Genomic DNA, 57,671 nt, shown 5'->3' with positions numbered 1-57,671 from the left:
CGAGTTCTGATTGTCGGTTCAAAATTTGGCGAACTGTATCTTAATGCGTTTCTACAACCTCGGCCAGATCTGGAATTGGCTGGGATTCTGGCGCAAGGAAGTACCCGTTCACAACAACTTGCCCGTGATTTCAATGTGCCCCTATTTCGCTCATTAGATGAACTGCCAGACGACATCAATATTGCCTGTGTGGTCATACGTGCAGAGGTTATTGGTGGCAAAGGTGACCAATTAACCCAGGCATTATTGACGCGGGGTATTTCTGTCATTCAGGAACACCCGCTTGATGCCGAAGCCATCAAAAGACACCAGTTAGCCGCCAACCAACATGCCGCTATGTTTTGGGTAAATAGCTTTTACAGTCAATGCCATGCCGGTAGAAGCTGGTTACATGCGGCACAACAAATCAACCAATTATCACAGCAACGTCCGGTAAGTGGCTATCTGACAACCAGCCGCCAGTTACTATTTTCCGCACTCGACCTGTTATTACAGGCATGTCATTGCCCGGAACAAATAGAGATAGTTTATGTCGGTCAACGGAGCAAAGCATTTCATTGCTTTGAACTCAGCTTTGCTGATACAACGATAACGTTAAACGTTCAATCCTATCTGGACCCCAGTGATCCAGACATGCATAACCTGGTCATGCATAAAATGACGCTGATCTGGCCTGCCGGTTATCTTACGCAGGAAGCCAGTTATGGACCGGTTATCTGGACGCCAGTTCTTCATGCGCCAAATCATCTAAATAATGAGCAAAGCTTTTACCTGAATGCCAGTCAGCCGTATGGAGCTTATCTGCATCAGACAACATCACAAATTCTTTGTCCGGCAACCAAAAACTGGATGACAGCATTTGAATGTGATGGTGCTGAAGGTGTAGCGTTTCTACTCAATACCTTAAGTTCTGTATTAAATGGCGCTCTCTGCCCCGCTGCTTTTGCCTACGGCTACCAACTACGGCTGGCAGACTTATGGCAACAAATTTTACGCATTATGGGAGAGCCTGTTACCCAGGATTTATCACCTCCAGTCTGGATTGATCCAGCCCAATTGATGCTAACTGAGGAAAAATAGTGATGACGTGGCTACTCCCTACACACCCGATGATTCGTCCATGCCTGACGACTCACGACAAACCGAAATACACATTGCTAATCTGCCCCTTTGCCGGGGGCAGTAGCAGTGCATTCCGCCAATGGTTCACATTGGAAAATTCAGATATCGCGGCTTCACTGGTGATTTACCCCGGACATGACAGTCGTATGAATGAACATGCTGCCACCCGGATTGAGCCATTAGCACAATCACTTGCCGATCTGATCGTATCATTCACTCCTGCACAGAGAGAGAACTTGATACTGTTTGGTCATAGCATGGGCGCTCAGGTCGCCTTTGAAACTTGCCAACGCCTTGAACAGCATAATTGTTCTCTCAAAGCACTAGTACTTTCGGGGTGTCATGCACCCCATCTTCAATCCCACCGCCAACTGAGCGGATTGCCTGATCATGAATTCATTGAACAGCTGATTGATATCGGCGGTTGCAGTCCGATGTTACGAGAAGATCCCGGATTACTTGAGTTGTTCTTACCCATGCTACGAGCTGACTTTTTTGCTACAGAGCACTATCACCATGTTATTCAACCTGATTCAGTAAAACTGCAAACACCAACGCTATTGCTTTATGGCAACGAAGACCAAGAAGCTTCTGCTATGGAAGTTCAGCAGTGGCATCATTGGCTTGCAGATGACTCGCAAAACCTTTCGTATTGCTGCCAGGAAGTTGCCGGCGACCATTTTTATATTACTCAAGATCCTCAGAGCGTTATTCGTCACGTTACACAGTTTATACAATATGTCTATTTACAGGAGTTCGCATAATGGCACCTTTTTCTATCCTAGGGAAAACACTGACTATGACGCCAGACTATCTTTGGAATGGCAAAACGCTGGACCAACAACTTGCCGGTTGGTCTAGTATCTGGGGTAATAAAACAGCGCTGATCTATCAAGAACAACAGCTAACTTACCGCGAATTGCACCAATCCGCAGAAAGATTGGCCAGTGGATTATTTCACCGTGGAATACGTCGTGGTGATAACGTCATAGTACAACTGCCTAACCGCATCTCCTTTGTCATCACCTGTTTTGCTTTGTTCAGACTGGGTGCTCATCCAGTGTTATTAATGCCTACACAACGGGCACATGATATTCATGCGCTTTGCCAGATTGCGCGCCCGGTGGCTTACATTATCCCTGATTGTATTCATGGTTTTGATTATCGGGAAATGGCGCGGGAAGTGGCGGCATCTTGTCCCGATCTGAAACACATTATCGTTGATGGAGAAGCGGAGGAGTTTACCGCATTAGCATCCATTGATGATGAACCGCTCAATGTTCCTGGACCAACCTATAGTGATATTGCTGTCTTGTTACTTTCAGGCGGAACAACCGGTACACCGAAATTAATTCCGCGTACGCACGACGCCTATACCTATGATTTTGTCCTCTCTGCCCGTCTATGTGCGATAAATACGGACAGTGTTTATTTAGCCGTATTGCCTGTTGCCCATAATTTCACCTTAGGCAGCCCCGGTATTCTGGGTACCCTTTCCCAAGGGGGATGTGTACTCTTGAGTGATACCGCCAGCTGTGATGAAGCCATGCCATTGATCGAACGGCACAAGGTGACACATTTAGCATTAGTTCCCGCTCTTGCACGCCTCTGGGAACAGGCCCGCGACTGGGAACAAAGCGACCTTTCATCCCTGCGTTGCTTACAAGTCGGTGGTGGCAGGCTCACACCGGAACTGGCTGAACAGGTCATGACACGCCTTGGTCCTTTGCAACAGGTATTTGGTACAGCAGAAGGATTACTCTGTTACACCCGATTGGACGATCCCCACGAGGTCATCATTAATACCCAGGGGCGCCCGCTGTCAGAAGAAGATGAGATCAAAATCGTTGATGCCAATTTGCAACCTGTTGCACCCGGTGAGGTAGGTGAACTTATTACACGAGGCCCCTACACCATTACCGGATATTATCGTGCAGAACAGCATAATGCCGTCGCTTTTACCACTGATGGATTCTACCGTACCGGCGATCTGGTTCGTATGACTTCAAATGGCAACCTGATCGTTGAAGGTCGAATTAAAGAGCAGATTAACCGCAGTGGGGAGAAAATTTCGACGCAAGAAGTTGAAACATTGTTGCTGCAACATCCTGACATTAATGACGCGGTTGTCATTGCTGTTCCAGATGAACTATTGGGTGAACGCATTTGCACCTGCCTGCTCAAGAGTGGCAATCAACCAGAACCCGCACAGATACAGGCATTTTTGCATCAGAAAGGCGTTCAACGCCATAAAATCCCTGATCAATGGTTGTTTGTGGCGTATTGGCCATTAACCACTGTAGGAAAAATCGACAAACGCCAATTAATACAGATGGCACAAGCAGAACATGGCTATCCAATGCAGCAATATCATGAACACACTATCGCTATTACCCGTAATCCGTTAGATCTCATCACTCATTTGCTCTCAGATGATAATGATTCACAACCTTGTACGCTCTATGAAGCAAAAGATGAATGGTCATTGGGGATGGGCTGTGCCGCGACTATAAGTGTAAATGCATCGGGACAATTGATTGATTCACAAGGTAATCATCATCCATACGATATTAATACATTAAGTCAAAAGCTTGAGCAGGCGCTTAATGCTCTCCCTATCAAAGACTGGCGTGCTTATGGAAGAACACTATTTGAGTTTTCCCATATGACCTATGGATTACCATTAGAACAACAAGATGAAGCACTCATTAAAATCACTATTCCACAGCATGAATTACGCATAACTCAAGGACAGGTTCTGATACGGACACTTGAAGAAGATCAGATCGCTATATTGAGCGAGAAAATCATGCAAGCTGATCAATCAAGCACACCGGCTTTCCCATATACAAAACATATGGAAATTATCAATACATCAGACGCGGCAAAACATTATCAAGCTAACGTAGCGAATGCGGTTAAGGACATTGCCGAAGGTCACTACCAAAAAGTGATCCTGTCACGCAAAGTAGAGCTTGGGTCCAATATTGATATGACACATAGCTACTGGTTGGGCCGTCAGGCTAACACGCCTGCCCGCTCTTTCTTCTTACGTGATGAAGATTTCTCTGCTTATGGTTTCAGTCCAGAAACCGTGGTTGAGGCGGATGGTTCAGGTTGGGTCAGCACCCAACCACTGGCAGGTACCAGAGCATTGACCCATGACAAAGAGCAAGATCAACAGCTACGTGCAGATTTACTTTCTGACCCGAAAGAAATCTCCGAACACGCAGTTTCTGCCAAACTGGCATTAGAAGAATTGGCGCCGATTTGTCAGACTGAAACGCTTTGTGTGTCAGAATTTATGGCTATTCGTGAACGTGGTTCGGTACAACATTTGGCATCACGAGTAAAAGGATTACTACAAACAGACAAAAATCGTTGGGATGCGTTCATCGTCCTATTCCCGGCAGTCACTGCTTCGGGGATACCGAAGAAACCTTCTTTACAGGCAATTTCACGCTATGAAGGTGAACCCCGTCGGCTCTATAGCGGTTGCGTCATGTTATTAGATAGCTCAGGTAAACTGGATGCCGCGCTGGTATTACGCTCTCTCTATCAACATAAAGGACGCTGTTGGCTTCAGGCTGGCGCGGGGCTAGTCAGAGATTCCAAACCAGAAAGAGAATGGCAGGAAACCTGCGAAAAACTTGACTGTATTATGAAATACGTTCGCCCTTATTCCGAAAAAGAAGATTAATAACACTGCGGGAAAAATCTGGACCCGCTCTGATTTTTCCTGGGTAGTTAATCTGTAACAAAATAGTCGCTCATCCTATGAAGGAGAAAGCAATACGGATGAGCGTACTGTACTATTCCTGTATTGGCTATTTTTGCCCATCCCCCGATAGGGTTCAAAGTTGATGATGAAAAATGGAGACTGTAATTTAAATTGTGTATTTGCCTGCTTTTGATATGTTACATCCAACAACAAAGCAGGCATATTATGGACGAGAAAAAACTTAAAGCACTTGCAGCTGAATTTGCAAAAGGCATCAAAACGGAAGCTGACCTTAATCAGTTCACCCGAATGCTGACTAAACTTACCGTCGAAACTGCATTAAATGCAGAGCTGACTGAGCATTTAGGGCATGAAAAAAATGCCGCTAAATCAGGCTCTAATACTCGTAATGGCTATTCCTCTAAAACGTTACTGACCGATGATGGCGAGTTTGAATTGACCACGCCACGGGATCGTGAAGGCAGCTTTGAACCTCAATTAATCAAGAAGAATCAAACTCGTATTACGCAGATGGATAGCCAAATTCTCGCCCTCTATGCTAAAGGCATGACAACGCGTGAAATCGTGGCAACGTTCAAAGAGATGTACGATGCGGATGTCTCTCCAACACTGATTTCCAAAGTCACAGATGCAGTAAAAGAACAAGTTCAAGAATGGCAAAATCGCCCCCTGGAGTCACTGTATCCCATTGTTTATCTTGACTGTATTGTTGTGAAAGTGCGACACGACGGTAGTGTTATCAACCCGTCAGTTTTTCTTGCACTTGCGATTAATACTGACGGTCATAAAGAACTTCTCGGTATGTGGATAGCTGAAAATGAAGGGGCTAAATTTTGGTTATCGGTGCTTACTGAGCTGAAAAATCGGGGTGTTCAGGACATTCTCATTGCGTGTGTTGATGGTCTAAAAGGTTTTCCTGACGCGATAAATAGCGTTTATCCACAAACTCAGATCCAGTTATGCATCATCCATATGGTGCGTAATAGCTTAAAATATGTCTCATGGAAAGATTACAAAGCGGTAACCGCCGGACTGAAAACAATTTATCGAGCAGCAACAGAAGCATCAGCATTGATAGCACTCGATAAATTTGCTCAAGCGTGGGATGACAAATATCCACAAATCAGCAAGAGTTGGTACGCCCATTGGGAGAATCTAAACACGTTCTTTGCCTATCCCGAAGATATCCGTAAAGCCATTTATACGACGAATGCAATAGAATCCCTCAACAGTGTGCTCCGCCATGCGATTAAAAAACGTAAGGTATTTCCAACGGAAGATTCTGTGCGTAAAGTTATCTATTTGGCGATTGAATCAGCTTCAAAAAAATGGAGCATGCCGATCCAAAACTGGAAACAAGCGATGAGTCGTTTTATTATTGAGTTCGGTGACCGCCTGGACGGCCACATTTAATGAAAGGCAAATACACAGAATTATTTACAGGGTCGGCACAAGCGTTAAAGGATGCCCTTCACCACTCCAAAGGGGGGTTCCCAATTCATTTAACAGAATCATCGGAATTTCATTGGGCTTCGCGCGCAGATAACCACGTTTATTATCAGATTGCAGTATCTGCATAATGGCTTCCAGGGTTGTTCCTACAGGTGCCTTAATATCGACGCCGTTAAGGTGAATCAGGCGGTAGTGCATATCACGTGCTTGTGATGTCAATAAACCAAGGGTGTGAGAAACTTCAGCTGCGACTATCATGCCAAGAGCCACAGATTCACCATGAGTCAGTCTTCCATTACAGCTTAATTCGATAGCGTGCCCTACAGTGTGACCATATTCGAATACAAGGGCATGATGTCTCTCCCGCTTATCGTTAACCATGACTTTTTGTTTGGTCAAAGCACCCGCCTGAACGATGCATGCAAGTGTTTGTTCGTCGTAATCCGCTTCTGCATTCAGTGTCCTAGTTAAAAATGGGATATTTTCGGTTTCTAATATCAGCACATTTTTAATGATTTCGCATAATCCAGATCGCAAGTGTTGGGACGGCAACGTCAGCAAGAAAGCAGTATCAGCAAAAACCGCTTCTGGCGTATGAAAACAACCCATCAGATTTTTGCCTTGTGGCATGTTCACCGCTTGTTTAAGAGAAATAACAGAATCGCTCATTGCAATCAGGCTAGTGGGAATATGCACGAAACGAATACCACGAAATAGTAGCGCGGCCAGCAGCCCTGCTATATTGCCGATAACCCCCCCTCCCATCGCGACAATAACACTTTTGCGATCAACATCCGTATTAAGCAATTGATTTGCCAAATAATCCAATGTATTGAGTGATTTATTTGCTTCTCCTTCTGGAATTGACCAGACCCAAACCGGCACCTTTGTTTTTAGAGTTAGCCGTTGTACGAAAGGAGCAGCATGAAGCTGGTTTACGGTATCGTCAGTAATGATATGCAGAGAAGACGCCGACATCTCAGCTAAATGCGCCGAAATTTCCTCTGTGCAGTGGCTCCCTATCCAGAAAGGATAAGCAACATCTTCAAAACGCAACTCAATTTTATGCATAGAATGCGCATTATCTTGAAGTAAACAGGATGAAACATTGCTTTTTTCATGTAACTTATTGTTATTAAAAGGTATATCAATACCATTTTTTTCGGTATTTATCATTTTTTTACCTATGATTAAGGTGATAATGGCATTGGTTCATCAGATGATTGTGCATTAAGCTTCTTGTTTATTATTTCTGCGAGGTTATTAATTCCCATTGACAAATGTTCGTATTTCGACCAACCCAGAGTGCAGTCAAGGAGTGCTTCCAGACGTACCATAAATTCAATGGCATCCCGTGCAGGGATCTCTAACCATCCTCGCTTGATGAGTTCTTCTGCGTCATCTCCCGTTGTCTCACAGGCGATTTTGATAATTAATTGACGAATATAACCTACTGATATTGACATGATTTCTCCCAAAATCTTTCTGCATGGTAAACTGCTTGCCCGGTATGGAAACATGTTTGTGCCAGACGTTGTGCATGGACAATAATTGCATCAATCGTTTCCTGATCGGTTTGGCTGGCATAATTAGATAGTGCTGCATATTTATCTGCTAATGTTTGATCGATACTGATGGCTTCTAGTATGCTGAATTTTCGCTCTGCCAACTGTTTTTCCAAAATATCCAGTGTAAATTCAGCTGCATAGGGCAGGTCTTCGTAAAAAGCAAGTTGCCATTGATGATTATGTAGTGAACAAATGGCGTGATGGACAATCTGATGGTCGATATGATGACCAATGGCGGCTGGCGCAATCACAACATCAGGGCTGGACCCTGCCAAGACCTGCTGTAGCTTCTCCAATACGATTGAAGTTCGTATGTCATTAGTAAGTTGTCCATGAGTAAATTGCAATTGGCGCTCACTCCCATCGTCATAGCCGGACAGGCTGGAATCTGAGAGCCCAAGAGGGTATAACTTCATCTTAAAATTTTGACAAAAAGTCTGCTCTTCTTTTACTCGTACTTTACTGATAACGGCGGAACCCGCATCACGCAGGGATTTAGGGAGCGCCCATCGACTTTGGGTAAATACGGTCACAACCTCTAATGTGGATACAGCCGCCAGTTGTGAGACGAAACCACCTATCGAATAAGCAATATCATCGGGATGTGGAGCAATTAAGGTCAGACGTTTACCATACCAGTCTTTTATTCTGCTCATAAGGCATACCTTTGTAACCAATGGATAGCATCGGCAGCAGGCATAATATCACTGGCACCGTCGATCATATTGAATGCAGCTTCCATTTGTCGCTCGATAGAGACATGGATTTGGTGCTGCGTAGAGAAGTGTAGAGCAAGTTCTGAAAATACCTGTTTGAAGTGGATCTCCAATTTCGTTAAAACGGCTTCAGTTGCCAGCGAAACAGCCTGATTATCAAACTTATACAGTAACAGGCCGTGTTTACCGCAAGCAGTATAGAAAGCCTCATCCAATTCTGGCGTTGCACAGATAAATTGCAGTAATGGCCCATCCCCCATGACTTTTATTGGCAACTCTGCCTGCGCAATCAGTGTGCGTAATGTGTTTGCCAGCATTGACCCACACGTGACCAGACGTTTGTAGCCTTGTTCGTCACGCATATATTTCAATGTGGCTAAAGCAGCAACAATAGGCACTGTGTCAAAATAGGCGGTATAGGTCATATGTTTAGTTTTTTGCATCATTTCAGTTGGCCCGACGAGGCAGGATAAGCGTTGCCCATTGCATAGTCCTTTGGAAAAGGTATAAAAATCAGCCTGTTCGCCAATAACCTGTGGTAACGCAGAACCAGTCACTGAACGATAGCCATTTTTGACTTCATCACTGCAAAATAGAACGCCATATTCACGGGCAAGATGAGCTATTTTTTTTAATGTTTCTGGTTTGAGATGTACATAGTCGGGAGAAATCATCACCATTGCGACTTCGCCATGATAGTTTTCTAACACATCAGCCAGTAATTCAGGGATGAAGTAGAAATCGATAATGCCGCTTTCATTTGGCTGCAAAAAATGGGAAGGCGAAGCCCATAAATCCCCCCAGCCGTGGTAACCTGCGCTGGCGATGATTTTTTTGCCTGTTATCTTCCGTGCACACTGGACAACAGCACGGCAGGCTTCAGTTCCTGAGCTGAAAAAAGCAACTTGCCCATTTGGGATACCACTATCAGCAACAATGATTTCTGCAAGAGCCTCAAAAGGCTCTGACCAGCAGGTGGAAGACCCCTGTTCATTATTTAAACTGGAGATTATTGCTTCTGTGACTACCGGATGATGATGTCCCAACGTGATGCTACCTTTGCCATTCATCAGGTCAATATAGTCTTTTCCATCACTCAGTCTGACGATAGCACCACTTGCAGATAGAGCACGTAAGTTTGGTGCCGGTACGCCAACAGCAGAGGCGATTTTTTCAGGTTTACTCATAGACACTCCCCGATATTTCAGTCGGTTGCATATTCGCGATGCTTTCAATAATCAAGTTGTGGTACTGGATAAAAGTTTGGAATAACAAGGTGAGATCTTCACATAATCGCATCTTACCTATAGGGCTAAATTGACGTACTTCCCGGCGGAAACCGTCAAGCAGCAAAAGCAGCGCAACAGGTAAGGAAGTGAATATCACTGGTAAATTATCATTCTCTGTCTGGTTACTGTTGTACATCAGCTGTAATGTGGCGGGCGGCAGTTGATATACCAACAGAAAAACAGCTATCTCCAATTCTGGCCAGCTTATCCCTCCCCAGTTAGCCTCCTGATGAAAACGGTAGAGATGCCCATCCTTGTCAACTTGCCAGTGCCAATCACCAAAGGCATAGCTAAGGGAAGAGCGTATTGGTCGGGTACTTCCTGCAAAAGGAGGAATATTGAGTGAATCGAGCCAAATGGGTAAGTCAGGTAATTTGTGTTCACTCAATTTACTTTTACCCATTTTGTGTTGCAGGCGTTCCCATGCATTACGAATGGCTGCTCCTATTGGAATCTGAGGTAGCTGGCCGACAATATCTATTAATGGTGATTGGCTGACAGACTGAATAACAGCGTTGCACTGTGTAAGCCAAACTTGATGATTTTCATGAGGTGTTTCAGCCATAAGATCCCGTAATGGCCGCAATCCCGGAAGATGTTGAGCAATATGATAACCATCAAGAAACCACGCCTCAGGATGGGCAGTATTGGCTTGCTTCACCCGATTGAATTCCGTGAGTCCATAGGTGCTTTCCCCAATAAATCTCAGGTGCAACAATGGCGTTTCATGTTTATCCGTGACTAACAAGGGAGTTTTTTTGGGGTTAATCAACCTTCTTGCATATTTTTCCATTGCTGGCGAGTTCCAAGGCAACCAAGCCTCACCCAAGCCATATCTTTTTTCCATTGTTGGGCAATGGATAAAGATCTGTGTATCCGCGTTATTTATTATTGTCGAATTCAGTAAATCAGACGCTGGTATCGCAGAAATCAATGTAGAAAGAAAATGGCGGTGATCATTTTTTAACAACAGTTGCCAGAGTGAACGCCGTTCACGTGTCATCAGTGGTGATCGCACAAATACGGTTGACCATGAAGCTGATGTTGTGATTTTTCTCACATGCCCAATGCTGGCAAACCAGATGTTTTCTGCTTTGAAGGCTAACCATTCCGCAAGTTTTTCAACGGTATTGCCTGTATCGGGTTGATCATCAACAATCACGACGTCTGGACGTTCAGATTGTGCGTCAAGAAGACGAAATAGAGTATCCAACTCTGAAGGATGGTACTGACAATAGGCGTTAATATGCCTTAAAGGGCGCAGTGTTAGCCATGCAGGGGGCACACCATTAATCTGAGTTAATCCTGCAACCCAACGTGGAATAAGAAAACTCCCACCACTGCGGAGACCGACAACCACGATGGAACGCCCGGAGGCAAACTGGCGGGCAAAACGGATTGCATCATCCACACAGACTTCGGTATCCCCTAAATCATAGCCATAACACTCTGGCAAGGGGAGTGCCAAAATACGGGTCAGTAGATCCATCCAGGGAGAAAATTGACCTTGCAATACAAGGCCTATTTGTTGAGAACACTCCGTTTCAGCCGTGATTTTATGACCACCAGCGATAGACAAAGCGGCCTGTTGCGCATGTGTAGCAGAACATTTGGCCTGACGGCGGACAGATAACGGCTGTTGACTGACTTCAGTAAGAAGACTTAGGTCGCTCCATATTTGTCCCAGAGCGCAGGCTGATACATAACCATCACCGTTTTGAGCATATTCAGTGGCGAATAACTTCGCCACTAACTCTGAGGGGGTAATCTGTATTCTAGCAACCTTGCCTAGGTATTTAGTCATTCTGCCCTCATTTTGTCCGCATAGTGCTAATAATCGCAATCGGATCAACTTCAGACAATTTAAAACGGCCTTTCCCCTCTGTGGCTATGGGAGCCAGAGCACGTTGAATATACGTTTCAATTTCCTCTGTGATGCCATAAGGGATAAGACTAAGTTGTCTGACAAATTGTTGACATTGGCCCTCAGAGAGTACATTTGCATGATAGGCAAGCAAGTACTCTTTGCAGCGTTTAAACTGACTTTGCCAAATCGCGATTTCACCTGCGATTGAGGCAGCAGAACCTGCATTTACCGCGATTTCAGGAACGTGGTGCAAAACTAAATTACGCAATCCGGCATTTTCTGGAGCAGTAACCAACCGCTGCAATGTAGCCGACAAATCACGACGATGTAACAAGCTGACTGCGATCCGTTCAGCCCCAACCCGGGAGAGTGGTTTTTGTACCATCCGCATCAACGTCTGCTCTGGCCATACTGCTGAAAAGAGTAATCCCATCTGCCCTGCGGTGGTGTGAAGGCATTCCCACTGTTCTTGGTCATCCTCTGTTTTTTCCAGCTTCTCAATAATTCGGTGAAAAGCATCCCAGGCATGGTCAAAACCAGCAAGGTAAGCGCTGGTGACCTCATCACGTATAGATTCATTCAGACAGAGTGCAGCGAGCGTTGAGGCAAAGGGCAACGAATAAACTGTGATACGCTGAACAGAAAAATCAATCACAGCCCGGTAATTAACATAAGCGTGGAATAGATCACTCCAGGGAGAATGTCCCAGCATGTCATATACATGAGAAGCTTCATCATTAGGCACATAGGAGAAATCATAAGCAGTATCGAATAGCACCCGCAACCAAAGCACCAGTTGTTCGAGATCCTGTCTCTGCCAATGTAAGCCATCAGCGCGCTTTAAACGTAAGAAAAGTGTCCAAGTGCCTAATTGGCAGACCCGATTTGATGATATCTGCCATTGTGGTTTCCATTCTGAAATACGTGAAGCCAATGCATCGAAGACATATAAGCGACCAATCTCCTCTTCCGGGGCATTCGGAAGCTCGCAGAACTCAACAACCAACTCCTTCTCATTAAAGAGGAAACTGGCCTTGTGTACGACAAAGGGCAGAGAAATCTCAAAGAGGTTATTAGTTAACCTTAAAAGGCAAGAGCGGGCATCACCAAAACCATCAGCGATATTGATCAATTTATGTAAAAGCGCAGGTAGATCAGGCCCCGATTCAGCCCGGAAACGAACCAGCATCCACTGATGCAATAGATTGTGTAACTGGTGAGCATTTTCTATCGGTAGCTGTTCCGGTGTCATATTACCGGCGACAGGCATTAAAACCTGCCAACGTAAGAAATCATCCCCCAAGATTTCTACAACATCTTCTTTTAATTCAAGAAAAAAAGTATCCGGCATAGGGTTATGACGAACATGTTCTACCCATCCCTGGAAAACGCATAATGCCGATTTTTCTGTGGCAGAAAGCGTTGATAGCTGAGCAAACTCCATCCAATCGCTGAGCAGATCTAGATAATTTTGATACGTGATCAGCTCATGTCTATCAACCACATCGGCTAATACCGCCTTGAGTACCTGATCGTAAGTATCCACTAAATCTATGCGACAAAGTGCCCTCAAGGTGAATAATTTCGCCTGATGTAACGCTTTCATCAGGCTATCCGTAGCTTGTAGCAAATCAGCAGCTTCACTCGCTCCTGCCAGTGCTGCGGCTGCTTTAAAGCGCTTAAGTGGAGACAGGAAAGCCACATAGTCAGCAAACGCTTCGGGCGCATAAACCAGATTCGCCAGTGCAATCGGTGACAATTGGCGATGATGGATAACTTCAAACAGTTCGTGAACAGAAAGTGTAGAACCTGCTGCCTGGGTTAACGCGTGTAAAATGTTGATCCGGTCTGCATCTTCATAAATGGGAATAATGTCTGTATCTGCAAGCACATGAAGTAGACACTCCAGTAGCAGACGCCCATCCCCATTTGGGGACGTTATCGCAACATCAATCCATTGCGCCAATGGCATTGAGGGAATTCTCTCAATCCATGATTCGGCTTTGATAAATAACATCAGCAGGCGCAGGTCATTGAGTTGCCTGATCTTGTCTGCCAATGTTGGGATAGCCTTACATAAGTGCGGTAATGTCGATTGCGGATCGGTTTTGGCTCTGAAAGCACAGAGATAATCTGTTGTTTCGTCAGTTGCTGACCAATGAGCAGGGTAGAGCGTCATTGCTTTCTCACCGACTTGTGCCAGGAGCCAACCTGTTAAACTTGGGCTTCGGACAATGTCACCATGCTGTAACCATGTGTCCATTGGAAAAAGAGTACGTTGCCTGAGTGAAACACCGATTTTTTCCTCTAATACCGGTAAGCCAGCCAGCGCACGTTGCAAAACATCCGAAAGATCTTGAGAAGACAGCGCCGTAGTGGGCAGAGATTCTCTATCGTCAAAAATATGCTGTACAGCAGCGGACAAATTAACCGATTCAATGGTTTCCGTTTCCAATTCGATAAGTGGTTTTTGCGCACTAAAGTAGGCTTGCTCTCCCACACTATTAATAATGACCAAAGGAACTGCGGGGATATTGGTTAACTGGGTAAGAAAAACAGGCAATTTTTGTTGACGGAACATGATGCCAGCATGTTCACTGGCAACGCCTGATTCAACGAAGACAGCCACAAGAGTGGATCGCACTGGCAAAGGAAGACGCAAATAACGAGACCAAGCATCGTCTAATGTGGATGCCGAAAGGAAAACGCCTAAATTAGGCTTTGCAGGATGCAGCAATGTTGTTACGGGAACCACCTGCATACTACGTGCCAGCTCTTCTTTCACTTCAGTGGTTAACTGTTCAACCTGACGCTCAAGTACATAACCCGGAGCGGGACGTGCCTGTACTAACCAAATCTTATCCACGCGAACCTGACATAATTGAGCGCCATACCACAAAGGTGCAGCTAACGTTGGCCAATGATAGGCCACAGAGTTTGCCCTTGAGCCGGGGGATTGTGCCGACGCAAAACCAAAACCGAACGCCAGTTCTCCCCGGATACCTTCAGAGGCATGTAAAGTCAATCCGGTCACGGAAACCAGGCCATGATCCGTTTCCAAAACCCACTCAGTGTCTAACGCAATTTCAGAGAGATATTGATGTAATTGATTGATAATTTTATTTAAATCATGACATGCATCGTCTGTCAGATACGGAGCCTGTAAAGCGCCCACTGTAGATGGCGTACCTTCAATCAATTTTTGAACAAAACAGGTGATTGGCTGCGGTTGATAACCCGGATCACTTAACCGTTGCTGTTCAATGGATTGAAGTTCAAATCCACTGAAAGCTACCGCAGAAAGCGTATCACTAAAATCTGCCGGACAATGACAGATGATACTGGCATAGCCTCCAGCATTCACGAAAGTATCACCATCCTCCAAACCCGCACTGCGAATAATCCAGGGGGCAGGACCACAAACTTTCTCAACCTGTTTTATCCAGTCGGGGTGCTCAGTGATGTACTGACTGTAGAGGGTGCGTAGCAGCGCAGTATCTGCTTGCGGATAATGTCTTACAATGGCAAGCGCTTTATCAGCCGCAAATCCCACTAAAGGTGGAACCAATGCTGAAAAATCAGTGTGCCGGGAAAGTTGTTGTAATCGTTCAAATTTTGCAGCCATACGTTTTATCTTCTTACCTTTAAAGCCATAATCTCAAATGATTTTTCGCGTTAACAAGAACAAGCCTAGATTTTCCACCTATCTCTTCATTCTCTATAACGTGCAATGCTGTATTACTAATACGCATATGCCAGCGTTGTAATAGGGAGATTTCCAGCCCTAGCAACACAAACATTGCTAACTCTATAGTGAATGCATGGGAAACGATCAGAGTGACCTTTTCCCGGCCACGCTGTTGGTGCCGTTGACGCAAGAAATCGGTCACTCGTGCTCGTTGTTCAATAACAGTTTCTACTTCAGGTCTTACTTTAATTGTGGGACTATTCAAACGTTCTTCCAGCATTGCATCCCATTCCGGCAAACTTAATGGCGGTATCAGTGAAGGTGCTATACGCACTTCTTCCAAACGCTCATCAGATATCAACGGTAAATTGTACCGTGCAGTGAGAAATTTGGCCGTTTGCATTGTTCGGACCATTGGGCTGCTAAATATCTTGTCTCCGATTAACTCCTTGGGAAAATTATCTGCTAATAATTGTGCTTGTTGCTGGCCCATTTCCGTCAGTGGTGAATCAGGCAAAACTGAACTGATTAACACATGGTCATCCTGTAGATTGCATGTTGCTTCTGCGTGTCGGATGAACACAAAACGATGGCAATGTGTTGACGTCATAATAGTTTTGACCTTTTAGATTCACAGATGCTCGGCATGGCTCATTACCTTCTCCAGAGCACGCTGGACATCAAGCATGTCAGTTTCTTCTGCAAGTAAAAAATGATGCGGCAAGGCAATGTGGCTATGGGAGAATACCTCCGCTATTGGCAGACTAAAACGCTGCGGCTGAACGGATGACTGAAAGTCTTTTCCTAATGCGAAACGCCGCCGACTCTCGGGTTGGTATAACGTACATTGATTTAATGCGGCATACATAGGCTTACAAGGTAAATTCAGCTCTGCTGACAGGGCTTCTGCCAGTTTTTCTACTGAAACCTTCTCTAAGACAGATTCAGGTAATCCAATGACATAGCTATAATAGACACGTTCAGTGGTACCCAGAGTGGTTTGCTGAGGAAAACAGCCAATTTGCAGCATCAGCTCATCCAAATATTCAGCATTACAGCGCCGGATAGCATTCTCGGTATCAAGTTTTTCTAATTGAGCTAACAAAATTGCGGCATGAAATTCAGACAAGCAATAGTTCGAACCCATTAACTCAGCAGTTTCTAATAACTCCATATGATCCAACGGTGGTGGTACACTGCTTAATGTACGTCCATCGGCGCGTAGATGGGCTAATCGTCTAGCAATTTGCTCATCTTGAGTTAGTACCGCTCCACCTTCTCCACTGGTCAACAGCTTACTATGTTGCATGCTGAACGTTCCAGCAATACCAAATGTCCCCACATGTTGACCAGCAAAACGAGCACCGTGTGCTTGAGAGCAATCTTCAATGAGTGGCAAATTATTTTTTTCTGCAATATGCATTAAGGCATTCAGATCTGCAACCGCAGAACCGAGGTGTACAACTGTCATCGCACGACAGCGAGAAGTAATTGCTTCCTCAACCGCATTTGGATCTAAGCACCCTGTCTGAGGATTCACGTCGGTTAGCATTGGAATAGCATTAATATTAAGAACAGCTGATGCTGAAGCGACCCAAGATAAACCAGGTACAATGACTTCATCACCCGCTCCGACCCCTACTGCCTCTAAAGCCATAGTCAAGCTGGCAGTACCACTGGAAGCAGGAACACAATAATTAGCATTCGTGTAACGTGCATAAGCTTCAGCAAAACGCTGTTCAAAAGAAGGTACCCCACGGTATGGTCCACTTATTGACCAACGCTGACTATTTAAAACAGAAAGTAGATTATCTACAGTTTCGGGAGAACTTGTAGGCCACCCAGGCCAAGACATTGTTCGAATGGAAGAGCCACCATGTATTGCCAGTTTAGACACGATGAGTAATCTCCTTTTCAAATAAGAAGTGATATTAATCCAGCGAAAAATCCATAGGTATCGTTAAGCTATAAGGGATATGTCTCTCTTTCATTTACATAGAATATCCTATGTGAATTACCACCGGTTTACTAAGTTAAATAACCAATAGCACTACTACACTCAGTCCTTAAACTCAGTTATAGCTATAGGCTTTCACTTAATACAAGGTGTTACACTATTTTTAAGTTTAACTTAAATTAAATCGTAAGATTTGAAAAATATTAACATTTGGCATTCTGCTTCTTAATAGAAGATGTATTATCTCGTTTGATTTTTTAATTTCTCAATCTATAATTTATTTTAAACTATGTATAAAAATACAAACCATACAAAAAAATCAATAAATTAATAATCTAATTTTCAATATCGTGATTCACGTCATAATTAATTAATTACACGTAAACACCATAAATTAAAATATAATATTGCCAATTAGAACTACACACCAGACAATATATTTAATCTTAATAATCAAGATTATACATTAAATAATTAGATCTATACCCTATGGATTTCAAGATGCGTCGCGACGGCAAGGGAGCGAATCCCCGGGAGCATTGATAACTATGTCATAGAGAACGATGTGACCGGGTGAGTGCAGCCAACAAAGAAGCAACTTGAAAGATAACGGGTATAAATCTATGTCTATTAAAGGTGGTAAGGAAAAGATAAAGTGACATACTCAATGTAACCCTGCCATATTAAGAATTAAAAAAATGAATACCAATAAAAAGCGCCTGACTATACTGACTCAACCTGAAATTCAGGACTATTTTGGCCTGCCTCGATTTACTTTGGAGGAACGAGAATACTATTTCACCTTATCCGATACGGAACATCAGATAATACCGCAAGGTTGGTCTGTTAACTCCAGGGTGAACTTCATTCTTATACTTGGGTATTTTAAATCCAGGAAAATATTCTTTACCTACACACTGGAAGATGTCATCACGGATATCTCTTATATTCTGGCTTGCCATTTCCCTGATCATTCTGCCGCCAATATAAACGAAGGTTTTGGTCAATGGGATGACAGCGCAGTTATCAAAACTTTTAAAGGTATCACTTTACCGGAGAAAGAATTATGACCATTAAATTGGGTGTTATTGCCGATGACTTTACCGGCGCAACCGATATCGCAAGTTTTATGGTGCAAAGCGGCTGGCGGGTTGTTCAGTTACTGGTTGCACCTGATGAAAATACAGTCGTCCCACAAAATATTGATGCCATTGTTATCAGCCTAAAAAGCCGCTCTTTCCCGGTAGATGAAGCGGTGAACAACTCACTAAACACTAAAATCCTGCCGCTGGTTACGCCAAGAAGCAGGCTGTCAGCGAATATTCTTCAAATACTGCTCAACATTTGATTCCACCAGCAAGGGTAATATCGGGCCAGTAACAGATGCTCTGATGGGGGAACTAAACGCAGATATCACGCTGATCTGCCCTGCACTGCCGGTTAATGGGCGTACCGTTGTGCATGGACATCTGTTTGTTAACGGGCAACTGGTCAATAAAAGTGGTATGCAACACCCCCCAATAACACCCATGAAAGACGCTAATCTAATACGCCTGATGGAGCAACAGGCCCAGGGAAAAACAGGTCTGGTAGATCTGACATGTGTTCATCAGGGAGAGCAAGCAATCCGCAAGCAGCTAAATAAATTACAACAACAAGGCATTCGCTACGCAGTAGTAGATGCCATGTCCATGAATGATCTACTACCTATTGCCAGTGCTGTGTCAGAACTGACATTAGTAACCGGGGGTTCTGGCCTTGGTGCCGCACTTGCCAGTACAAATACCGGAAAATTATTGTCACCACCTCAGCCGGAAGGTGCAACACCCCCTGCTCAGAATAGACGTACCGTGATCCTTTCCGGCAGTTGCTCCGTAATGACCAACAAACAAGTGGCTCAGTATCAGAAGCTAGCATTAATTTTTTCCTGCATGCTCAGGAGATGTTTCATGAGTGAACAGGCGCTACGAACAGAATTAGTAGAATGGGCTCGTTCAATGTTTTACCGAGGTTATCGCAGTGGCGGTGCAGGTAATATCAGTGCCAAACTGGATGATGGCACAATTATCATCACGCCAACCAACTCCAGTTTTGGCGACTTGCAAGCTGATCGTCTTAGCAAGCTGGATATAGAGGGTAACTGGCTATCTGGCGACAAACCCACGAAAGAAGTTGCCATGCATCCAATTCTGCTTTCTAACCACGGACCTGTTGTCGGTGGCAAAACTTTACGGCAAGCTTTTTTCAATGCGGAAGAATTGGAAGATACTGCCCGGTTATATCTGACATTATTACCATACGGTTTCACCACCTTAAATAAAGGGCAAGTGCAGGAACTTGAAACTCGTTATCCCAAAAACTGAATAAAAGGAATTCATCATGGCTGAATTTGCGGCAAACCTAATATCCGCACTCTGGAAGAGGAAGGCAAAGTCATTAATGTCAGTGGCGGTGTGCAACTCAGTGATGTTCTACGCCAAGAATTACCCTGGAATGAAAAAGCCCAACTTAATCATCGGCATAAACGAGAAATTGACCAATATGCGGTATCCATGGTTGAAGATGGACAAGTTGTTTATCTTGATGCCGGCACCACCACATTTGAAATTGCCAGAGTATTGGCTGAGCGTTTTAACCTCACCATTATTACTAATGATTTTTCCATTATCCAATACCTGATGAATAAACCTCAGTTGAATCTGTTCCATACCGGGGGGTAAGTCGATAAGAGAAATCATTCTTGTGTTGGCCGCACCGCAACCATGCTACTTCGTAGCTTGAATGTAGACATTGCTTTTATTAGCACCAGTTCATGGGATCTGGAGCATGGTGTCTCCACACCACATGAAGAGAAAATATTAGTCAAACAGGCAGTACTAAAAACTGCCCGCCGCCGGGTCTTAGCGAAGTTTTACAGACGACTTAATTCTTATGAACAGGTGGAAAGCCGACAAACAAAGTGTCCTGAATGACCTGATCTGCCCGTATTACAAAGACCAATATCCCAAACTTTGCAAGAACTTAAAGATGAGCTTGAAGAAAAACTAAAACATGTAAATCAAAGGATCATCAGCCGAAAAAATAAGGACGTTAAATTTAACAATTACCGTAAAGGCCGTACCGTTAACTGGACTCTGCCCTATAAGTTCGTCAAGTCGGTTGACCTGACGACATTATTTACAGATTAAAGTCATAAACAGTGGAAGGGCTTGAAAAGTAACTTTGAACCCTATCGGGGGGATGGGCAAAAATAGCGAAAATAAAAATAAACACTTTTTCCTCATTCAAAATTCACCTTTTTACTATGATTAACAAGTCACCTCTGATTTTTCATTCCAGTGACAATAATTAGTTTAAAAAACCAAACGAATATATATCAGCTTGCAACCACTCTTACGGGTACCATTTTTGGAGGCAAAAATATGTTCTCACGTCGTGATATCTTGAAAGCATCCGCAATTGGTGCAGCAGCTAGCATGGGTAGTATGATTAAATCCGCTGTTGCTGATGAACAACACAATACTGTCACTACGGGTAATAATATCCCCCCCGTTGGGGCCAAAAGTTCGTATAAATATAAATTTACAGACAGCAAAAAACGTATATTTGAATATGGGTGGGCACGGGAAGCCACAATAGAACAATTTCCGATATCTGAAGGGATTGCCGGTGTTGATATGATGCTCGAACCGGGTGGTGTGCGTGAACTCCATTGGCATGCTGTTGCCGCTGAATGGGCATATATGCTTGAAGGTCATGCACGTATTACCATTATCGATCCAGAGGGCAAAAGTGAAGTAGCCGATTTTGGCCCCGGTGATGTATGGTATTTTCCCAAAGGTCATGGTCATTCTATTCAAGCGCTTGAAGATGGCGCGCATTTCATTCTGACTTTTGACGACGGGCACTTCTCAGAATTTGGCACATTCAGCATCACTGATTGGATAACGCATACGCCGAAAGAAGCGCTAGAGAAAAGTGTTAACATGCCAGCATCCGTTTTTTCCAAACTTAAACAGGGTGAAGCTTACATCGTCGGTGGCGCCATACCGCCAAAACTTCCCCTACCTATAGACGACGGAGGATTGAACGATGCCCCACTCACCCACCGTTATGAACTCTTGAAAAACAAACCCTTCTTTGAGAACGATGCAGGAAGTATTTATCGGGCATCATCGAAGGAATTTCCCATTTCTACCACTATCACCGGTCTCATCGAGATCGTTAAACCGGGTGCAATACGTGAACTACATTGGCATCCGAATGCTAACGAATGGCAATATTACATTTCAGGCAAAGGACGTATGACCGTGTTTAGTTCCCACGGACACGCACAAACCTCGAAATTTGGGCCAACCGACGTCGGTTACGTGCCACAGGGATTTGGTCACTATATCGAAAATATGGGTAATGATGATCTCAAGGTGCTGGTTGTGCTAGATAACGGCATCTACCAGGATATCTCACTCTCTGATTGGTTCGCTAAAACTCCGTCTTATTTGTTGGCAGATAACTTCAGCAATCAAATCTCCGATTGGGCGGATCGTCCGAAGGATAAATTAGTTATATCGCGCCGTAGAACTTGAGATATTACACCGTGGTGTATTGCATGGCAGGACTTGGATTACCTTATTGATTTTATTGTAAAAAAATAAAAATCCTGCCTTGCCCAACCTCAACTAACATATGCTAAAAATGTCAGTCGAGGTTTAAAAAATCACAGATTAAACTAAGGTGAAACCTCACATGAAAAGTCAGCTTTAATCGCGGATTGAAGACTTGCTTTCATTTCGCTTATCCAGGTCTTACTTTGTTCATTCATGGTAAAAAGTACTGGAGAACTGTTTTCAACAAGCATTTGCATTTTGTTGTAAATTGGATATTTATTTCCTAATTCAACAAAAATTGATTTTCGAACAGGCATTAGATATTGCGGGTTTGATTTGGGTCCCGACAAAGCGCCCGGAACAGGGATCGAGCTTGAAACCATATAATCTTTTGATGCCATAACATTCGCTAGCTCTTTGACCTTTGAGATCTCCTCAGCACTCCTATTTTGCTTCGGATAAACTCCGACAATATCAGCGTAAAAGAGAGGGTTGCTTTCGGTATTATTCGATAATGGCATCACTTTGAAATCGATATTATCCAAGGCTGTACTACTCATAACTGTCATTGATTCAGTGAAACCTACAAACGCTCTACCATAACCTGCTTCAAACCATACACCATGTTGGTAACTAGCCGCCTTCTTAGTGGAATTATCATAACTAGACATTTCCATAATGGATCTTAAATTTGTAATTGCGTCAGCATTAAACTCCACTGGGCTGAATGGCAGATTCTTCGGCATCTGGTTATGGAGACTATAGACTGCCTGCAAGTACAAAGCATTTATTATTGAACTACTCATATCTATCATTAACCCCGTCTTCTTTGGTGGAATCTGGCCTGTATATTGGCAGGAATTTAAAGTTGTTTTTAGTTGGGTTAATGTCTGAGCGATACGCAATTCAATATCATTAGCGTGATAGAACAATATGTGAGTACATCCCAATTGAGGAATTCCCCAATATGATTCCGCATCTACAACTTTGACTCCATCCATTGCATAATCAAATAAATCCTCAAAATCATCAATATCCGATTTTTCGAGCGGTAACAACCAACCATTATTAGCGAGATAATTCATGTGAATTGCATCAAATACATAAACATCTAATTGATCTGATGGGTCTGTATTGTAACCGCCATCCCAAACTTCTTTAGCTGCAAAAATAAGGTTATCATCTGGATATCTTTGTTTCCAAACTTTAGTCAGTTCAGTCTGAAACTGCTCTACGCGAGGTACCCAAGGGTACAAACCGACATGAATATCTTGAGCAAATGCCGACCCAATTGCCAAGATCGAAGCAAACCAAGATACGATGAAATACTTAATTTGTCTGAACTTTAAAATATTCACGTCTATCTCCTTACAATTGAGATGATTATTCTTTTGAGTAATGTAATTTGGTTTTTATAAATTTCATCAAAAATGACCAACTTACCGATAGAACGACTAATGTCATTCCCAAAAAATGATAGCTACTGAATGGCTCTGATAGTATGAAAACTGCCATAAGAGCTGTTGCCGCCGGACCAAATGCTCCCATCACCGCAACCTGATTAGTCCCAATGCAGTTAATGGCTTCACTCAAGATAAAAGAAGGGGCAACAGTACAAGCTATTGCGATCGTCAAAGAAAGTAACAAGATTTGTAGGGTTAGAGTTATGTCTTTCCATTCCTCCTCGGCTAGAAAATGCATAAATACACATACGCTCGCTGCACCCATAGCAATGCTAGTAAACATAGCGCCTGGCATTTTGGCCATAAGGCGTTTACTAAAGACCATATAACAAGCAAAGGCCAACGAACCTCCTATGGCATACGCTGATCCAAACAATACACTGTAGGTATCTCCGAAGCTGAACTCATACGATAAGAGCAGGATAATGCCGCTATAGCTCAAGAAAAGCGTCAGCCACATATCTTTTTTGAACGTTTCCTTAAACAAAAACCAGTTTATAAAACAAACAAATATTGGATAAGTGAACGAAACCAAACCGGAAAGTTGTGCACTTATATAATTCAGACTTTTCAGATCGAAGAAGCTTGATAAGTAGTAACCAACGACCCCAACCAAACAACACCAGTGCCAGTTAGACTTAATGGAGTTCGCCTGTTTGGGAGTGAGTTTGGTATAAATTCTTATTCCAATAAAGACGTAAATGGGTAATACAAAGAACATCCTGAGCGCCATAACACTGATGCTATCAATGCCATTTTTGTACATTATTTTTACAAGAATACCTTTAAGCGAATATAGGCAGGTTGCCATCACCGCCAGCAATAAACCGAAGACATATCGGTTGGATCTCAGTCCACTTAAACTCACTAATGCCATCTTAAATTACCTTCGAAACTAGTCATGTGGAATCCCTCACTGATATTTTTGTAACAAGTAAGGAATTCCATGAGGCATCTAGAATTTAGTTGCTTTGAACATTACGAACGGTGGGGAATATCGTAGACTTTCAGTATCCTTTGAAGCATCGGCGTCACAATGCTCAAAAAGTTCAATAGTTTTGAATCCAGCCTCACTTAATATTTTGTAATATGTATCTTTATGCCAATTCGTATCTAAAATATTAAAAATACTTCCATCTGGCAGATCTAAATACACTGACTTGCTGTCTCCATCACTGTATTTCTTATTTGGATCACCGCTCATAAAAGAACTGAACTTAATCCCAGTGGAATCTGGATTGGTATCCAATACGTAAAAAATGCCGCCAGGTTTTAATGTCCTATAAACTTCCCTGGCAATTTTTAAAAGATCAGACTTTTTACTGTTATTGATGAACACGTAACAACATATAGCTGCATCGAAAGTATTATCATTGAAGTTAAGGACCCCCTCTCTGATTTGATGATAAGAACTATTGCCCCGATTGATGTTGCTGGAAGCTTTATCCACCATGGTTTGTGAGATATCGACTCCCGTTACCATCTTTATGTCTCTGGCAATTAGCCGACGTGACACTTTCCCACTACCACAACCGTAATCAAGAACCGATATATTTTGCCCCAGGCTCTCCTTAAGGTTTTCAATCAATGGTGTGTACCCAAGTCTCTCCTCCAAATAATCATCATATTGATCGAATAATCTTGATACATCTTCATTCATCCAGTTAGTGCTCATTTGTCATCTCATATTATTAGATTAGTATAGTAATAACCCAAAAGGCTAAATTTTACCTATTTCAGCCTGTTCAATAAAAAAGATTTGTGAAATGGATGGATATTTTCAATCAGCATATCAGGCACGCTCTCTCCACTTCGGAGATAAGTGTTCACTTTAAAGAGACGGAGAATTTCTATCCAGTACTCGTCTAGTGGAAGCTGATTTATATCGTTCAAAGACAATTCAGAGCGCCGAATTTTCTTCTCGTACTCCAAAACCTTAGATACCACTGAAAAATCTGATTTAGGCATTACAGGCGGTGAACATATTGGCTCAAATGTTTCAAATGGACGATCTAATATACCTTGGACTTTCTCTTGATTAGGCTGGTATATGTGAATCGAACCCACGTTATGGGTATATTGACCCACTTCACACCCAAGCATTGATGCTATGAACTCTTGAATGAAAGTGAATGAGAAAATATCGCCTAACATACCCACATATGCATCGTTAGCCCGCATGTATGCAACCAAGTGCAGTTTTCCTTCACGCAAGAGTAATTGCAGCCCTAAAGTGCATGAAACGTCTATATTAGTTTTATAAATATCTTCATCCGCACTGAATATCTGAAGGAATACTCTCTTACTATCAGCGTCGTCATTCTTGATAATGTCGATAGCTCTGGCAATTTGGTTCAGATCGTCAGATCCGAAATGCAATAATTTCTTGCCATAGCCAGTACCCGGCAAAGTTACCCCATCTGCTGAGTACTTGGTCATAGACGGGGCGTACCAGGATATAAAATCAAGATCATTCTTTCCTGAGAGATACCATAAGGCTTCGGCATAGTTGAAAATGACATTTTGCTTTCTGACGGGATGAAAACAATATCTCGATAACGGGTTCGTCAATTTACAACTAAAACCAAGAACCTCACGTTCGGAATGCCCCCGCGGTCTATTTTCAAATTCATAGTTATTATTAACCAGATCAAGTGTCGAGATATACAATTGATCAAATGTATCAAAGCGATTCATGAACACCCTCGAATTCTTCGATTAACATCTCTATTTGGGCGATATCAACACCGGCTTCCTTGCTGTAACGCAACGTTTTAACTGAAGTGATTTCACCCAGCCCTTGGACTAAAAAAGCGTATTCTTCGTTCTTTTCAAGCAAAAGCACCACTGGCTTTTTCATAGCGGATGCCCACCCCATTTCAATATGCGTACCAGGCGAAGCAGGGACTCCAGGGAAAGCTACAAAATAGTCACACTGACTAATTTCTTCGTAATCAATAAGTGTGCATTGAGAAGGCGTCATAAACTCACGCCCCCATTTTTCACGCTTATGAGCACAGTGCACAGACCATTCTCTCTCTTCAAAGTATTTGATGATGCTTTGGAATTGATCGATATTTTTGTGTGACATTACATGACTTTCAGGATCGACTAATGCTTTAAACGGTCCAGCAAGAAACATCTTTTTCATATATAAAGACCTTATTCAAACGTTAATGAGTTCGTGCTCTGATAATGGCGTCAGCTTCCCGAGCCACTGTTGCAACATGCTCAATTAATGTTTCTGATTGGTTATAAATATCGTTGAAACTCATCCAACGGCATTCCAGTGCATCGTCTCCAGCCACAGGAACTCCCGATAGATAACTACAGAGAAGTGGTACTAAAATGAAGTGATGGTGGACACCTTCACTATCAAATTCATTTACCTCTACTACAGTAAGCGTTGTTTCTACTGTAGCGACTAATTGCGTTTCTTCTTTAAGCTCTCGTAAAACACCATCGTGTAGGCTTTCACCAGGCAGTACTGATCCGCCAGGAAAACCCCAACCAAACCGCTGAGGCTGCTTATTCCTCCTAACCAATAAGATTTTATCGTTATGATATACAATGGCTAACGTAGCAACTTTAGGCTCAGATAGCGCTTTGGGGCCTTTATTTGCTCTCATAATCAAACTCACCTCTATACCCGCTATCTTTCAAGTTGCCTCTTTGTTGGCTGCACTCACCCGGTCACATAGTTCTCTATGACATAGTTATCTATGCTCCCGGGGATTCGCTCCCTTGCCGTCGCGATCCATCTTGAAATCCATTGGGTATATGACTGATATTATTAAATTTAAGATTTCATCCTTACCTAACTTCAAGGCTTGCCATAGCCATGAGTGCGACTTCTCCATCCCAATAATTGCGAAGATTTCTCGCTGCATTCCACGCACGTAAGCCAGTCCTACACGCTAAAACAACCCTCTGCCCTGACTCTGGAATGAAGTTGCCATCACAGAACGCATCAACCGACATCCTTAACGCATCAGAGTGAACCGGGTTAGGCGCTTCATTTTCACCTCGAAGATCGATTATCAAATCCTTAGAAGTGAGTGATGACGTTGATATGAAATGGAATGTGACTGATTTTGGCTCTTCCGCATTATCAAAGCGAAAACTTGAAAATGAATACGTATCCAAATCAGCGGTTACCATTTGCCCTAAAGGTGATGGAGATAAATGCAGTAAAGTCCCAAGTGTCATTTGCGCCTGCAAAACACCTATCATTGCGACTACAGGGCCTAAGACGCCCATCGTGGCACAAGTAGCCGTATTATTTGGAATTTCAGGGAAAACAGCTCTAAAAGAAGGAGCGGATGAGCAAAATCCTCCTACATAACCTTTAAGACCAAGTACGGATGCAGAGATAAGCGGCTTTCCTAGCAACGAACAAACATCTGACAACATGTAGCTAACTGCGTAGCTATCAGCGCAGTCTAAAACGACATCGGCATTACTCACCAATAAACGGGAATTATCTGGATGCAGTGTCGTGGCATATGTAAGCACTTCGACCTCAGGGTTAAGTTTCTCTAGAACTATCTTTGCAGCATCAACTTTCGCCAGACCGACCAAACTCTCGTTGTAGATAGGTTGTCGATGCAAGTTAGTCATTTCCACAACATCTGGATCAACTACAACCAAGGTGCCAACCCCAGCCCCGCACAAATATTGAAGTGCGGGTGAACCAAGACCACCAGCCCCAACAACCAAGACCTTAGCGTTAGAAATCTTTGTTTGCCCGCATTTCCCTACTTGCTGTAGCACTTGCTGCCTATCATAGCGATTCAATACGTTGCCCTCTTGTTATCGCGAGCCACTCTTTCACTCGACGGATCAGCATGTTGGATAAAATGGCTCTCGTTTCATGCTAAATAAGCCTTACCGAATACCGGCGTAGAAGGTTCAGCCATATCTCTCTTTTCAATTGGTTTAGCCAAATAACAACGTTGGCCAGCATCAATTGCATTAGCAAACGCCTGAGCCATCATTATTGGGTCACCTGCACGCGCCACCGCAGTATTTAACAAGATCATGTCATAGCCCAATTCCATTGCCGCCGCCGCATGAGAAGGCAAGCCTATTCCTGCGTCAATGACCAAAGGAATATCGGGGAAATGAGCGCGGAGAGTTCTTAAACCGTAGATGTTATTTAATCCTCGGCCAGAACCGATCGGAGCACCCCAAGGCATAAGGATTTCACAACCTACTTGTAGCAACTTCTCTGCTACTGAGAGATCTTCAGTGCAATATGGAAAGACTTTAAAGCCATCCTCGCATAAAATCTTTGCTGCCTCTGCAAGGCCATAAACATCAGGCTGCAAAGTGTCTGCATTAGCAATAACTTCTAACTTGATCCAATCCGTGCCAAAAATCTCTCTTGCCATATGCGCAGTAGTTACCGCCTCTTTTACGGTATGGCAACCCGCAGTGTTAGGGAGCACCTGGACATTCAATCCTTTAATTAATGACCAGAAACTTTGCCCAGCCTGATTTTTCCCTGACTCTCTACGAAGAGATACCGTGACAATCTCTACTTTGGAGGCTTTAACGGCTTCTGACAAAATTGCGGGTGATGGATATTGAGACGTTCCAAGCATCATACGGCTGTGCAGTTCTGTATCGTATACTTTTAGCACATTAACCTCCCTGCATTGGCACCAAAACTTCAATCTTGTCTGCACTTTTTATTTCAAATTCATCCCGCTTTTGCACACTCACAAAATCACCATTTACGGCGGTTACCAGAACCCTATTTACATAGCCAAGCTCTTCAAGAATTGACCCTAACCTAGAACCTGAAACAGAGACTTCCAGACCATTAACGAGAATATTCATCGATTGACTCCGGTATATTAGATCCTTCAAAAACAGCTTTTGCCGCCATTTGTGCCATTGAAGGAGACAATAAAAATCCATGACGATAGAGACCATTCACACAAAGAATCTCGCCTTTCCAATAAACACGAGGGAGGTTGTCTGGGAATGTCGGTCTTGCATCAACACCTATTTCTACAATCTCAGCTTCATTAAAACTTGGATGAAGGGCGAGTGTTGACCCAAGTAGTTCGAATATGGATCGCGCAGAAATTCGTTCACGTTCCTCATTCTCAATCATGGTGGCACCAACCATGTAGTCACCATTACCACGCGGAACCAAATACAAAGGTATTCTTGGATGCAATAATCGAATGGATCTGTTGATCTTTATGTCATTACTGTGAATCAAAAGCATTTCACCTTTAACCCCGCGTAATGTTTTTGATATGTCGCGAGCTTCCAACCCCCTACAATCGACAACTAAATCGGTCCCTCTCACCTCACTTACGTTGGCTTCGTTGTTGAACACAAATTCGACGCCCAATCTCTCCAATTTTTCAGATAACTGAGTGATTGCTTTACGAGGGTTTAAGAAAGCCTCGTCTTTAAAAAAGAGTCCCTTATGAAAGCGATCGGCAAGGTCTGGCTCAAGTTCTGCAATTTGGTCTGAATCAACATTTTCATAATTTTCAGTTTTATTAGCAAAAGTCTTCAATTCAGAAATATCACGTCCTAAAGCAAGTACAAGGGTGCCTAACGAAGTAAGTGTATCGGTATGATTCGCCCACCAATCGATAGCACGTTGCCCTAAGTTAACGACAGAAGGCTCTGCACTTTCACCTTCACACCATGGCGCCAGCATTCCACCTGCCCACCAAGAGCACGCCTTAGCACCTATCTTAGATCCTCGCTCAAGAATTCGAACATTTCCCCCTCTTGCAACGAACTCTGCCGCACAAGTAAGCCCCGCAACACCAGCCCCTATGATTGTAATGTGCATAGCCACTCACTCCACTTACTAAAAGTGATGAACTGAGCCATGACCGGAACCTATTCTTAACGTATTAGATTCTAAGATGGCCTGATGTAAATAATCTTCTCAGTTACCGCCTCAACTCAATCTATTCGCCATAAGTGCGGTGATCACCGCCGAAAGAATACACCTCGTACCATGCGTATTCTTGGTATCGATTCTTACTGCAAAGAGATTTATCGTTGGCTGTTCAGGTGAAATAAACCATCGTAATATCCTTAAAGTTCCAATTTCGATCAAGAAGCACCTCTTTAATTCTAATTTTGTAGGGCTTCTGGAAAAAAACATAACTAAATTAAACAAATAGGATTAATAGTATCTAAAACAATAATTTTGCGGTTATCAACACCCATATCATATTTAGCAATGTTGCTTTTTCTTTAAATTCATCCCGATCCTCTGGAACTCGAGTATAAAAAATTAAATATCAAAATGACACAAATACAACCATGTGTACATAGGCATTATCTATATATTGAGTTAAGTCACAGTATTCCTTTTTATCACAGGAAGTTTTTTGTATATATAGTTAATTAACTTGAAGATGTAAGATTCAAGTTAATTGGGTATATCCCCTTCATCTTTCAAGCTGCTGCTTTGTTGGCTGCGTTCACTTACCCCAGTCACAGAGTTATCTATGCTCCTGGGGATGCGTTCTCTTGCCGCCGCACTGCAACTTAAAATCTATTGGGTATATTATCCCTCTTAAAAATAGTTTTTAAGAAAAACAATAATTGTTCATTCGCATAATAAGTGCAAATAACAATTCAATTTTTCCGATCTACGAATATTCCCTTTATCCCTACGAGTTCTCTTTAATGAATAATCTCTTACCAGAGAAATCGATTAATATTGCGTATTTATTAAAGAAATTATTCCCGATTAATCCATCAGTATTTAACTGATTAAATTCCCCATCAACCAATACCGAATTCAACTTGATTCCCTTCGCGCCCATTTCGTCAAGTTGAAACGTCGATGCAACGCACCCTTCATTATCCATCTCTTGAACCACAGCCTGGCAAGAAATGTTAGCTGGAGGAGACTTTAACCTTTCTTTCCAAAAAATCGAAACCGATGCGCCAGTATCCAATACCATGTTGTAGCTCTTAAAGTTTTGTGAAACTTTGACCACAATGCCTTCTTTAGTCAGTCTTAACGGTAATTTTATCCAACCCTCATCCACATTGACCCCCAATGCTTGTAAATGATCAGAAACTGATAATTTCCGGCTTTTATAATCAATAAGAACAACCTTTTCCTTGAATAAATCAAGGCCAATTACCATCGAAGACGGAAGATGATTATCTCCCATTAATGTCATCCCCCATGGTGTTAACGAAACTCCTGTCACATCCTTAAACACCATGCCATTTATCGAAAGCTGTGGAATATTAAATTTGTCATTTAAAAAAATCTTACCCGTAAGGTCAGTAGAACGCGCTTTTTCAGGTTCGATAACTAAGCCGGAAATTTTCGACATCAGGTTTTTAGATAAATGGAGACCTATAGTTGAACCCGTATCGATCATAAGATTTTGAGTTTTCCCATCAATTTCAAGATTTGCTATCGGTAGAGAAAATTCATCAAATTGAAAATTTATATGCATGACTTTTTCAGAAGCCACGGAGTCTGTGACAAACAATGACATCATGGAAGAAAAAGCAACAAATGCAGTCACCTTGATATGTTTACTTAGAGAAAAATGCATGGGGGTTCTCCACTTCTGCGTTCATACTGAGATCAAAAACCCTATCCGCCATTGCGATCATTGTCGGACGGTGGGCTACAAATACCCTGGTAATCTTTAGCTCTCGGATTGAGTCATTAATTTTTGCCTCATTATCGATATCCAGATCACTCGTTGCTTCATCAAGAAATAATATCTTTGGACGTTTGTACAATGCCCTGGCAAGAGAAATACGCTGCCGTTGTCCGCCTGACAGCGCGCTGCCCATGTCACCAACCATGGTTTCATATTTCATCGGCATCTCTTCTATTTCAGTGTGAATTGAAGCAAGACGAGCACACTCATATACCCATTCATGATCAGGTTTAACGTCGAATGAACTAATGTTATCCAAGAGCGATCCTGCAAATAATCTGTCCTCTTGTAAGACACAAGCAATATGGCTACGGTAGGCCCCAAGCCCTAATCTCCGCACATCAACTCCGTCCAAATAAATAAAGCCACTTTCTGGCGATACTAATCCACCGATTGTTTTAAGAAGTGTCGATTTACCACAACCTGACGGCCCGACTATAGCGATACTTTCACCAGCCTTGATAGACAGAAAAACATTCTCAAATATAGCGGGTTCGCCATCACCATAACGATAACTCAGACTTTTAATTTCAATGCTTCCTGAAATTGTTTCGGAACACGATAGAACAGCCTCCCCTTCATGATGTTCAGGTTCGGCTAAAGCCACTTCTGATAGTCGTTCGCTATGCATATCGATCAAGCGAAGTTTAATAATCGAGTCAACCACTCGTATGGTTCGATTTACGTACATATCAGAGTAAATTAAGAAAGCAAACAGCATACCTGTGGTTAAAGCACCGCCATCAATCAATTTAGCCCCTAACCACAATATGGATACGGAAGTAAGACCAATTAAAAGCTGTGCCGCTGTCTGCGTCACCAAGTCAATTTTAAAGAGGTATATTTTTGCATTGGCTTCATCAATAACAAGATTGAGCCAGTCAGATCGTCTGCGATCTGCTAAGTCAAAAATTTTAACGCAAGTGATGCCGCGAACTGTTTCAAGGAAATGTGACTGCTGCTGAGATTCATGAGCTATCGCCTCGAGATTAGCAGAACGATAAGCTCGAAAAAGAAAGAATTTTAGTGATGCGTATAAAATGGATATCGAAATTACCACTACAGCAAGGTAGCCATTATAAACCCACATTAAAAAGAAGAGCCCAATCACCACGACAATATCTAAGAGTGAAGCTATCATATCCGCAGTGAAGGCATCTTGTACTGCCGACAAAGAGTTAAATCGCGAGGTGACGTCACCGATATGACGTTTTTCGAAGTATGAAGTAGGTAATCGGATCATATGACTAAAAAGTCCAGAGCTCCATTGAATACCCAAGGTATACTTAATCGACATAACAGACCATGAACGCACAATACTAAGCAAGGCTCTGAATATTAATAAGCCAATAATTCCGCACACAATCACAGAGACAAGATCAATATCGCTAGACCTCAAAGCCATATCTATAGTGAATTGAGCTGCCATCGGCACGGCCATAGCAAGAAGTTCAATACAAAATGATAAAGCTAATACTTGAACTAAAGCCCGAGATAATCCAGAGACGTTTTTAAACATATCCAGCAATCGAATTGTTTTCTTTTCAGTACGTTTCTGAAAGTCCTTATTTGGCCAAAGCTCAAGTGCGACACCCGTAAATTTTTTAGATAACTCATCGACAGAAATTCTTCTCTCGCCTTTTGCCGGATCATGAATAATGACCCCACGGCGTGAAAATTTCTTCAATACAACAAAGTGATTAAAGGACCAATGCAAAATACAAGGCGTTTTTACCTGACTTAAAGAATCAAGATCAGCGCGAATTGGACGAGAAGCTAATGAGAGACGATCAGCTAATACGATAATATCGCGCAGGTTCATACCTTTTAAAGACACCTGATAGTATTTGCGGAGCGCTTGCAGATCCATGTTAAGTCCATAATAACCTGCAATCATAGCGACACAAGCGAGTCCACATTCCGTAGCTTCTGTTTGCATCACAACAGGAAGACGGTGCCTGAATGCTTCAAAGTAGCCTTTCATTGTGACATTCATACATCATCTCCAGGTTTACCTTGAGTCGCGACATGAATTCTTTTTAGAGGTAATAAAATCCATTCGTAGATTGGCCTTTTTCTGATAAAAATATCTGTTTCGACCCCCATTCCGGGCCGTAAAGGATGCATATTTCCAGCTAAGAGTACACCGTCGCTTTTGGGGCGGATATGAACTTGAAAATACCGTTTCTGTTGCTGATTATTCTCATCCCTTATTCCTAAACTCCCTTCAACTGAAGTCGTGGAAATTGCAGTAACAATACCATCATGCTGCCCAAACCACTGGTATGGATAGGCATCAAACCGTAATTTTACAGATTGGCCTTCTCGCAACTCTCCAATAACTTCAGAGGTGGAAAAGATTTCTACTTTGGGGCGGCCCGAAGTAGGTACAACACTCGCTAATTCTTGGGACGAGCGAATTCTTTTGCCAACTAATCCAGTAATTCCCGTTAACTTACCGTCAATTGGAGACGTTATATAGAGTTCCCTTCGTTCTTCCGTAGAGACTAAGTCTTGATCTAGCCGCGCAATATCTCGACGTAACGTTTCACGTGAGGTTTCAAGTCCAATGTGGATTGTTGCCAACCTCGCCATGATATCGATAGATTCACCTTGCAACTTAACCTTTTCTCGTTTGTAAGCCGCCAGTTGAACAGAAGCAGTATAATAATCAGAGCGGCGTTCTATATGATCTATTTCAAGTGCTATTCCTTTCCCAACTAATTTATTGAAAAGCTGAGCTTTGTCAAATAGCCATGCGACTTGTTCAGTTGATTTTGTGATCAAGTTGTCTAATTCTAGAATCTCCGCTTCCTTATTCTTAAGACGCTGGGTAAGAAAATCACTTTCCTTATCAGACGCCTCTGATTTCAGCATGATCTCTCGTTCAATTGCCGTCTTCTGTGACTTTAAGGCAGAAGTAATTTCATGACTTGTACGCCCATATTCGGTTTGAGTTTCCATGTTAACGATAAAAATAACATCTCCAGCACGAACTTCTTTCCCTTCAACAGCAAAACTACGAACAATGGTTCCATTACCCGCTGCTTCTATTCTCGCAACCGCAGGCTCGTAAATAATTTCCCCTATTAAACGAACCTTCTGTGTGTAAGTCCCCATTATCATGAACACAACAAGGCTGACAACAATAACAAGCGCTATTATTGTCCAAACTGAAGCGCCTACAGGCATAATAACTTGTGGATTTCCTAACCAATGATGAGTTCTGTGTTCTATTGCTTCGGATCTGAAAATAGAGTTTTTATTTGGCAATCTAAGGCATACCTCACATTGAAGTAAAATATTCAGCAAAAGTCTTTTATTGAATTACCGACCAATCGCTTTCATAATTCGATCTTCCTCTATACCCATATTGAGAAGATGAGCAGAAACACGACCAAGCAGGCTTCTCATAGAATAACAATATACTGACTTGCGTTTAAATCGCTCTTCATTCGAGAAACGATTAACTATACGTCCACCAGCACAAACTTTTGCCCAAATACAGTCTTCACATTCTGTTGGCAGAGATTCCCCTATAGACGAATATTCCTGAAACTGTGGGCTATTTAATACTTCAGATAGGCTGATTTCAGAAATGTGACCAATAATGTCGAAAATACGGTCAGATGTTGATCTCAAGGTATCATCGACACGGACAGAACCATCTGAACCAATAGTAAACGCATATATCCCGGCTACGCTTGGGTTATGCCCCAAAAATCCCGCATTTTCCGCGCCAAGAAGACTGGCAATATGGGTATTGAAAAGACGTACAAAAATCTTAGGGTTATTGTCATTCACCCATTCGTCTAATGCCTCGTTGAGGAAACGTCCAACGCCAACCGGATCAACCTGGGCATCAGTGTAACAGTCGTCTGGGACTAGAAAATCAAAGCCATAAACGCCTAGGTTATCAACAAAGTGTCGATATATTTCAGCACCACTTGCTTTAGCATTCGCGACACACAAAATACCCGGATCTGACGGAAGCCGGCCTTCTTGATAAGCTTCTTGAAGTTTACGGAGACCTCGCACAGTACCTTCGTAAGTACTACGCCCTTTTCTATCTAAACGATGACGATCGTTAATATGCTTCGGTCCATCAATAGAGACACTCACACTGACAGAATATTTTTCGAATAAAGATATCCATTCATCATCAATAAGGATGCCATTAGTCTGTAATGCAAATCTGATATTAGCACCATAGTAATTACCTGAGGCTAGTCGCTCACACATACTGGCAAACTGCTGCTTTTTCATCATGAGAGGTTCTCCTCCATGAAAATCAATTTGCAGAGTATCAATATCATATTCTTGACTTCCCCGCTGAAAAAAATCCACCAGGTAATCAATATTCGCATGAGAGATCCTAGCGGGACTATCATTAGCCGCCGAATTTCCTCTATTGAATACGTAGCAATAGTCACAATTGATATTACATCGCTCGCTTATCTTTAATATTACTTCAAGATGTTGAATTTTTTTCTTAACTAATGAATTAACCATCACTCGAAGCTCCATTTTTTACTTTGTTAGACTCTATGCCAGTAATACGAAAATGGCAGGTTAAGTTCCAACTACAAACGTTGCTCAGATCGAAAGAATCAAATGGGGGCAATTAAGCCCCCTGACTTTAATCTACTGAATTTAAAAGCGTTTTGTCCATCTTGCATAAGCATTCACCCAACCGCCAGAGATTTGGTCGAGCAAATCTTCTGTTAGAGGTTGAGGTTGATTATTTTTAACTTTAGTACCTTTAATTTCAGTTTTAGTTTCTGCGATTTCTTTTTTCAAGCTAGACATAATGACTCCTCCAATGATTTTTTAGATATCAACAGATGATATCCATCGATATTAATTTAAATAAACTTATGAATATTTAAATTATTTTTCTACTTTTTAACGTAAATCCCCATGTAAATGAGGTGTCGAATTTTCCGACATAAGAATTATTGTTCAATTTGACGGAATGGCTAATAAAACTTTTAATTGTTGAGATCAAACTCGCAAAAATAACCTTACATTCATAATATTGATAAAAATAACAAATCCACTCTATAAAACAGAGAAAATAATGGGTCTGCACCACATACAGGAATTTATTAAACAACGAACCGTTTCATCTTGGTTTAATAATAAAGCCTTATACTTCACAATAAGTATTTTTAACTTATTTAAATAATATTTTCTTGCTATTATTATTTCAAAATAGCCTATATTTATCCTTCGCAATTAAATTATTAAATTGGATATTGTTTTTAAACAAAACATAACAACCAAATAGATCCGATTAAACTCATATAATCAAAAATGGTGGTCTTCTGAACGGTCTGCAAAGTTCCATTTTTTTATGATAGTGTCCCGCATTTCTACCTATTTTTTCCTACCTACGGTTAATTATTTTTTAACTGATGGTGATTATTTGCATACCAGGAAATATAATCATTACTCGATATCGGTGTCTCAATGCCAATCTTATCCACGCCAAAACTGGCAATATAATCATTTATTCTGTCTGCATGCTGACGTATATATTCAATGCGTCTCTCGTCTATTTTTTTAGCTTCCTGTAAATTGATCACTTCACTTCTCAGGAGATTGCTCATGGTACGATGAATACAGTCGAGAAGATAACCTTCGATGATCATATAAAAATCATCATTATTATTATCGTAGTATGCATCAATAGTTGTCGTCACCACGGATAAAATGGCATATGTTTGGCTTAGTTCTAGAAAATCTCCACTATGCTTATTAAGCATGTCGAGATTTATTTTTTTATTGTTACTCACTATTAGGCTATTCAGTTTTTCATATAAAAAATTCATATAATCATGCAAAATAGGAAATAAATCATGCTGGAAAGATGTTTTTTCATGTATTTTTTTCATCTTATTGAGAATAATCGTCCCTCCAGCCTTTAGTGATAATACCAAGTTATCACCTTCCGAAGTAATCGCGCCAAAATTAGATATTAAATAACTGGATATCTTGTTGACAGTAAATAATCCATGTGCACCACAACGTTCACGACAATTAATTAATATTTCTTGTGTGCGCCATGTACACAGTGACTTAGCAATCGAGATTTCAATAAGTAGTTCATCTGGAAATTTAAAGTTTTTAACTGACTCTGACAATATAACTGAGACTTTTTTTGTTAACTCTCTTAAGTATAACGCGTAAGTGATCGTACTCAAAGTATCCCAGGCAATACCCTCTTTGAAATGAGAATAATTAATTATTGGCATAGCACCTGAGTAGCCAAATGTTTGTCGTTTATTTCCATATGCGTTGGTTATATGCAGCGCTGATTTGGCCGCCGTAATTGAGCTCATTGCCATGCATAACTTCCCTGAATGTACTCTATTTGTAATTAACGAGAATCTTTCTCTTAATTTTTTAGCCTGCAATGATATTTTTCCATCTCTGGTTAGGGTTATCATATTGCCAGCGAGGAGTCCTTCAAAAGGAATTTCGACATTATCAAATGAAGTGATTGCGTTATCTAAATAAAATCCTGGTTTATCGCCAAGTGGAGTAATTTTAACGCCCGGCGTTAATTTGCCATTTACCGACAAGGGGAGAATAAATGGTAAAATACCATATTTCTTTCCTGATACATTTAGCTGAGCTAAAATTACAGCTATTTTGGGTAGTTCACAAGGTGTAGTATTAGGCATAAATTTATATGCATTTTGGCTTGGTGAATTCAACATGAATACACCTTTTTCCGGGAGATAATTAGCTTGTGTTTCGATAGAAATGAGATCATTACCGTGAGCCAGCTCAGTTGCAAGATATACGCCAATGGCACGACCTGAACAAAGTTTTTGGTAAAGATCTTCAACATAGGGAGTTTGCAATCCTAAGTTCGCAATAGTGCCGATGGCTAAATTAAAATGAATTGACAGCATAGAAACTACAGCACAATCATGCGGGGCTACAAGTTCATGAAGGGCAACTAATTCATTAAATGATTTCGTATGAATATTATTATTTCGAATATATTTAAGCAGTTCTATAAACTTTTTTACTGACGACTGATAACTACCACAAGTGCTTTTAAGTAGTTCTAAAAGGTTATCAGACACTTCTGTATTTCCTATGCCTAAATAAGACGTTAATTTTGATTTTGAATCGGACAATGATCTATTCATATCGATGAAACCTTTATCAGAATAACAATTTTAATAGTGTAATGTAATACACCCGAAACATATACCTCTGTTTTAATAAATTTACTAATAGAAGTAACCTGTTGAAAAAATTTCTTATAGCTCAGTGGAGAAAGCCATATTAAAATATTTTTATCAAGTAAATAGTTCGTTGTCGTTATTCCCTCCGAATAGGAGATTAATCATTTCATCATCATCAAAATTATCTGGATATGAATAGTTTGCCTTAGTATTTGATGATTATAGTACCAGATGGTGGTAATCAGTTTACTAAATAAATAACTGATAAATTAGTCGAGGAGGAGAATGGCTCTGCAATAGAATATTTAATTTAACGATGAAAATATTTACTTTTCAGTAGAATTTTTCTAAACAATATTGATATTGTTTTTTATAGATAAAAATCACCACATTGCTTTTATTAATCACTTAGTTTTAATGAAAAAAATCCCTAGCATTATTTATCAGAATAGACACCTATTATATTAATATGAAGTTGATGCAAAGATTATTTTAATAATCTACACTTCAAACACGTCAGATTTTCTTTATATTATTAACCAGGAGTAAATTATGAAAAAAATGATATCTATGCTATTTATTTTAATTGGTATGATCAGCACCTCCGCATTCTCAGCTGAACCAAATAGTGGTGTTGTTAAAGTTGCAGAAATTAGAACTGATTGGGACAATCCTGCACACTATTTTTATACATTTAGCGGAGTTTTAGCCAGTAACTGTGGAAAACCGAGTTATATTTGGTCAGGTTCAAGTTCTGAAAACATCAATAAGATATTAAGCCAAGCTTACGCACAAGATTTAAGTATTAAAGTTGGTATAGACAACATAAGTTGTAATATAACGACGGTTTATGTTATTAAACAACGGTAATTAATTTTCACATTATTATTAATGGGATTAAAAGATAGATAAGCATTGACTCCCTAACCCTATAATAAAACCCTCTATTGTAATAATAGAGGGTTTTTAATTGACACAAATCATAATAATTATATCATTATTGCTCTCTTATTTTCTATACAAAGATAATTTTCATGAAAAACACACATTGGCTTTAATAAATAAAAATTCAGGTATTATTTATCAGGCAAATCACTTTTTATATTAACAAAAAATTAATGAAAATATTACCTTCATCATCTACACTCCAAACCTACCAAAGTACTTTTATTATTAACCAGGAGTAGATTGTGAAAAAATTTATATCTATGTTGTTTATTCTTATTGGCATGATTAGTACACCTGCATTCTCAGCAAATGTTAATAGCGGGGTTGTCAGTGTTCACGAGATTAAGGCTGACTGGAAAACTGAAACAAATAACTCTGAACTTTATCTTTATACATTTAAAGGAAACTTAGCCAGTAACTGTGGAAAACCAGGTTATCAGTGGTCAAAATCAAGCGATAAAAACATTAATAAACTATTGTATTCAGCTTATATACAGAGATTAGAAATTAGAGTGGGAATAGAAAACACAAACTGTACTATAACTACTGTTATGATAGTTTTAAATTAAAAAATTATATTCAGTTAGATATAAGCATCTGCGATCAAATCCTCTACTACATCGTAGAGGATTTTTTAAATTAACTCAAACAACATTTTCTTTGTAAAATTATCTCAGTGTAACATCTATTTATTCACAATATATTTCAGTGGCAAAACTTGGTGCATTCTCGATAGTGTCGTGAACTGGGCAGGTTTTATTAATAAAATCGACAAAGGCATGAATTTCTTCTTCACTATTATCAGCTTTAATATAAAATTTTGTCACTATTTTAGAGAAACCTAATTTCGCTTGTTTATTTCTACCAGTGAAACCATCCGTATCAAGTTCACCTTCCAGATCAACATGAATATCAATTAAATTAATTTTATGCAGTTTAGCAAAAGCTTTTGCTACGATGCATTTACAGGCCCCCAAAGAACAGAGTAAAGCTTCAACGGGATTCATCCCCTGATCAGTACCCCCTAAATTACGCGGCTCATCTAAATAAAAGGAGAAATCTCTTGATGTACACTCAACTTTCAATCCAGCTACAGATTTTACTTTGGCAGTATATAATTCTTTCGGCATAATCTCACTCCTTATATACCTGTTATCTTTCAAGTTGCCTCTTTGTTGGCTGCACTCTCTCACCCCGGTCACATAGTTATCTATGCTCCCGGGGATTCGCTCCCTTGCCGTCGCGATGCATCTTGAAATCTATTGGATATATACCTGTTATCTTTCAAAATATTAGTTTCTACCGGGTCAAACAGAGACAGTTATTATAACTTTTAATTTTTCTCCATTTTGTTTTTAAAGTGCTTATCTTTCAACTATTCTTTCCCAACGTGTTCCTCTATGGCTTGGCTGATATTTCCATTTTAATAAATGAGCAATTAATACTGCCATGCGGCTAGCCAACTCACGTTGTTCACTCTTGCCCACGTCTTCGATCTCCTCTGATTATATCAATCTCAGACAATTTACCGGCACGTAATAATGCTGCCTGCTCATTTGCCCAAGCGACCACATCAGTTTCGTAACGAGTGTGAGTCATCATTGCCTCCGCTAGTAGGTCTGTTATGCAGATGGTTTGTATCGTAGCCTGTCAGAAAATGCGCTTTAGGTCAAAAATGAACTTATCTTCAGGACCAGGTGCTCACCCTACTTCGGGCAACATTCCGCTCACTATTCCGATCTGGATTGCGATTACTGCAATACCGCAGGCAAATACCAGCAATAGTGCCGGTTTACCGCCAAATACTCGATAGCGGCGTTCATTTTGCTGACGGGATTTATATGCCAAGAGACTAGGCAATAATAATGCCAAAATTGACAACGCGACTGCGGCATACCCTAACGCCATCACAAAGCCTTTTGGGTAAAACAGCGCGAAAATCAAAGGTGGAGCGAAAGTTAACAAACCCGTCTGCATACGCCCGCTTACATTATCTTTGCGTTTAAATAGATCACCCAAAAAATCAAACAATCCAAGTGCGACACCGAGGAATGAAGTTGCGAGCGCCAGGTTGGCAAACATTTGTACAGCCAGTTCAGTTTTCGGTGAAGCAACAACTTCACGAATGCTGTGTAATAAACCATTCAACCCTGCATTTTCAGCTAAGATATCAACGAATGTCGTGGAATTAATACTACCGAGAGTCGCCAATTGCCAGAAAATATAAGCAAGCAACGGAATTGCGCTGCCGATAATAAATACCCAACGCAACCGACGTATATCTCCATTCATATATTTCACAATACTGGGAACACTGCCGTGAAAACCAAACGATGTGAATATCACAGGAATGGAAGATAATATTAATCCTTGCTCTAATGGCATGGTCAGTAGGTTAATATTCTGAACATGCGGCATCATCATCCCCAACATTAATATCAGGAAAATAATTTTTGCACTAAAGACAACCCGATTAACCATATCTACTGAACTGGTGCCAATGCAAACAATGCCTCCGGCAATTACCGTAAATAGGGCAACACCGACGGAAGCTGGAAAAGATGAATTAAACCATTTATTAAGGCTGGTCGTCAGTAATTCCCCTGCCCCACTGATATATGCCGCAGTCAGTGCATACATCAAAAACATCATACTGCAACCCGCCAATATTTTACCGCCATAGCCAAGATAACGCTGAGCAAGTGTTCCTAGCCCCGTATCCGGCGACTCAAATTGATAAGCTTCAACCAGCAATAATGCGGTGTAACTCATCACAATCCACAACCCCACCAGCATGATCAAACTGACACCAAATCCCACACCAGCGGTTGCTAATGGCATGGCCAGCATTCCCGCGCCAATGGTCGTCCCTGCTACAATAAAAGTGCTGCCAACAGTACGATTCTTCACGTTTTTTTCCCTTCAAATAAACAGCAAGTGTTTAATAATAGAAAATCAGACAATTTTCTTTTTTTCTTCTTCATCAACAATCTGAGTAAGTTTATTAATAAAAATCTCCTGGAGCCTTTCCCAATATTCATCAAAATCATCAGTACTACGTAGGCAATGGGTCATCACTGCTGCACGCAATACATACACGCTGTGAACTTTATCCCACTCTTCCCGGCTAAAACCGCAACTTTCAACATAATGCCAGGGAGTATCGCCATATTCGCTATAGCCAAGCGACGTGGAAGAAGTCAGAAAATCATTAGTATAAGTACGACCTGTGGCATATGAACAAAGCTCATACATCCTCTTGTTAAGACAGTTGTGATGCCCCAAATCGCCATTATCCCGCTCTTTAAACGTAAAATTGACCATATGGAAATCAGGATGTGGCATAACATGAATTTCAAAATAACGTTTGCCAACAATAAGGGGTTCTGTAGTTAGAAGTTTTTTAATCATCCAATTTGCTGTCACAATGCCGGCAGCAATCACTTTTCCGTATCCACTGATATTAAGTGGAACTAATCGGTGTGAAGCCCAAATTGCAGCGGCAATAGCCCCGGCTTTAGAACCCTCCATAATAGAAGAACCAAGTACCACATGCCGATTAGCCGGTTGATCCAGTTGATCATTAATATCTTCAAAAACATAAGCAGCACGGTAGGAAATCAAGTCAACAATACGTTTATCTTTCATGCATACAGCACCAGCCGCATACTGAATAAATCCAACTTTATGGGGGTCTACAGTAATCGAATCAGCCTGGCACATTGCCTTGAAACTTTGATAAATTTCAGGTTTAGGCCAAATTACACCGTCAGGAATAATTTCCAATTCGCGATAACGGCGGATAAGTTCATCATATTCCATAAACTCACCCTGTTCATTAAGGAACATTGCACTGGCATAACCGGCATAAGCAGCATCAATATGCACATAAAACGAAACGCCATAACGTTCCTCACATTCTTGACGCAATGCAATCACTTCATCAACTCTATCGATAGCTCCGACTTCCGTCGTTCCAACGACTGTCACCATTGCCAAAATCGGTTCGCCCTGCTCTATCAGGTTGAACGTAATTTCACGCATTTTTTCAACATCAGTACGATAATATTCATCTACCGGCAATGGCACGATATGCTCTTGACCAATCCCAAAAACATCCATTGCTTTCATCCATGAATAATGTTTCGACTGCGGAACTAAGACTTTGCCAAATATTCCCTGCTTTATCCCGACACCTCGGCAAGAAAGCTCACGAACTTCTTCGAAAATGCCACGCCTTTTTAATTCATCAGTCAGATCCAAAATATCTGATGACGACATATTTAACAGTTGTTGTTGCGATTTATTCTCAACTAAATCACGGGATTGCGGATGTTGTGCAATGGCAATCGGCATGGTTTTTAAATTACGAGCAACCCATAACCCTTCATAATTGGCGACAGTTCCACCTGATGTAATATGCCCCCAAGCCCGGCGAGTGTCATAACCAAACACCCGGCACAGATCCAATCCTGCTTCAATTTCCAGCTCGGTTGTTGTTGGGGATGACTCGTGAGCACAATTGTTTGGGTTGTACATCATCGCCATAACATACGCGAGACTGGAAACCATCAAGGTATCAGCATTCATATGCCCCATATAACGGGGGGAAAACCAGGGAACAGAAGTGTTTTTCAATTTGGCAGATAGTTGGTTCAGAATACCCTCGGTTCGATAAAGGGTTTCTCTGTAATCAGGAGCATAACGATCAACTGAGGTTACTAAGGCTGGATCTTCTGGATGAAAATCAGAACGCCAGTGCATATGCTCACTTACAGCGTATTCCATCATTTCTCTAAAAAAGACTGCATTTTCTGATTTAGGGCCTAAAAACAACGCATCAATATTTAAGTGCGAAGTAAACTGCTTAGTCATAATCACATACCCTTTTCCAACTGACAAAAACGACTGCCAGCAACAGAGAGATTCCGATCTTCTTTACTTATTAATGAAATCACTATCATTCTCTGACAAGCAGGCAGAAACTTTTATGTCACCTGACTTGCTAATGGCTGTTCATACCCCATCATTACAGACATTAAGGAAAATCCTATCAGGTGAAAAGACTAGCCATTAACATATCTATAACCGATCATTTGTTAATAGATATAGACCACATTCGTTAAAATATTAACAATTATGTTAAATATAAATTCCAATTTTGTGCGCGAGGACAAATAACAGATAAAAAAACAAGCCGAAATAATAACTGCCTATTCATTATAGCTCATTAATTATAAGGGTTTTTTCTAACACGAAGCTGTTAATAGGAAGTTTGTTAATAGACAGAATGCAGGGCTACAAAAGTTGAAATAGCCCCGATTCAAAAGGCAGTATTTTCAAGACGATACATTTACCAACATAACCTTGCCGAGAACATCACCGGCTTCCATCATCCGATGTGCATCAGCGGCATCTTTCAGATCAAATACTTTACAAATTAATGGACTGACTTTTCCTGATTTCAACAATGGCCAGACATGTTTTTCTAACTCTCTGGCTATCTCAGCTTTTTCTTCCACGCTGCGAGAACGTAATGTAGACCCTGTATGTGTCAACCGTTTTAACATTAAGGGCATCAGATTAAGATTTTCAGGGTTTCCCTTCATCATACCAATCTGAATAATTCTCCCGAATTTAGCCGCAACTTTATAATTTTTATTGACATAATCACCACCGATTAAATCAACAACCATATCAACGCCCTGCTTGTCAGTAAATTGCAATACCCGTTCAACAAAGTCTTCTTTCCGATAATTAATCACAAAGTCAGCGCCTAAACTATATGCAACTTTAACCTTTTCATCAGAGCCAACAGTGGTAATCACTCTGGCACCAAAGGCTTTCGCTAACATAATGGTGACACTGCCTATTCCAGAAGTGCCGCCATGGATCAGCAAACTTTCTCCTTGTAGCAACTTGCCAGTCTGGAAAACATTAGCCCAGACTGTAAAAAAGTTTTCGGGTAATGCTGCCGCTTGAACAAAATCCAATCCATATATCGGTAAAGCAATGGTGTCATGGACCAGGCAATACTCAGCATAACCACCGCCAGCAACAAGTGCGCAAACCTTATCGCCAATATTCCAGCGTTCACAACCTTCACCTTTGGCAACGACTTCGCCTGCAATTTCTAATCCAGGTAATAACGATGCGTCAGGTGGTGGTGGATAAGACCCCATTCTCTGAAATATATCTGGCCGGTTAACTCCAGCCGCAGCCACTTTAACCAACAGATAGCCTTTTTCTGGTCGCGGTAACGGAACCTGAACCAGATGTAATTTCTCTGGACCTCCAGGCTTAATGATGCTGATCGCTAACATATATTGGGGCAATGAATTAATTTGGCTATGCATACATACCTCTTATTTCTTCTGATGATCCTTTTTATGGATTCTGTTTAATATGATAAGTGGGAGTTGAAGTGCCGTAGAGCGAAAAAACCGTTAAACAATGACCATAACAGAAAATTATTATATGACAAATATGTAAGTAGCTCAGATAAGCTATTACAAGCACTATTGCTGATTTTCCATTTGTTTTTTTCTCGCTAATCGTCTTTATATTAAGCTTGAAAATAAAACCTGTGCACTCCTACTCAACACCAGATTGCAAAAGAAATCAGGATTAACTCGGCTGATCCTCTTTCACAAGCGATTACCGCAAAGTGGCAGAAAAACCGTGCTGCGTGTTAGAAGGACAGAATCGCATCACCGACCAGTATGGCTTTTTAAAAAGAGATTGGTGAAAAAACTTTCCTATTTTACAATTCCATGTAAGCTAATTTTTCGAAATTGCAAAATATCACTGAGGTACTGATGGAGACAACAACAAAAGAATCCAATAACCGGGTAAAACCGACAAGTGGATTCGATCAGTCTGAACTTATCAAAGCACGCATCACCAATCTTGCTGATCATTTTATTGATGTACTTAGAAAAAAAGATCCAGATAGTCTTTCCCTATTGTTAACTCTACCCGACGACGAATTTTGGGCAGAAATTAAAGGACGAGTCAACTATATTGAAATAGTAGAAACTGTTACACCGGAAAAGAAAAAACACGAAGAATTTATCGAAAACAGGAATGCTTTTCTTGCTCATCTTGGGAAATACGGCGGCGTCTACAAGTCCAGCAAGGTTGCGGATATATTAGGAGTGACTCGCCCGACAGTCAATAAATATGGTGAAAGTCATAAACTCATCGTATTAAATTGGGGAGTAGAGAATTTATATCCTGTTTTTCAATTTTCAGTAAATAAAAAAACCTGTAATAAAGGATACTTAAAAGGTATTCCAGAAATACTGGCTAATTTAGGTCCGGTCAGTGGCGTAAAAAAATGCCATTTTTTCATTCGTAAGATTAATACATTTAACCTTGATATAGATCTGGCTGAATCTACAACAGTACTGGATATCCTCAAAAATGGCGCATCCCATGATGAAATTGCTCAATTGGTAAAACTTGCGAGGATTTTTGACGCTTCTGATTCCATATAAAGACCCTTAATCTATGCTTAAAGAGTCATTATTTTACCCTATTCCCTCCAAATACACGCAAATCTCCCTATATACCCGTTATCTTTCAAGTTTCCCCTTTATTCCACCTTGCCTAGATAGGTAACCTAGCCAGACCTCCAGCTACCATCAAAAAACGCTGGAGGTCTATTTTTTCACAAAGCGTTTATTTAGGATTTATCCTTATTCAGCTAATATCAAATCGCCGGTTTGATAAATAACATAAACTTTCGTACCCATTCTAACTTCGATAGTACAATGATCATCTTCTGTTAAAGTCATGTTAGTTGACCAGACTTTATTTGATAAAGATGAATACGCTGGCTTACCCTTATTTATTTCTGATTGATAAGCGTTATTCTTTATAGAAACATATTTATTATCCCGGAAATTTTCGTTCGCAAATGTCACTATCAATTTATTTTTAGCCAATTCAACTCTGGCTATAGTTTGTTTTAAGAACATAAATTGTGCATCATCTACTTGTGAAAGATAAATATCCTTCTTCTTATACGATATTCCACTATCATTTATATCTTTAATCAGTTCAGATAAAGTGCTTTGAGTAACATTATCATTTATTTTAGATTGGGATGCATCCGTATACAAACCAGCTATTCTTTGTTTTATATTTTCTTCTGCGAAAGTTGTTTCAAATATTACATAAGTTCCATTAAGTAATCTTGCTTGAATAGCTAATTCATTAGCATCATTTAAATTTTTATTTGTTACCCACGTTGATGGCGGAATAAAGCTGGAATAATAAGGCTTTCCTTTATTGATTTCCGATATATATTTATTATCTTTCGTTGCAACATATTTATAACTTTTAAATAATTCATCCTTGAAATTCACTGTTAGACGATTAGAATCGATATTTGTATTTATGATGGTATTTATCAAGAACATCTCCTGTGCATGATGAAATATAGATGACATTTTGTTACTGTCATTGGCCTGCTTGATAGCCTCAAATATATTATCTAACTCGCTCTGGGTTACATTATCATCAATTTCTGTATGATTTTGATCTTTAAATAAATTATTCAATCTTTCCCATAATTTAAAATCATAAACTGTCATGTTATAAACAGTGTATCTCTCTCCATCAAGTCCTACTTCAATTTCAATGAGATCATCTAAGGTAAAATTATGCGAGACTTTAACATTCAAACCACTTTCATCCAATTTTGCGCTGCAATAAAATGGCTTACCATCTTTTATTTCTGCAAGATATTGGCTATTCTTTTTGATGACATATTGATATGGAGTATGCCAATCAAGATCGATAGTAAATTCAAACTTACTCTCACTTAATAATGTTTTACTTATACTCTTCATAAAGTAAGCCAACTCAGGAACATATTTCTGCTGTGGCATCTCTATTGTAATTGAATTTTTATCATCATTTTCCCAAATATTTTTCTCTAATGATGGTAATGTTTTTAATATTTCTAATGTTTTTTCATCAGGTGTAATTCCCCATTTATCAAAAAAACCGGCTAAATTAATATTGGTCAGTTGAGATGAGGATATTATAAGTTGTTGTTTTTTATCATCATTGCTAACAGGCAATGAATCCATTAACCTATAAGCTTGATGAAGCTGAGGGTAAAATCCGTTGCCGAATGTTAGTCTTAACTGCCATAGCATTCCTAACTTTATATTAATATCTTGAGCGTCAAAATTCTTTTCTTCAGCAACTAAATATTCTTTGATTTTAGGATAGTATTTATCAATGAAACTCGCTCTATCATAAAAGCCTTCTTGTACAGCTAAAGAATACAAGTTGACTGTAACCTCAGTCATTCCTGTTCCACCACTCCAGGTATAAGGAGATTGTTGCCTTTGATGACCACTTTCATGCCAAATTCCCCAGCCATTATTGGTCGTTAATAATCGTTGCAGGGCCGCATTGCCATTAAAGCCCATATGTCCATTAGTTGCAAACATATATAAACGATCCGCTTCTACATATAATAATTTATTTGGATCGGCCCTGTAGTCTACTTTCCCATCTTCCAATATTCCCGATATGCTATCCTGATGACGAATAAAGTCATCATAATATTTCATTAACGCCTTTGGATCAGTCAGATATTTCTTAGCACTATTATATCTTACAACAATTATTGCTCGTTCACTGCTAAGTTGAACGACAGGTGCATCAGAATATAAATCCATCATATCTTCCCAATCTGTATTATTGGTTTCATTCAATTTAAATGATGGAACTTTCTGTAACTCTGATTGAATAATAATCTTCACATAACCATTATTATTGTTGTTGGTAAAACTGAGTAAACCTTCATTTTTTGAGGTAAATTTATTTAACCCTTCCGTTAACAAATATTTTTCTGGTTTATTAAGTTCAGGAACGCCAATCACTGCATTGATAGAATTATTTGTTTCTCCTTCAACATTAATAATAATTTCCTGTCCGAAAATAGCGTAAAATCCCGTTGGTTGCAGTTCACTGTGTGCAAAAGATCTTCGCTGTATTTTTTTGTATTCATTAGCAGATCCATTACCATGTAAGGTTATCGATTTCTTATTATCTATCATATTATTACTACCTTCTAGTTTGGGTTGGGAACATTGCAAAAATGCAGAGTAATTGAATCACGAATTAATGATTTCGTTTGAAATAATACCACTGTAAAAAAATTACCCAACAACTATAAAAGTAAAGTCGTCCATCAAGAAATGATTCTATAACACCCCAAAATCCCCTATTTCAAATAAAACAACAACTCCTGCGGTAAAGGTACTATCTTCAACTTATAAACTAGGGCCTTTAGATTCGAAATATACCTGTTATCTTTCAAGTTGCCTCTTTGTTGGCTGCGCTCGCTCACCCCGGTCACATAGTTTGCTATGCTCCCGGGGATTCACTCCCTTGCCGTCGCGATGCATCTTGAAATCTATTGGGTATACATAATTAAATCCATTATTTAAATCTCATGACATTGATGAAGCTTCACTAAACATTTTATACTAATACTTCATTGTAGTTATATCCATCCCATTTAAAATAGGATATTCAATATAATCATATAATTTTAATCTGAATTTTATCAACCAATTGATTCCCCTGAATTAAATACCAAAAAATGAGATCCTCCTGGAGAACAAACAATGGCGAAAACAATAAGAAATATATCTTTACTCACAGGTATTATACTTGGCAACTTGACATTATCTCATGCAGCAATTATTCCATCTGGTACACAACTGGCAGTTAACCAAGATATTATTCGTAATAATGGCTCAGAACCCGCATCTCTTGACGTCCATAAAATCGAAAATGATGTCGAGTTTAATATTATTAACGATTTTTTTAGTGGATTAGTCAGTACAGATCGTGATGGCAAGTTAACCCCTGATTTAGCTGCTCGTTGGGAAACCAAAGATAATAAAGTATGGTTATTCCATCTAAGAGAAGGAATAAAGTGGTCTGATGGTTCACCGATTACTGCGCATGATGTGGTTTTTAGTTGGCGTCGTTTAGTTGATCCGCAAATGGCGTCTCCATATGGCAGCTATATTGAAAATATGCATATAGTCAACGCCAAAGATATTCTCTCTGGAAAGAAAAAAACCAATGAATTAGGTGTAAAAGCACTGAATAATCTGACAGTAGAAGTAACGTTAGAACAGCCCGTATCCTATTTTTTACAGATGCTGGCATATCCTATTATGGTGCCAATTAGCCAAAAAGCCGTTGAGAAATATGGCGAGAAATGGACTCACCCAGATGTATTTGTCAGTAGTGGCCCATTTAAATTAGCTGAATGGATCGTCAATGAAAAAGTGGTTGGAGTCAGGAATCAACAATATTGGGATAATGTACATACCGTCATCAATAAAGTCACCTATCTCCCAATATCATCAGAAACAGCAGATATAAATCGATATCTGGCAGGAGAAATCGATATAACAAAGAGCATCCCATCGATTTTATTTAAATCTTTAAAAGCAAAATTAGGTGATCAGGTTCACATTACACCCGCATTAGGTGTTTATTATTATGATCTGAATAACCAAAAAGCACCTTTTAATGATGTTAGGGTCAGGCAGGCATTAAATCTAGCTTTAGATAAAACCATTATAGCAAATAAAGTATTAGGGCAAGGTCAAGAACCTGCTTATAACCATACTCCACCGAACACCGGAGGAATGAATCTAGAGCAACCTGATTATGCATCGTGGACACAACAGTCAAGGATTGAAAAAGCCAAACAGTTATTGAATGAAGCCGGTTACAATAGCAATAATCCATTGAAATTTAACTTGCTTTATAATACATCAGAAGAGCATAAAAGAATTGCGATCGCAGCAACATCAATGTGGAAAAAAAATCTGGGTGTAGATATTGTCTTACAAAATCAAGAGCGAAAAACAATGTTAGATGCAATACGTCAAGGTAATTTTGATATGGTGAGATATGCACGGATTGCTGATTACAATAATCCGGCGTCATTTTTAAATAATTTTGTTACTCATAGTTCCAATAATACATTTTTATACCACAATGAAATTTATGATGATTTGGTGAGAAAAGCCAAAGCAACAAATGATCAGAAATATTTCCAGCGAGCAGAAAATATTCTGGCAAAAGACGTCCCTGCTATTCCTGTGTTTTATTATGTTGGTGCCAGACTGGTAAAACCTTATATTGGCGGATATTATCTGAGTCCACTCGGCTTTATGTCATCGAAAGATCTTTATGTTATTAAGCACTAGTGTGATATTAATGTAGTGTTTTAATAAGCATTAACAATAAAAGGGAAATCAGTGTTCGACTTCCCTTTTAAATGACGATTTATACCCAATAGATTTCAAGTTGCAGTGCGGCGGCAAATGAACGCAGCCAACAAAGAGGCAACTTGAAAGATAACAGGTATATTCATAAGTCTTTATCATTCTATACTAACAAAGTCTACAATAGTATGATCAAAAACATGCACATCTCTTCTAACAGCCATCTCTAGTGCAGCAATATTTCCACCATTAAAAGGGATTTTAATTACTGTCCCGCTACAATCAACTTGATTCCAATCTACTTCCCAATTTACGAGGGATTCCTCTCTCCAATTATCTATCCATGCACGAATTGTTATCGGACTTGGATTATATCTTATCGGAATTCTCACACGCGGCATAATCTTACCCTATAGTATTCATGTGGAATACAGTTGTTTATTACCCATCATTATCAATTTTTTGATGACATGACAAATTAATGGCATAGAAAAATATACTAACTTGCAGTTGGTTGATGTAATTCCTGTTTTTTTAGAAAACAAACCTATCCTGCTAATTAAACAATAGTATAATTATGTAATAAATCAATCATCAATATAAATCTTGGCAAGTGGTTTATTATTCCATTTTATTATTAATAATTTCTCTGCCACAAATTAAACAGGGATAAATCTAAGTGTGGATGTTATTTTACAGAATCAAAAAAATAATATTAACTACAATATATCGAGGTTATTTTGATATCGATTGAGATTATATAAGCCAATCTTATTTTACATCGTCGAAAAATCTTCTGATGTTATTAGTCAATGTAAATTCAGGATGTCGTTACGCTATCCGAGTGAGTTAATTCTCACATTTCACTTTATTTATCAAAACATGTCCCACTCCCCCTTGTGCGATCCCTTTTCTATAATACACTTTTAGTTACTGGACAAATGCCCGGCGTTACACGTTTGTCGTAACCAGACCGGAGACAACTTATAGCTGAAACAGGTAGGAATAAAGGAATGTTCAATGGTAATAAAATCAGGTGAAACCCCCGATTTGGTGGCAAAGAAGATCAATACACTCACCATCGATAAAATCACGCAGAGTATCATCATCATTTCAGCCGGCACGATTTTTTACCGACTGCAAGAAGGTGAATATGGAGGCAGTGGCGTGTTCTTTAACCACAATGGAGAACATACCCGATACGGGTTAACAAAGGGTTTAAATGGCAGCCTGTATTTAGCCAACTCACCGAGAACGTCGATGAAAGAGGTATTTCAAAACCTGCCGGCTATTACAGACCGAGAGCTAGACGAATACTATATGGCTACATTGGTAACAGAAAAGGACTTGCGCGTTGTGGACATTACCCAGCTTGCGCCGAAAATGCACGTAACCGCCCATCAACTAACCGGAACGGACTACCGGGACACCCAGAAGCTTGCCGCACAGCTATTACCACACGCGAACGGGCTAGCTTACATGTCTAATGTCACACTCGAGCCTTGCATAGTACTTTGGCATAACGATCCGTCAGGTAAAGGCGTGATACGCACCGCTGAGTTAACGGTACTCAGAGATTTTGAGTACGAAGGGCAAATAGCCGAAGACATTCTGGTGAACGATCTGGATATTCCAATAATATGACAGATGCGAAAGCAAGTTACCCTTCTTTTATTGTATTGCGGCGATTATGCGGCGTCTTGAGTACCAAATAACTTAGCCAAGCGAATAATTGCCTGAAGTTTATCATCCGAAATACCCTCTCGCAGTATATCGATGATAGTGAATTCTTGATCCGCCGACAGGCGACAATCCAATACGTCACGTTTCTGCGCGAAAAAGCCGTACTGCATCACACCGCTGAAACGACTAAGGTGAGGCAGAATCTCCGCCATTCCTCTCAGCACACCTTTTTCGCTTTTATTTTCATCCTCTGAGAACTGAAAAGCGGGATAGATGAACTCACCATCATGTTCAAGAGCCAATAATTTACCAGTGTCCTTTTTCTTTTTAACCGTTACCTTGCTAACACCCAGCAGCTTTGCTACTTCAGCAGAACTTAACACCCCACCATTTTCACGTACATTGTCAAAAAAGCGCGCGCGACTACGTACACGGTTGAATAGCCTTCTCTTTTCTGGCGTCAGCTCAGACAGCGCCCACGACGGCATAGCCTGAAATAACATGCTAACGAGAAACTGGTTATCCGGCAGTGCTAACTGACGCTTGATACCAGCATTACCCTGACTACGGATATTATTTGCCAGTTCTTTAACGATATTTTCAAGACGATCAGCCGCTGCATCAGCATCATCGTACTCATGATGAGAAACCGCCGCGTTACTATCGAGCCTGGTTCTCCTATATAAAACTTGCATAATGCACCTCGTGTTAACGACTGACAATACAAAAAATATATACACAATCGTTAACCAATGCAAATCTTATCCATTTGTACCGTGATCAAAAATGTATTCCTATTTCTACCCTTTCCTTATCAACTGATATCACATTGCAACATAACCCATTGGCTATCAAAACCATTACGCTATTGCTGGTATCAAAGAAGCCAACCAATAGATTTCAAGTTGCAGTGCGGCGGCAAGTGAACGCATCCCTAGGAGCATAGATAACTATGTCATAGAGAACTCTGTGACCGGGGTGAATGCAGCCAACAAAGAGGCAACTTGAAAGATAACAGGTATATCTATAATTATCCCTGTTTACTTACCTAGACAGAGTAATTTACAGAAAAGCGAATATCAGGTATTGCTCAATTTGCAGTACCAATCTTAAAAAATGTGAGCTTATTGGAGAAATGATGATGAAAAAGGCGATAAAAAATATATCTTTATTCACAGGAATAATAATTGGGAGTTTGACATTATCTCATGCAGCAATTATTCCACCAGACACACAATTGGCAATTAATCAAGAAATTGTCCGTAATAATGGTTCAGAACCTGCTTCTCTTGATGTCCATAAAGTTGAAAGTGATGTTGAATTTGATATTATTAATGATTTTTTTAGTGGATTAATCAGTATAGATCATGATGGAAAATTAAGTCCTAATTTAGCTGCCCGTTGGGAAATTAAAGATAATAAAATATGGGTATTTCATCTCAAAGAAGGAATAAAGTGGTCTGATGGTTCACCGATTACTGCGCATGATGTGGTTTTTAGTTGGCGACGTTTAATTGATCCGCAAATAGCATCTCCATATGGCAGTTATATTGAAAACATGCATATTGTAAATGCCCGAGATATTCTTGCTGGAAAGAAAAAAACTGAAGAATTAGGTGTAAAAGCATTGGATAGCTTAACAGTAGAAGTGACGTTAGAACAACCGCTATCCTATTTCTTACAAATGCTGGCCCATCCGGTTATGGTGCCAATCAGTCAAAAAGCTGTTGAAAGATATGGTGAGAAATGGACTCAACCGAATGTGTTTGTCGGCAGCGGGCCATTTAAATTATCAGAATGGATCGTGAATGAAAAGATAGTTGGAGTCAGGAATCAACAATATTGGGACAATGAACATACCGTTATTAATAAAGTCACTTATCTTGCTATAACATCAGCAACAGCAGCCGTAAGTCGCTATTTGTCGGGAGAAATAGATATAACAAAAAGCATTCCATCAGTTTTATTTGACTCTTTAAAAACCAAATTAGGCAATCAGGTTCATATTTCACCTACATTAGGTGTTTACTATTATGGATTTAATACCCAGAAAGCACCTTTTAATGATGTTAGAGTCAGACAGGCATTAAATTTAGCTTTAGATAAAGATATCATAGCAAATAAGGTATTAGGGCAAGGTCAAAAAGCTGCTTATAATCATACCCCGCAAAATACAAGTGGAATAGATTTAAAACAACCTGATTATGCATCATGGACACTACCAAAAAAAATTAAACAAGCTCGGCAGTTATTGAATGAGGCGGGTTACAATAGAAGCAATCCGTTGAAATTTAATCTTCTTTATAATACATCAGAAGATCACAAGAGAATTGCTATTGCAGTGTCCTCAATGTGGAAGAAAAATCTAGGTGTAGATGCCATTTTACTAAATCAAGAATGGAAAACCATGTTAGATACAATGCATCAAGGTAATTTTGATGTCGTAAGACATGCATGGATGGCTGATTATGATCATCCAGCATCGTTTTTAAATAATTTTGTTACCAATAGCTCTAATAATACCTCATTATATAGTAATGATATTTATGATGACCTGATCCAGAAAGCTAAAGCAACAAATGATCCAACATATTTTCAGCAAGCAGAGGATATTTTGGCAAAAGATATTCCAGCAATTCCTATTTACCATTATGTTAGTGCCAAGCTGGTAAAATCTTATATTGGCGGATATTACACCAGCCCTCTCGGTTTTATATCGTCAAAAGATCTTTATGTTATTAAACATTAACTGGGCAATGCTAAAGTTATTATAGCATTTAAATAAACATTACGGTTTGGAAAAATTTAATCAGTTTCAAACCGTAATAAATCATCCGGTAGTTTAAGTTAAAAACTGCTTTGATAATTCATTCCTAATATTAATTATAGTGATGAGTTATTTTATGAAATGAAAACGATAAAGAATATCAGTTTAAATTGGAATTTCTCATCTACACTTAATGTTGTTAGTCCAAAACAGCATCCTAATAAATCAAATCTTAATCAAATCAGATTAAAATAGTGAGGGGTTGTAATATGGGCATGATTCACGTTACTAACAATATGAAATGTGACACAATTGAAGTTTCAATTAGCTACTGGAGCACTGATTACGCACGATTCACAGTGTCCGACTATTATTTTAATATCACTCCTGGACATTTTAGGGCTGCTTGGTTTGTTGAAGATTCGCGCGGTTATATCATGTCAGTCAGCAGGAAAGGAATCACCGCTTCATATTTCATTTTACCGGATACCAAAATTATTGTCGGAGAACATCGAGTGACAGAAAATGAGTATGTGATAAGTCCTTTATTGGTAAGCTAGTTCACTTAATGTTGTTAGTCCGAAACAACATCCTAATAAATCAAATCTTAATCAAATCAGATTGAAATAGTG

45 protein-coding genes and 3 pseudogenes (1 of these 48 only partly in view) are annotated in these 57,671 nt (G+C 40.3%); 16 read left to right on the top strand and 32 right to left on the bottom strand.

Annotation, left to right across the window (positions count from 1 at the left end; genetic code table 11):
• The 4 genes from EAE89_RS08215 to EAE89_RS08200 form a co-directional block, all read left to right on the top strand.
• On the top strand, window positions 1–1,080 hold the 3' portion of the coding sequence (locus EAE89_RS08215; protein ID WP_054478529.1) for a Gfo/Idh/MocA family oxidoreductase. It extends 15 nt beyond the left edge of the window; the window shows 1,080 of its 1,095 coding nt (coding positions 16–1,095); the start codon falls outside the window, past its left edge; its stop codon occupies window positions 1,078–1,080.
• A 2-nt stretch (window positions 1,081–1,082) separates the two neighbouring features.
• Window positions 1,083–1,886: a thioesterase II family protein gene (locus tag EAE89_RS08210; RefSeq protein ID WP_235525446.1), complete on the top strand. Its 804-nt coding sequence runs from the start codon at window positions 1,083–1,085 to the stop codon at window positions 1,884–1,886.
• A gap of 35 nt (window positions 1,887–1,921) precedes the next feature.
• On the top strand, window positions 1,922–4,822 hold the full coding sequence (locus EAE89_RS24165) for a salicylate synthase (protein ID WP_339423130.1): 2,901 nt from the start codon (window positions 1,922–1,924) through the stop codon (window positions 4,820–4,822).
• Between the two features lie 246 nt (window positions 4,823–5,068).
• Entirely contained in the window at window positions 5,069–6,277 is a 1,209-nt protein-coding gene (locus EAE89_RS08200) for an IS256 family transposase (RefSeq protein WP_149616536.1), read from the top strand.
• 24 nt (window positions 6,278–6,301) lie between these two features.
• Here the strand turns inward: EAE89_RS08200 and EAE89_RS08195 are convergent, their stop codons facing one another.
• The 8 genes from EAE89_RS08195 to EAE89_RS08160 are packed head-to-tail and all read right to left on the bottom strand — an operon-like array spanning window position 6,302 to window position 17,341.
• Window positions 6,302–7,492 (bottom strand): 2-deoxy-scyllo-inosose synthase, encoded by a 1,191-nt coding sequence (locus EAE89_RS08195; protein ID WP_054478524.1) that lies wholly within the window; start codon window positions 7,490–7,492, stop codon window positions 6,302–6,304.
• Window positions 7,493–7,506: 14 nt separating this feature from the next.
• Complete coding sequence (locus EAE89_RS08190; protein ID WP_054478522.1) at window positions 7,507–7,782, bottom strand: DUF6137 domain-containing protein; 276 nt, start codon at window positions 7,780–7,782, stop codon at window positions 7,507–7,509.
• Window positions 7,767–8,540 carry a PIG-L deacetylase family protein gene (locus EAE89_RS08185; RefSeq protein WP_054478520.1) on the bottom strand — a complete coding sequence of 258 codons (774 nt, stop codon included), beginning with the start codon at window positions 8,538–8,540 and terminating at the stop codon, window positions 7,767–7,769. Before EAE89_RS08185 ends, EAE89_RS08190 begins: the two co-directional genes overlap by 16 nt.
• Window positions 8,537–9,787 (bottom strand): aminotransferase class III-fold pyridoxal phosphate-dependent enzyme, encoded by a 1,251-nt coding sequence (locus EAE89_RS08180; RefSeq protein WP_054478518.1) that lies wholly within the window; start codon window positions 9,785–9,787, stop codon window positions 8,537–8,539. Before EAE89_RS08180 ends, EAE89_RS08185 begins: the two co-directional genes overlap by 4 nt.
• The gene (locus EAE89_RS08175) at window positions 9,780–11,693 is read right to left on the bottom strand and encodes a hypothetical protein (RefSeq protein ID WP_054478516.1); all 1,914 of its coding nucleotides are present in this window, start codon (window positions 11,691–11,693) and stop codon (window positions 9,780–9,782) included. The genes EAE89_RS08180 and EAE89_RS08175 overlap by 8 nt, the downstream gene beginning before the upstream one ends.
• A gap of 7 nt (window positions 11,694–11,700) precedes the next feature.
• Window positions 11,701–15,381 carry a hypothetical protein gene (locus EAE89_RS08170; RefSeq protein WP_214085666.1) on the bottom strand — a complete coding sequence of 1,227 codons (3,681 nt, stop codon included), beginning with the start codon at window positions 15,379–15,381 and terminating at the stop codon, window positions 11,701–11,703.
• 19 nt (window positions 15,382–15,400) lie between these two features.
• Window positions 15,401–16,054, bottom strand: coding sequence for a histidine phosphatase family protein (locus tag EAE89_RS08165; protein ID WP_072161862.1), 654 nt, complete (start codon window positions 16,052–16,054; stop codon window positions 15,401–15,403).
• A 21-nt stretch (window positions 16,055–16,075) separates the two neighbouring features.
• A complete protein-coding gene (locus EAE89_RS08160; protein WP_214085665.1) occupies window positions 16,076–17,341 on the bottom strand; it encodes a DegT/DnrJ/EryC1/StrS aminotransferase family protein in 1,266 nt (421 codons plus the stop codon).
• A gap of 758 nt (window positions 17,342–18,099) precedes the next feature.
• On the opposite strand from EAE89_RS08160, the pseudogene EAE89_RS23535 reads away from it, so the two are divergent.
• The 5 genes and pseudogenes from EAE89_RS23535 to EAE89_RS08135 all read left to right on the top strand — a co-directional run.
• Window positions 18,100–18,366, top strand: a pseudogene (locus EAE89_RS23535) (DUF4158 domain-containing protein); the annotation flags it as partial.
• A 101-nt stretch (window positions 18,367–18,467) separates the two neighbouring features.
• Window positions 18,468–18,749 carry a four-carbon acid sugar kinase family protein gene (locus tag EAE89_RS24000; protein WP_339423122.1) on the top strand — a complete coding sequence of 94 codons (282 nt, stop codon included), beginning with the start codon at window positions 18,468–18,470 and terminating at the stop codon, window positions 18,747–18,749.
• Window positions 18,721–19,764 (top strand): four-carbon acid sugar kinase family protein, encoded by a 1,044-nt coding sequence (locus tag EAE89_RS24160; protein WP_339423129.1) that lies wholly within the window; start codon window positions 18,721–18,723, stop codon window positions 19,762–19,764. The genes EAE89_RS24000 and EAE89_RS24160 overlap by 29 nt, the downstream gene beginning before the upstream one ends.
• A 39-nt stretch (window positions 19,765–19,803) precedes the next feature.
• A pseudogene (locus tag EAE89_RS08140) lies at window positions 19,804–20,334 on the top strand (DeoR/GlpR family DNA-binding transcription regulator); the annotation flags it as partial.
• A gap of 489 nt (window positions 20,335–20,823) precedes the next feature.
• A complete protein-coding gene (locus EAE89_RS08135; protein WP_214085664.1) occupies window positions 20,824–21,987 on the top strand; it encodes a cupin domain-containing protein in 1,164 nt (387 codons plus the stop codon).
• 143 nt (window positions 21,988–22,130) lie between these two features.
• Here EAE89_RS08135 and bcmE read toward each other — a convergent pair whose 3' ends face one another.
• The 16 genes from bcmE to EAE89_RS08050 all read right to left on the bottom strand — a co-directional run bounded on the left by bcmE (window position 22,131) and on the right by EAE89_RS08050 (window position 39,321).
• The gene (gene bcmE, locus EAE89_RS08130) at window positions 22,131–23,366 is read right to left on the bottom strand and encodes a thiamine pyridinylase (RefSeq protein WP_188093338.1); all 1,236 of its coding nucleotides are present in this window, start codon (window positions 23,364–23,366) and stop codon (window positions 22,131–22,133) included.
• Window positions 23,367–23,391: 25 nt separating this feature from the next.
• Entirely contained in the window at window positions 23,392–24,348 is a 957-nt protein-coding gene (locus EAE89_RS08125) for a DMT family transporter (protein WP_054481261.1), read from the bottom strand.
• Between the two features lie 78 nt (window positions 24,349–24,426).
• Entirely contained in the window at window positions 24,427–25,146 is a 720-nt protein-coding gene (locus EAE89_RS08120) for a class I SAM-dependent methyltransferase (RefSeq protein WP_054481262.1), read from the bottom strand.
• Between the two features lie 56 nt (window positions 25,147–25,202).
• Complete coding sequence (locus tag EAE89_RS08115) at window positions 25,203–26,168, bottom strand: thymidylate synthase (protein WP_054481264.1); 966 nt, start codon at window positions 26,166–26,168, stop codon at window positions 25,203–25,205.
• Entirely contained in the window at window positions 26,155–26,622 is a 468-nt protein-coding gene (locus EAE89_RS08110) for a nucleoside 2-deoxyribosyltransferase (RefSeq protein WP_054481266.1), read from the bottom strand. Before EAE89_RS08110 ends, EAE89_RS08115 begins: the two co-directional genes overlap by 14 nt.
• Before the next feature lie 22 nt (window positions 26,623–26,644).
• Window positions 26,645–27,100, bottom strand: coding sequence for an NUDIX hydrolase (locus EAE89_RS08105; protein ID WP_214085663.1), 456 nt, complete (start codon window positions 27,098–27,100; stop codon window positions 26,645–26,647).
• Between the two features lie 184 nt (window positions 27,101–27,284).
• Window positions 27,285–28,268, bottom strand: coding sequence for a HesA/MoeB/ThiF family protein (locus tag EAE89_RS08100; RefSeq protein ID WP_214085662.1), 984 nt, complete (start codon window positions 28,266–28,268; stop codon window positions 27,285–27,287).
• A 74-nt stretch (window positions 28,269–28,342) separates the two neighbouring features.
• The gene (locus tag EAE89_RS08095) at window positions 28,343–29,116 is read right to left on the bottom strand and encodes a thiazole synthase (protein ID WP_083451962.1); all 774 of its coding nucleotides are present in this window, start codon (window positions 29,114–29,116) and stop codon (window positions 28,343–28,345) included.
• A 1-nt stretch (window position 29,117) separates the two neighbouring features.
• Window positions 29,118–29,315 (bottom strand): sulfur carrier protein ThiS, encoded by a 198-nt coding sequence (thiS, locus tag EAE89_RS08090; RefSeq protein ID WP_054481272.1) that lies wholly within the window; start codon window positions 29,313–29,315, stop codon window positions 29,118–29,120.
• Window positions 29,299–30,297 (bottom strand): FAD-dependent oxidoreductase, encoded by a 999-nt coding sequence (locus EAE89_RS08085; RefSeq protein ID WP_054481274.1) that lies wholly within the window; start codon window positions 30,295–30,297, stop codon window positions 29,299–29,301. Before EAE89_RS08085 ends, thiS begins: the two co-directional genes overlap by 17 nt.
• A gap of 835 nt (window positions 30,298–31,132) precedes the next feature.
• Entirely contained in the window at window positions 31,133–32,041 is a 909-nt protein-coding gene (locus EAE89_RS08075) for an aspartyl protease family protein (protein WP_244866285.1), read from the bottom strand.
• Window positions 32,022–34,151, bottom strand: coding sequence for a peptidase domain-containing ABC transporter (locus EAE89_RS08070; protein ID WP_214085661.1), 2,130 nt, complete (start codon window positions 34,149–34,151; stop codon window positions 32,022–32,024). Before EAE89_RS08070 ends, EAE89_RS08075 begins: the two co-directional genes overlap by 20 nt.
• Window positions 34,148–35,428, bottom strand: a complete 1,281-nt coding sequence (locus EAE89_RS08065) for an HlyD family secretion protein (RefSeq protein WP_214085660.1) — start codon at window positions 35,426–35,428, stop codon at window positions 34,148–34,150. The genes EAE89_RS08070 and EAE89_RS08065 overlap by 4 nt, the downstream gene beginning before the upstream one ends.
• A gap of 54 nt (window positions 35,429–35,482) precedes the next feature.
• Window positions 35,483–36,667: a cyclophane-forming radical SAM/SPASM peptide maturase XyeB gene (gene xyeB, locus EAE89_RS08060; RefSeq protein ID WP_214085659.1), complete on the bottom strand. Its 1,185-nt coding sequence runs from the start codon at window positions 36,665–36,667 to the stop codon at window positions 35,483–35,485.
• Between the two features lie 141 nt (window positions 36,668–36,808).
• Window positions 36,809–36,964 (bottom strand): XyeA family cyclophane-containing RiPP triceptide, encoded by a 156-nt coding sequence (gene xyeA, locus EAE89_RS08055; RefSeq protein ID WP_214085658.1) that lies wholly within the window; start codon window positions 36,962–36,964, stop codon window positions 36,809–36,811.
• A 590-nt stretch (window positions 36,965–37,554) separates the two neighbouring features.
• Window positions 37,555–39,321 (bottom strand): acyl-CoA dehydrogenase family protein, encoded by a 1,767-nt coding sequence (locus tag EAE89_RS08050; RefSeq protein ID WP_214085657.1) that lies wholly within the window; start codon window positions 39,319–39,321, stop codon window positions 37,555–37,557.
• A gap of 591 nt (window positions 39,322–39,912) precedes the next feature.
• Between EAE89_RS08050 and EAE89_RS08045 the strand changes: the two genes are divergently transcribed.
• Window positions 39,913–40,230 (top strand): hypothetical protein, encoded by a 318-nt coding sequence (locus tag EAE89_RS08045; RefSeq protein ID WP_054476439.1) that lies wholly within the window; start codon window positions 39,913–39,915, stop codon window positions 40,228–40,230.
• A gap of 320 nt (window positions 40,231–40,550) precedes the next feature.
• Window positions 40,551–40,877, top strand: coding sequence for a hypothetical protein (locus tag EAE89_RS08040; protein WP_054476440.1), 327 nt, complete (start codon window positions 40,551–40,553; stop codon window positions 40,875–40,877).
• A 120-nt stretch (window positions 40,878–40,997) separates the two neighbouring features.
• On the opposite strand, the gene EAE89_RS08035 is transcribed toward EAE89_RS08040, so the two are convergent.
• The 5 genes and pseudogenes from EAE89_RS08035 to EAE89_RS08015 all read right to left on the bottom strand — a co-directional run bounded on the left by EAE89_RS08035 (window position 40,998) and on the right by EAE89_RS08015 (window position 46,664).
• Window positions 40,998–41,438, bottom strand: a complete 441-nt coding sequence (locus EAE89_RS08035; protein WP_054476442.1) for an OsmC family protein — start codon at window positions 41,436–41,438, stop codon at window positions 40,998–41,000.
• A 240-nt stretch (window positions 41,439–41,678) separates the two neighbouring features.
• Window positions 41,679–41,907 (bottom strand): annotated as a pseudogene (locus tag EAE89_RS08030) (DUF29 domain-containing protein); the annotation flags it as partial.
• Window positions 41,908–42,009: 102 nt separating this feature from the next.
• On the bottom strand, window positions 42,010–43,218 hold the full coding sequence (gene tyrP, locus EAE89_RS08025) for a tyrosine transporter TyrP (RefSeq protein WP_214085656.1): 1,209 nt from the start codon (window positions 43,216–43,218) through the stop codon (window positions 42,010–42,012).
• Between the two features lie 45 nt (window positions 43,219–43,263).
• Window positions 43,264–45,183: a pyridoxal phosphate-dependent decarboxylase family protein gene (locus EAE89_RS08020; RefSeq protein ID WP_214085655.1), complete on the bottom strand. Its 1,920-nt coding sequence runs from the start codon at window positions 45,181–45,183 to the stop codon at window positions 43,264–43,266.
• Between the two features lie 464 nt (window positions 45,184–45,647).
• A complete protein-coding gene (locus tag EAE89_RS08015; protein WP_054476449.1) occupies window positions 45,648–46,664 on the bottom strand; it encodes an NAD(P)H-quinone oxidoreductase in 1,017 nt (338 codons plus the stop codon).
• A gap of 462 nt (window positions 46,665–47,126) precedes the next feature.
• Between EAE89_RS08015 and EAE89_RS08010 the strand changes: the two genes are divergently transcribed.
• Complete coding sequence (locus EAE89_RS08010; RefSeq protein ID WP_214085654.1) at window positions 47,127–47,807, top strand: hypothetical protein; 681 nt, start codon at window positions 47,127–47,129, stop codon at window positions 47,805–47,807.
• Window positions 47,808–48,008: 201 nt separating this feature from the next.
• On the opposite strand, the gene EAE89_RS08005 is transcribed toward EAE89_RS08010, so the two are convergent.
• Window positions 48,009–50,390 (bottom strand): M60 family metallopeptidase, encoded by a 2,382-nt coding sequence (locus EAE89_RS08005; RefSeq protein ID WP_214085653.1) that lies wholly within the window; start codon window positions 50,388–50,390, stop codon window positions 48,009–48,011.
• Window positions 50,391–50,963: 573 nt separating this feature from the next.
• On the opposite strand from EAE89_RS08005, the gene EAE89_RS08000 reads away from it, so the two are divergent.
• On the top strand, window positions 50,964–52,571 hold the full coding sequence (locus tag EAE89_RS08000) for an ABC transporter substrate-binding protein (RefSeq protein WP_054476455.1): 1,608 nt from the start codon (window positions 50,964–50,966) through the stop codon (window positions 52,569–52,571).
• A gap of 176 nt (window positions 52,572–52,747) precedes the next feature.
• Here the strand turns inward: EAE89_RS08000 and EAE89_RS07995 are convergent, their stop codons facing one another.
• The gene (locus tag EAE89_RS07995) at window positions 52,748–52,990 is read right to left on the bottom strand and encodes a hypothetical protein (RefSeq protein ID WP_054476456.1); all 243 of its coding nucleotides are present in this window, start codon (window positions 52,988–52,990) and stop codon (window positions 52,748–52,750) included.
• 619 nt (window positions 52,991–53,609) lie between these two features.
• Between EAE89_RS07995 and EAE89_RS07990 the strand changes: the two genes are divergently transcribed.
• A complete protein-coding gene (locus EAE89_RS07990; RefSeq protein ID WP_214085652.1) occupies window positions 53,610–54,233 on the top strand; it encodes an RES family NAD+ phosphorylase in 624 nt (207 codons plus the stop codon).
• A 44-nt stretch (window positions 54,234–54,277) separates the two neighbouring features.
• On the opposite strand, the gene EAE89_RS07985 is transcribed toward EAE89_RS07990, so the two are convergent.
• Complete coding sequence (locus EAE89_RS07985; RefSeq protein ID WP_244866283.1) at window positions 54,278–54,967, bottom strand: hypothetical protein; 690 nt, start codon at window positions 54,965–54,967, stop codon at window positions 54,278–54,280.
• A 443-nt stretch (window positions 54,968–55,410) separates the two neighbouring features.
• On the opposite strand from EAE89_RS07985, the gene EAE89_RS07980 reads away from it, so the two are divergent.
• Window positions 55,411–57,021, top strand: coding sequence for an ABC transporter substrate-binding protein (locus EAE89_RS07980; RefSeq protein WP_214085650.1), 1,611 nt, complete (start codon window positions 55,411–55,413; stop codon window positions 57,019–57,021).
• A gap of 287 nt (window positions 57,022–57,308) precedes the next feature.
• Complete coding sequence (locus tag EAE89_RS07975) at window positions 57,309–57,599, top strand: hypothetical protein (RefSeq protein ID WP_054476463.1); 291 nt, start codon at window positions 57,309–57,311, stop codon at window positions 57,597–57,599.
• The last annotated feature ends 72 nt before the right edge of the window (window positions 57,600–57,671 follow it).

The sequence above is a fragment of the Photorhabdus heterorhabditis genome (genome assembly GCF_018448905.1).
Classification (GTDB): domain Bacteria; phylum Pseudomonadota; class Gammaproteobacteria; order Enterobacterales; family Enterobacteriaceae; genus Photorhabdus; species Photorhabdus heterorhabditis.
This window is presented reverse-complemented; position numbering and strand designations above follow the sequence as displayed.

Bases quoted from the DNA above. Each gene is read 5' to 3' on its own strand.
- EAE89_RS08210 (WP_235525446.1), top strand. From the start codon at position 1,083: ATGACGTGGCTACTCCCTACACACCCGATGATTCGTCCATGCCTGACG.
- EAE89_RS24165 (WP_339423130.1), top strand. From the start codon at position 1,922: ATGACGCCAGACTATCTTTGGAATGGCAAAACGCTGGACCAACAACTT.
- EAE89_RS08200 (WP_149616536.1), top strand. From the start codon at position 5,069: ATGGACGAGAAAAAACTTAAAGCACTTGCAGCTGAATTTGCAAAAGGC.
- EAE89_RS08195 (WP_054478524.1), bottom strand. From the start codon at position 7,492: ATGATAAATACCGAAAAAAATGGTATTGATATACCTTTTAATAACAAT.
- EAE89_RS08190 (WP_054478522.1), bottom strand. From the start codon at position 7,782: ATGTCAATATCAGTAGGTTATATTCGTCAATTAATTATCAAAATCGCC.
- EAE89_RS08185 (WP_054478520.1), bottom strand. From the start codon at position 8,540: ATGAGCAGAATAAAAGACTGGTATGGTAAACGTCTGACCTTAATTGCT.
- EAE89_RS08180 (WP_054478518.1), bottom strand. From the start codon at position 9,787: ATGAGTAAACCTGAAAAAATCGCCTCTGCTGTTGGCGTACCGGCACCA.
- EAE89_RS08175 (WP_054478516.1), bottom strand. From the start codon at position 11,693: ATGACTAAATACCTAGGCAAGGTTGCTAGAATACAGATTACCCCCTCA.
- EAE89_RS08170 (WP_214085666.1), bottom strand. From the start codon at position 15,381: ATGGCTGCAAAATTTGAACGATTACAACAACTTTCCCGGCACACTGAT.
- EAE89_RS08165 (WP_072161862.1), bottom strand. From the start codon at position 16,054: ATGACGTCAACACATTGCCATCGTTTTGTGTTCATCCGACACGCAGAA.
- EAE89_RS24000 (WP_339423122.1), top strand. From the start codon at position 18,468: ATGACCATTAAATTGGGTGTTATTGCCGATGACTTTACCGGCGCAACC.
- EAE89_RS08135 (WP_214085664.1), top strand. From the start codon at position 20,824: ATGTTCTCACGTCGTGATATCTTGAAAGCATCCGCAATTGGTGCAGCA.
- EAE89_RS08125 (WP_054481261.1), bottom strand. From the start codon at position 24,348: ATGGCATTAGTGAGTTTAAGTGGACTGAGATCCAACCGATATGTCTTC.
- EAE89_RS08120 (WP_054481262.1), bottom strand. From the start codon at position 25,146: ATGAGCACTAACTGGATGAATGAAGATGTATCAAGATTATTCGATCAA.
- EAE89_RS08115 (WP_054481264.1), bottom strand. From the start codon at position 26,168: ATGAATCGCTTTGATACATTTGATCAATTGTATATCTCGACACTTGAT.
- EAE89_RS08110 (WP_054481266.1), bottom strand. From the start codon at position 26,622: ATGAAAAAGATGTTTCTTGCTGGACCGTTTAAAGCATTAGTCGATCCT.
- EAE89_RS08105 (WP_214085663.1), bottom strand. From the start codon at position 27,100: ATGAGAGCAAATAAAGGCCCCAAAGCGCTATCTGAGCCTAAAGTTGCT.
- thiS (WP_054481272.1), bottom strand. From the start codon at position 29,315: ATGAATATTCTCGTTAATGGTCTGGAAGTCTCTGTTTCAGGTTCTAGG.
- EAE89_RS08085 (WP_054481274.1), bottom strand. From the start codon at position 30,297: ATGCACATTACAATCATAGGGGCTGGTGTTGCGGGGCTTACTTGTGCG.
- EAE89_RS08075 (WP_244866285.1), bottom strand. From the start codon at position 32,041: ATGCATTTTTCTCTAAGTAAACATATCAAGGTGACTGCATTTGTTGCT.
- EAE89_RS08070 (WP_214085661.1), bottom strand. From the start codon at position 34,151: ATGAATGTCACAATGAAAGGCTACTTTGAAGCATTCAGGCACCGTCTT.
- xyeB (WP_214085659.1), bottom strand. From the start codon at position 36,667: ATGGTTAATTCATTAGTTAAGAAAAAAATTCAACATCTTGAAGTAATA.
- xyeA (WP_214085658.1), bottom strand. From the start codon at position 36,964: ATGTCTAGCTTGAAAAAAGAAATCGCAGAAACTAAAACTGAAATTAAA.
- EAE89_RS08050 (WP_214085657.1), bottom strand. From the start codon at position 39,321: ATGAATAGATCATTGTCCGATTCAAAATCAAAATTAACGTCTTATTTA.
- EAE89_RS08045 (WP_054476439.1), top strand. From the start codon at position 39,913: ATGAAAAAAATGATATCTATGCTATTTATTTTAATTGGTATGATCAGC.
- EAE89_RS08035 (WP_054476442.1), bottom strand. From the start codon at position 41,438: ATGCCGAAAGAATTATATACTGCCAAAGTAAAATCTGTAGCTGGATTG.
- EAE89_RS08020 (WP_214085655.1), bottom strand. From the start codon at position 45,183: ATGACTAAGCAGTTTACTTCGCACTTAAATATTGATGCGTTGTTTTTA.
- EAE89_RS08015 (WP_054476449.1), bottom strand. From the start codon at position 46,664: ATGCATAGCCAAATTAATTCATTGCCCCAATATATGTTAGCGATCAGC.
- EAE89_RS08010 (WP_214085654.1), top strand. From the start codon at position 47,127: ATGGAGACAACAACAAAAGAATCCAATAACCGGGTAAAACCGACAAGT.
- EAE89_RS08005 (WP_214085653.1), bottom strand. From the start codon at position 50,390: ATGATAGATAATAAGAAATCGATAACCTTACATGGTAATGGATCTGCT.
- EAE89_RS08000 (WP_054476455.1), top strand. From the start codon at position 50,964: ATGGCGAAAACAATAAGAAATATATCTTTACTCACAGGTATTATACTT.
- EAE89_RS07995 (WP_054476456.1), bottom strand. From the start codon at position 52,990: ATGCCGCGTGTGAGAATTCCGATAAGATATAATCCAAGTCCGATAACA.
- EAE89_RS07990 (WP_214085652.1), top strand. From the start codon at position 53,610: ATGGTAATAAAATCAGGTGAAACCCCCGATTTGGTGGCAAAGAAGATC.
- EAE89_RS07985 (WP_244866283.1), bottom strand. From the start codon at position 54,967: ATGCAAGTTTTATATAGGAGAACCAGGCTCGATAGTAACGCGGCGGTT.
- EAE89_RS07980 (WP_214085650.1), top strand. From the start codon at position 55,411: ATGATGAAAAAGGCGATAAAAAATATATCTTTATTCACAGGAATAATA.
- EAE89_RS07975 (WP_054476463.1), top strand. From the start codon at position 57,309: ATGGGCATGATTCACGTTACTAACAATATGAAATGTGACACAATTGAA.